The following is a 57331-nucleotide window of genomic DNA, read 5'->3' on the forward strand; positions in this document are numbered from 1 at the left end:
GCTACGTCCACTTAAATCGAACCGGACAGCCGTGGCACAAGGCCGGGCATCCACGACTTTCTTTCTGATGTGGAGCAAAGACGTGGATGGCCGGGACAAGCCCGGCCATGACGTTGAACGCGCTGCCCGGCCTTTTACCGGGCATGACGTAGACCGCGCTGTCATGCTTGGCTTGTGCCGCGCATGACGTAGACCACGCCGTCATGCCCGGCACAGGGCCGGGCATGACGACCAATGGCGACGCCTAATTCACTGGATCTTTCGGCCAGACTCTCAGGATGACGGCCTCATAAACCTCACTTCTGGCACTTCGGGCACCAGAACGTTGAGCGTCCGTTCTGCGTAAACCGCCTGACGATGCCGCCGCAGCCGGGGCTCTCGCATGTCTTGCCTTCGCGGCCGTAGACCTGGAAGGAGTGCTGGAAATAGCCGAGTTCGCCGGAGGTCTGGCGGTGATCGCGCAGCGACGAGCCGCCGGCTCTGATGGCCTGATTGAGCACCGCGTGAATGGCCGCGACCAGACGTTGGGCATGATCGGTCGGCGTGCCGCCCGGGATGCTCCGGGTCTTTTTCGCCGCCAGCGTCGCCGCCAGGCGCCGCGGCGACAGATGCGCACGGAACAGCGCCTCGCAGACGTAGATATTGCCGAGGCCCGCGACCACGCGCTGATCCAATAGCGCCGCCTTCAGGCTGGTCTTCTTGTTGGCGCAGGCGCGCGCCAGCATCGCGGCATCGAATTCGTTGCCGAGCGGCTCCGGGCCGAGGCCTTGCAGCAGCGGCTCGTCGTCGATCCTGTTGCGGGCGAAAATCTTCATGTAGCCGAAGCGGCGCGGGTCGTTGAAAACGACCGTCGCGCCCGACGACATGTGAAACACCACATGGTCATGCGCGCGGTCCTCCTGGCGCGGATGATGGAATTTTCCCGGCGCGGCCTTTGCGCCTTCCCTCACCACGCGAAACGAGCCGGACATGCCGAGATGCATCAGCAGCACGTCGCCCGATGAAAGATCCGCCATCAGATACTTTGCGCGGCGCCCCAGCCCGGTCACCGTCTGGCCTTCGAGGCGGGCGACAAAATCCTTCTGGAACGGAAACCGCAGATCCTTGCGCCGGGCCTCGGCGTGCACGATTTTTGCGCCTTCCATCGCCGGCTGCAGGCCGCGGCGGACGGTTTCGACTTCGGGTAATTCGGGCATTCGATCTACCGCCGCTCAAGCTTTTGCAGTTTCGCGGTGACGCTCGGCGAACGACAAATGATTGTAGAACGGATCGGCGATCGTCATCGTGGTCGCGCCCCAAGGCTCTTCGACAAGCCCCGGCCGCGCATAACCGTATTTCTTCGCCGACAGAACGGCGTGATACGCGGCGAGTCCCGTCGTTTCGATCGTGATCTTGCCGCCGGGCGAGCAATCGCCGTGATGTTCGCTCAGGTGCAGGATCACTTCGCCCAATGACACCTGCATGAACAGCGGGAGGTCCGGTGCATGTCGATGCTCCCAATCCACCTTGCAGCCGAGAAAGCCGAGATAGAACTCGCGCGCCTTGGCGGCGTCAAAGATTCGCAGGATCGGAACTGCCCGCATGAACCGTGTTGTCATAAGCGTACCTTGCGGATTAACCAAAGCGCTCGCCGGACGAGGCCCTTGACCGCCGCGCGGCCTCGCTTGTAGCGCGCCCTGATCAGCCGCGCTATGGTCCGGGCAACGGAGAAGGATTGATGGATCACGGCGGCCAGACCACGCATTTCGGCTTCAAGGACGTCGCTTTGGACGACAAGCAGAGGCTGGTGAACGACGTGTTCCACAGCGTCGCGCAGCGCTACGACCTGATGAACGACCTGATGTCGGCCGGGCTGCACCGGGTCTGGAAGGACCTGCTGATCAACGCGCTCAACCCGCCGCGCAACGGCAAGCCGTTCGCGCTGCTCGACGTCGCCGGCGGCACCGGCGATATCGCGTTCCGCGCCGCCGGCGCGGCCGGCGCCGGATTCCGGGCCACGGTATGCGACATCAATCCCGACATGCTGGGCGTCGGCCGCGCGCGCGCGGCGGCGCGGCACCTCGCGCATCGAATATCGTTCGTCGAGGGCAATGCCGAGGCGCTGCCTTTTCCGGATCGCAGTTTTGACGCCACCGCCATCGCGTTCGGGATCCGCAACGTGCCGCGCATCGATCTGGCGCTTGCCGAAGCGTTTCGGGTGCTAAAACCCGGCAGCCGATTTCTCTGCCTGGAATTTTCTGCCGTCGATGTCCCCGGCCTCGACCGGCTTTACGAGCTGTTTTCGTTCAAGGTGATTCCGCCGCTCGGCAAGGCGGTCACCGGGGACGCCGAGGCGTATCAATATCTGGTCGAATCGATCCGGAAGTTTCCAAAACCCAACGCATTCGCCGAGATGATCCGCGCCGCCGGATTTCTGCGCGTCGGTCATCAGCCGCTGTCGGGCGGCATCGTGGCATTGCATTCGGGCTGGCGTCTGTGATCTCTGCCTCCACTCATATCGCACGCCTCGCCCGCGCCGGTTTCGTGTTCGCACGCGAGGGCGTATTCGGCGTCGTCGATCCGAGCCTGGTGCCGCCGCCCGGGCAACTGGCGCTCCGGCTCGCGCGGCTGATCGAACGCCCCGGCGCCAAATCCGGGCCCCGATTGTCGCGCGCGCTCACGCGCCTCGGGCCGGCCTACCTGAAGCTCGGGCAGTTTCTCGCCACCCGGCCCGACGTGGTCGGCGTCGCCATGGCCCGCGACCTCGAAAGCCTGCAGGACCGGCTGCCGCCGTTTTCGCAAAGCGAGGCCGAGGCCGTCATCGCCACGTCGCTGGAACGCCCGGTGGCGCAGACGTTTGCGAGATTCGGCCCCTCGGTGGCGGCGGCGTCGATCGCGCAGGTGCACCGCGGCGAAACCGAGCGCGACGGCGAACGCAAGGCGGTCGCGGTGAAGGTGTTGCGGCCCAATGTGGCCGCGCGGTTCCGGCGCGACCTCGGCGACTTCTTCTTTGTCGCCCATAATGCTGAAAGATATTCCGCGGAAGCGCGGCGCCTGCGGCTGATCGAAGTCATCAACACGATGTCGCGCTCGGTGGCCATGGAAATGGATCTGCGGCTGGAAGCGGCCGCGATGTCGGAGATGGCGGAGAATACGGCCGCCGATCCGGACTTTCGCGTGCCCACGGTCGACTGGGACCGCACCACGCACAACGTGCTGACGATGGAATGGATCGACGGCATCGCATTGAACGACCACGCGCGTCTCGCCGAGGCGCGGGTCGACCTCGCCGATCTCGGACGCAAGGTGATCCAGAGTTTTCTGCGCCACGCGCTGCGCGACGGCTTCTTTCATGCCGACATGCACCCGGGCAATCTGTTCCTCGACGATGCCGGGCGGCTGGTCGCGGTCGACTTCGGCATCATGGGCAGGCTCGGCATGAAGGAGCGGCGGTTTCTCGCCGAGATTCTGCTGGGCTTCATCACCCGCGACTACGCCCGCGTCGCCGAGGTGCATTTCGAAGCCGGCTACGTGCCGCAGCATCATTCGGTGGAAAATTTCGCGCAAGCCATCCGCGCCATCGGCGAGCCGATCCACAATCGCACCGCCGAGGAAATTTCGATGGCCAAGCTGCTGACGCTGCTGCTCGAGGTCACCGGCCTGTTCGACATGCGCACGCGGCCTGAGCTGATCCTGCTGCAGAAGACCATGGTGGTGGTCGAAGGCGTGGCGCGCAGCTTCGATCCGAAGCTCGACATCTGGAAGGTCGCAGACCCGGTGGTGCGCGAATGGATCGAGCGCAACCTCGGGCCGGTCGGCCGCGTTCAAGGCGCCATGTCGGGCGCCGGCGAGCTCGGCCGCGTGCTGTCCGGACTGCCGTCGATCGCGTCCCGCGCGGTCGTGGTGCTGGAGCAGCTCGAAACCATGAGCCGCGAGGGGCTGACGCTGTCGCCCGACACGGTGGCGGCGATGAGCCGGGCCGAGGGCCGCAAGAGCCGCTGGCGCACGGCGGCGCTGTGGATCATTGCGATAACCTTCATCGGCATCCTGATCGCGGTTCGTCACCTAAGATGATTGCATTGCAGTCGTAATTATGATATCAATGCGATCATGGCTAGTCTGACAATCCGCAAGCTCGACGAGACCATCAAGGCCGAACTCCGGCTGCGCGCCGCCCGCAACGGGCGCTCGGTCGAGGACGAGGTCCGCGTAATCCTGCGCGAGGCGTCACACAATCGCCCCGGCTTTGCCGCAACGCCATCGCAAGCCGCCGCAGCTCCCCAGGACCGTACCCAACACGCTGTTTCCGCTGGACAATCACGCATCACCCTGATCATCGGCGGCGGCATCGCCGCCTACAAGGCGCTGGATCTGATCAGGCGGTTGAAAGGACGGGGTTTTTCGGTGCGCTGCGTGCTCACTGATGCCGCGCAAAAGTTCGTGACGCCGCTCGCCGCCAGCGCGCTGTCGCACGAGCGCTGCCATACGGATCTGTTCGATCCCGACAGCGAGTTCGACGCCGGCCACATCCGTCTCGCGCGCGACTGCGGCCTCATCGTCGTTGCGCCCGCCACGGCCGACCTGATGGCCAAGATGGCGCAAGGCCACGCCGACGATCTGGCCAGCGCCGTTCTGCTCGCGGCCAACCGACCGATCCTGCTGGCGCCGGCAATGAATCCGCTGATGTGGAATAACGCCGCCACCCGCCGCAATGTGGCGCAGCTCGCGCGCGACGGCGTCACCATGATCGGCCCTAATGCCGGCGAGATGGCGGAAGCGGGCGAGGCCGGCGTCGGCCGCATGGCGGAACCCCTGCAAATTGCCGCCGCCGCCGAAAATTTCCTGCGGCCGCCACGGCGACAACTGCTCGCCGGCAAGCGCGTGCTGATCACCGCAGGTCCGACCCATGAGCCGATTGATCCGGTGCGCTACATCGCCAACCGTTCCTCCGGCAAACAGGGCTTCGCTATCGCCGCCGCCGCGCAAGCTGCAGGCGCCGATGTCACCCTGATCGCAGGTCCGGTCGAACTGGCCGATCCCGCCGGCGTCACCGTAAGCCGGGTCGAGTCGGCGCGCGAAATGCTGCATCGAACCGAGGCCGCGCTGCCGGTTGACGTCGCGATCTTCGCCGCCGCGGTTGCCGACTGGCGCGTCGCCGATGAAGGCTCGCAGAAGCTCAAGAAAACTCCGGCCGGGATGCCGCCGCTGCACCTGGTGGAAAATCCCGACATCCTCGCGACCATCTCCAAACGCTCCGACCAACGCCCTGCGCTGGTGATCGGCTTCGCCGCCGAAACCGAGCATCTGATCGACAACGCCAAAGCCAAGCTTGCGCGCAAGGGCTGCGACTGGATCGTCGCCAATGACGTGTCGCCCGCCACCGGCGTGATGGGCGGCGACCGCAACACGGTTCACCTTCTCAAGCGGGACGGCGCAGAATTCAGCATCGAGTCCTGGCCGCGGATGACCAAGGACGAAGTCGCGACCGCGCTGGTGGCGCGCATCGCCGCAGTGGCGGGCAATGCGTCATGAGCGCTCCGGTCAAAGTCGATATCCGGCAACTGCCGCATGGCCAGGGCCTGGCGTTGCCGGACTACCAAAGCGCGCATGCCGCGGGGCTCGACCTCTTGGCCGCAGTTCCGGAAACCGCGCCGATGATTCTCAGCCCCGGCAGCCAGGCCTTGGTTCCGACCGGTTTTATCATCGCGCTGCCGCCCGGGTTCGAAGCGCAGGTACGCCCGCGCTCCGGCCTTGCCGCCAAGCATGGCGTCACCGTGCTGAACGCGCCGGGCACAATCGATTCCGACTACCGCGGCGAGGTCGGGGTGCTCCTGATAAATCACGGTGATGCGCCGTTCACGATCCGGCGCGGCGAGCGCATCGCGCAGATGGTGATCGCGGCCGTGGTGCGGGTGGAACTGGTCGCCGTCGCCGCCGTATCCGCAACCGATCGCGGCAGCGGCGGCTTCGGTTCGACGGGACGTTAAAAAAACGCAGCAATTTCATAAAGCCGACCGCAACCGCTGACGCCGCGCATTTTTTCGCAATGCAGTTTGCGTTCACGGTTCGGACTCTTACCCCCCGACTCCCGATGGGGATATTGTGAGTCGATTCGCGAACGGTGGGGTGAATGCCGGTCGTGAAGTCGTGCGGTTTGGGGCGGACTATGTCGGACGTGATCGCGGCGATGCGTCGGACCTTGCTGTCGTGCACAGCGCTGGTGCGCGACGGCATCCTCGGTGTTGCCGTCGGCGCGCTGGTGACGAGCGTGCCTGCCGCTGCCGCCGACTTGCAGTTTATCGAGCGGGCGTTGGAGACGTTCTTCGATCTTAACCGCCAGGAAGTGGCGGTGCTCGCCACCGCGCTGGCGGTGCTCGGCTTTTCCGTGGTCGCTGCAATTCTCTTGATGCGCACGCGGGTCCGTGCCGCCAACAACGAGGCCCAGTTACGCTCCGACATCCGTCGCCTCCAGGTTGAAGCCGACCGGTTCCGCGCACTGCTGTTCGCGGAACCGCAGGTGCTGATCTCATGGGCGGCGGGCGACAATCGTCCGCAGATCGGTGGCGACATCTCGCTGCTGATGCCGACGGACGCCCAGCAGTCGCCGCAACGCATTCTCGCCTTCGGAACCTGGCTGTCCCCGGAGCCGGCCTTGCAGATGGATCACGCCGTCAACGCGCTGCGCGATGCCGGCGAAGGTTTCCTGCTCAATCTCACCACGTCGACCGGACGGTCCATCGAAGCGATAGGCCGTGCCGTGGGCGGTCAGGCCATCGTGCGCATCCGCGAACTCTCAGGCTTGCGCCGCGAACTCGCAGAAATGACGGTACGGCACAGGGGACTGCTGGAAGAAACCGAGATGCTGCGCGGCTTCGCCGCCGCAGCGCCTTGGCCGATCTGGGCGAAGCGCGCCGCGGGCGGGCTGATGTTCGCCAATGCCGCCTATGCGCGGGCGACGGAGGCGGCCAATGGTCCGGACGCGGTCCAGCGCGACCTCGAACTGCTCGACAGCGGCGACCGCAGCGACATGGCCCGCGCGCTCAACGACAATTCGGCCTTTTCCGCGCGACTCCCAATCGTCGTGGGAGGCGAGCGGCGCTTCTACGATGTGCATGCGCTCAAGGTCACCGGCGGCAGCGCCGGCATAGCCATCGATGCCAGCGAGGCGACCGCGTTGCGCGACGCGCTGGTGCGGATGGCGGAAGCGCACCGCCGCACGCTGGATCAATTGTCGTCCGGCGTGGCGGTGTTCGACGGGCAGCGGCGGCTGGCGTTCTACAACGATTCCTACCGCCGGCTGTGGGACCTGGACCGCGCGTTTCTCGACGGCAATCCCGAGGATTCCAGCGTGCTGGATCGCCTCCGCGCCGCGCGAAAACTGCAGGAGCAGCCGGATTTCCGCGCCTGGAAGGCGAAGCTGCATGAAGCCTACCGCGCCGTCGAACCGGAAAAGGACCGCTGGTACCTGCCTGACGGCCGCGCGATCAGCGTCGTCACCACGCCGAACCCCGAGGGCGGCGTCACCTATTTGTTCGACGACGTCACCGAAAGCCTCGAACTGGCCCGGCAGTATGACGGCCTGATCAACGTTCAGCGTGAAACCCTGGACAATCTCGCCGAAGCCGTCGCAGTGTTCGGCAGCAACGGCCGCGCGCAATTGTTCAATCCTGCCTTTGCGAAGATGTGGAAGCTGTCGGCGGAGGCGCTGCAGCAGCAGCCGCATATCGAGACCGTGGAAGCCTGGTGCAGGCCGCTGTTCGACGACGCCGCGACCTGGCAAACACTTCGCGAGGCCGTTACCGGCATCGAGAACCGGGCCCCGGTGCCGTTGAAGCTCGAACGCAACGACGGCAGCGTGCTCGACTGCATGACCATGCCGCTGCCGGACGGCGCCACCATGCTGACGTTCCAGGACATCACCGATACCGAAAACGTCGAGCGCGCGCTGCGCGAGCGCAACGAGGCGCTGGAGGCCGCCGACCAGATGAAAGTCGACTTCGTCCACCACGTGTCGTACGAACTGCGTTCGCCGCTGACCAACATCATCGGCTTCGCCGATCTCCTGACCGATCCCGCCACCGGCCCGCTGATGCCCAAGCAGGCTGAATATCTCGGCTACATCACCACCTCGACCAACGCGCTGTTCGCCCTCATCAACAATATTCTCGATCTCGCCACCATCGACGCCGGCGCGATGACACTCGACCTCGGTCCGGTCGACATCCACAAGACCATCAACGCGGCGGCGGAAGGCATTCAGGATCGGCTCGCCCGCGACCGAATCGAGCTCAAGGTCGATGTCGATCCCGGCATCGGCGACTTCATCGGCGACGAGAACCGCATCAAGCAGGTTCTGTATAATCTTCTTGCCAATGCCGTCGGCTTCTCGCCGCACGATGCCGCGGTCACGCTCAGCGCGAGACGTACAGACCACAGCGTCGTATTTGCCGTAACCGATTTCGGCCCGGGTATCGCGCTGGATGCCAAGGACAAGGTGTTCGACTGGTTCGAGAGCCGCTCCAATGGTTCGCGGCATCGGGGCGCCGGCCTGGGCCTGCCGCTGGTGAAATCATTCGTCGAGCTGCATGGCGGCAATGTGCGGGTTGATTCGGTTGTCGGCAAAGGCACGACCGTGACGTGCGAATTTCCCGTCGATCAGGCCCATCGCAACGCCGCGGAATGACCGGGCCCTCGACATTCTCACTGGCGCTCGCAAACGAAACAGCGACGGCGCATCTGATGGCCGATCTTGCGCTGCTGATCGGCGCCGGCGACGTCATCACGCTGTCGGGCGACCTCGGCGCCGGCAAGACCGCAGCGGCACGCGCCATGATCCGTTATCTCGCCGACGACGAAACGCTGGAAGTCCCAAGCCCGACCTTCACCTTGGTTCAGGGTTATGAGCTGCCGCCGTTTCCCGTGGTTCATGCGGATCTCTACCGCATCAGCGACGCAAGCGAACTCGAGGAAATCGGGCTCGCGCCGTTTCCCGAGGGGGTTGTGGCGTTGATGGAGTGGCCGGAGCGCGCGCCCGGCGCTCTGCCGGCTGACAGGATCGACATCGCACTGAGCCATCGTCCGGCATTGGGCTCCGCCGCGCGCGCCGCCGTCATCACCGGCTATGGCAAGGCGGCGGCCCAGGTCGAACGGCTGCAAGCGCTGCGTGAATTTCTCGACGGCGCGGGCTTTGCGGACGCAAAACGCCGGCGCATGGCCGGCGACGCCTCGACGCGTTCCTACGCGCGGCTTGCGCGCGACGACGGCTTTGTCATCCTGATGAATTCACCGAAACGTCCGGATGGACCGGCGATCTACGACGGCAAGCCGTACAGCGCCGCGGTGCATCTCGCCGAAGACGTGAATCCGTTTGTCGCCATCGCCAACGGGTTGCGCGCGCGCGGCTTTTCCGCGCCGGCCATCCATCATGCCGATCTCGATGCAGGATTCCTCATTACCGAGGATTTCGGCAGCGCGAGTTTTGTCGAAGGCGATCCGCCGGCGCCTGTTCCCGAGCGCTATCAGGCCGCGACCGACATGCTGGCGGCGCTGCATCGCCAGCCATTGCCCGAAACCTTGGCGCTGGCACCGGGGATCACCTACACCATCCCGACCTTCGACACCGACGCGTTGCTGGTCGAGGTCGGCTTGATGCCGGAATGGTATTTGCCGGATCGCAACGCACTCCTGAGCGCCGCACGGCACGCCGAATTCACCGCAATGTGGCGCGAGCTGTTGGCCAAGCCCGCGACGGCGGCCCCAACCTGGGTGATGCGGGATTTTCATTCGCCCAACTTGATCTGGCTCGATGCACGAACCGAATTCGCCAAGGTCGGCATCATCGATTTTCAGGATGCGGTGCTGGGCCCCGCCGCTTATGATCTGGTCTCGCTGCTGCAGGATGCACGGATCGACGTGCCCGAACCGTTCGAGCTTGCGATGCTGACGCGCTACATGAAAGCGAGGCTCGCCGCGGACGCCGGTTTCGATCCGGCGGCTTTCGCGGAATTATACGCCATCATGTCGGCCCAGCGGAATACGCGGCTGCTCGGCACCTTTGCGCGGCTCAACCGGCGCGACGGCAAGCCGCACTATCTCAAGCATCAGCCGCGGATCTGGACTTATCTCAACCGCTCGCTGACGCATCCCGCGCTGGAAGTTATTCGGGCGTGGTATACCGTCCATGTGCCGGCGCCGGTTCCTTGATTAAACACCCGTTAACCAACCTCCTTTTAATCTGCTGCCAAAGTTCTACCTAGGGCTGCGGGAGCTGCCCCCGCGCTGGAGGAATCGAAACCATGGCTATAGAACGCCGCAAGGGCGAGCGGGTTACCTTCGAGCGCGGTATCGCCGCCCATATGATGGGCATCGACGGCACCTGGCGCCGGGACTGCACCATGGAAGATATCTCGGAAACCGGCGCCAAGCTGACCGTCGAAGGTTCCGTCGAAGGACTGCATCTCAAGGAATTCTTCCTGCTCCTGTCGTCCACCGGTCTTGCCTATCGCCGTTGCGAACTCGCCTGGGTCAATGGCGACACCCTCGGCGTCAACTTCCTGAAACCCGCCGACAAGAAGAAAAAGACCGCGCGCCGCCCCAACCCGGCAACGGCAGAAATTTGAGCGGGTCGCGCCGGGCGTCGTACCTACGTCATGCACGGCACATAAGCGTGAGCGATGCGTACCCGAATCACGTGCTAGGATTGGCCGCCACCCGTGCTTAGACCGATGCCCGAGACGTTCCTGAACATGCCCGTCCAACCCACCAAAGCCATGGTGCTCGCCGCCGGCCTCGGCGTCCGCATGAGGCCCTTGACCGACCGGATGCCGAAGCCGCTGGTGCCCGTCGCCGGGCGGGCGCTGCTGGACCATGTGCTCGACAAGCTGGCGGAGACCGGCGTGCGCGAGGCCGTCGTCAACGTACATTATCTGCCCGACCAGATCATCGAGCACGTGACGACGCGGGCCCAGCCGCACGTAACCATCTCCGACGAGCGTGATACCGTACTGGGAACCGGCGGAGGCGTGGTAAAAGCGCTGCCCCTGCTCGGCGACGCGCCATTCTTCCATGTCAATGCGGACACCATGTGGATCGATGGCGTGCGTTCCAACCTAATGCGTCTGGCGGAGGCTTTCGATCCCGCGCGCATGGATATATTGTTGCTGATGGCGCCGACCACGAGCAGCATCGGCTATCACGGCCGCGGCGATTATGCGATGGCGGCCGACGGCACCTTGCACAGACGCCGGGAATATCAGGTAGTGCCGTTCGTCTACGCCGGCGTCGCGATCATGTCGCCGGCGATCTTCGCAGACGCGCCGGCAGGCGAATTCTCGCTGACCAAAATGTTCGATCGCGCCAACGAGCAGGAGCGGCTGTATGGGCTGCGGCTCGATGGCGTCTGGATGCATGTCGGAACCCCGGACGCGATTACCGCCGCCGAAGAAGCTTTTCTCGCCAGCGTGGCGTGACGCCGCGCGTGTCCCGGACGCGGCGCGGCATTCTAAGGCGCTGCGACGCATCGCCGATCATGCCGCTCCGCAGAGCCCGGACCAAACCCCGCGTTCCATTACGGCCCCCGGCTCGGCGGCCGCACCCCGCCGCGAAGGGCGGCGCAATAGCACGCATAAACGCGCTTATGGCCGCGTCCGGAGCCCGAGAGAATTAGAAATCGCACCCGAAAATCGCCCATGCCATGATGCTCCTGATCCCGAATCAGGACTTTCATGCGCATCTTCAATGTTCCAGCATCGGCGCCGTTCTTGCGTACGGTCATCGCCGCGCTGGTCGATGGCGATCTTATCGAGGGGTTTCGGCCGCGCGCCCATCCCGAGCTTCTGGCGCGGGCGACGCTTTATCTGCCGACCCAGCGCGCCGGACGCATGGCGCGGGAAGTATTTCTCGATGTCCTCGGCCTGGACGCCGTGGTGCTGCCGCGCATCGTCGCGCTTGGCGCTATCGACGAGGATGAACTGGAATTCGCGCAAGCCGTTTCCGGGACGGACCTGACCTCGCTCGACATGCCGCCCGCGCTGGATGGAATTCGCCGCCGCCTGCTGCTGGCGCAACTGATCGACGCGTGGGCCAGACGATTGAAGCCTGGCGAGCCGCAGCAGGCGCCGCTGGTGATCGGCGGACCGGCCTCGACGCTGGCATTGGCAGACGATCTCGCCCGGTTGATGGACGACATGGCCACGCGCGGCGTCGACTGGAAGGCATTCGACGGGCTCGTCCCCGATCATCTCGATCAATACTGGCAGCTTACGCTGGACTTCCTGAAGATCGCGAGCCAGGCTTGGCCCGCCCACCTCAAGGAAAATAACAAGATCGAACCGGCGGCACGCCGCGACTTGTTGATCGAAGCCGAGGCCGCGCGCCTGACCGACCACCACGACGGCCCCGTGATCGCCGCGGGCTCGACCGGCTCGATGCCGGCGACGGCGCGTTTCCTTAAAACCATTGCCGGGCTGCCACAGGGCGCCGTGGTGCTGCCGGGGCTCGACATCGATCTGGACGAGGCCGCGTGGCAATTGATCGGGGGCGTCACCGACGCGCAGGGCGTGGTTTCGGCGACCGCATCGAACCATCCGCAATTTGCGATGCACGCGCTGCTGGACAAATTCGGCCTGCAGCGCAGCGACGTCGAACCGCTCGGCGCACCGATGCGGCACGGACGCGAAATATTGGCATCCGAAGCGATGCGCCCCTCCAACGCGACGGCGCAATGGCACCGGCGGCTAGCCGAGCCGGAGGTCGAACAGAAAATTTCGTCCGGCATGAACGACCTTGCCGTGATCGAGGCGGCCAATCCCGAGATGGAAGCGCTGGCGATCGCGGTCGCGATGCGCGAGGCGCGCGAACTCGACAAACCAGCCGCGCTGGTGACGCCGGACCGCGCGCTGGCGCGGCGGGTCGTGGCGGCGCTCGGGCGCTGGAACCTCGAATTCGACGATTCCGGCGGCGATGCCTTGATGGATACGTCGGCTGGGATTTTCGCCCGGCTGGCGGCGGAGGCAGCGTCACGGCAAATGGAGCCGCCGACGTTGCTGGCGCTGCTAAAGCATCCGCTATTGCGGCTGGGCGGATCGCCGGGGGCATTCAAGGGCGCAATTGAAACGCTCGAACTGGCGCTGATGCGCGGCACGCGTCCGGAGGCAGGCAGCGGAGGTCTCGCGAAAAGCTTTGTCCGCTTTCGCCTGGAGCTTGCCGAATTCAAGGCGGGGAAGACATCGACCCTGCACGGATCGGAACCGCGGGCCAGACTCAAGGACGAAGACCTCGACAAGGCGCAATGGCTGATCGCCTATCTGCAAGCCGCTCTGTCGCCGCTCGAATCGCTTGATCCGTCAAAGCCGCATGATTTTTCCGATCTGGCAGAGCACCATCGCGATGTCCTGATGGTGCTGTCGCGCGAGGAAAACGGCGTCGCCGTTGCTTTCGAGGGGCATCAGGGCCTGGCGCTGGCCGCCGCGTTCGACGATCTGCCCGGCGAGCCCGCGCGCAGCGGACTGATGGTGCAGCTCTCCGATTATCCGGACGTTTTCCACACGGCATTCGGCGACCGCGTCGTGCGTCGGCCGCAAGCGGCCAGCGCTCACTTACGTATCTACGGCCCGCTCGAAGCGCGGCTGACGCACTGCGACCGCGTCATTCTCGGCGGGCTGGTCGAGGGCGTCTGGCCGCCGGCGCCCCGCAACGATCCCTGGCTGAGCCGCCCGATGCGCCACCAGCTCGGCCTCGATCTGCCGGAGCGGCGGGTCGGCCTCTCCGCGCACGACTTTGCGCAATTGCTCGGCGCCGATGAGGTCATTCTCAGCCATGCTGCCAAGGTCGGCGGCGCGCCGGCGGTAGCCTCGCGCTTCCTGCACCGGCTGCAGGCGGTGGCAGGCGAAGCGCGCTGGGAAGCCGCGAAAGCCCGCGGCAAGATCTATCTCGACTATGCAGATGAACTGGACCGCCCCGATAAAGTGGAACCGATCTCGCAACCGGCTCCCAAACCGCCGCGTGAGGCGCGACCGCTGAAATTGCCCGTGACGGCGATCGAGGACTGGCTGCGCGATCCCTACACGATCTATGCCAAGCATATCCTGAAGCTTGCGCCGCTCGATCCCGTCGACATGCCGCTGTCGGCAGCCGACCGCGGCTCGGCGATCCACGATGCGCTCGGCGAGTTCACCCAGGCCCACCAGATCACGCTGCCGGACGACCCCGCCGGCGCGCTGCGCCGGGTCGGCGAAAAACATTTCGCCCCGCTGATGGATCGACCGGAGGCGCGCGCGCTGTGGTGGCCGCGCTTCCTGCGCATCGCGTCGTGGTTTGCCGGTTGGGAGCGCGAGCGGCGGTTCAATGTCACGCGGATCGATGCCGAAGTCGAAGGCAGGATTTCGATTCCGCTCGACAACAATCGCCACTTTGTACTCTCGGCGCGCGCCGACCGCATCGAGCACCGCTGCGACCGCACCTTTGCAATCCTCGATTACAAGACCGGCGCGCCGCCGACCGGCAAGCAGGTGCGGATGGGGCTGTCGCCGCAGCTCACGCTGGAAGCCGCGATCCTGCGCGAGGGAGGTTTTGCGAATATTCCCGCCGGGGCGTCGGTTGGGGAATTGCTGTATGTCCGGCTCAGCGGCAACAATCCTCCGGGCAAATCGATCCTGCTGGAACTGAAGGTCAACAAGAGCGATCCGCCGCAGTCCCCCGATGAGGCCGCCGACGAGGCGCGGCGAAACCTTGAAGCCCTGATACGCGCTTTCGAAAACCAGGAGCAGGCCTATACCTCGCTCAATCTGTCGATGTGGACCAACCGCTACGGCAGGTACGACGATCTGGCGCGGATCAAGGAGTGGTCCGCGGCCGGCGGCCTCGGCGAGGATACCGAATGAGTTTGCCGCGCAACAATATCCCGGATGCGGTCCGTGCGACCCAGGCGCGCGCCTCCGATCCCGCTTCGTCGGCGTTCGTCTCCGCCAACGCCGGGTCGGGCAAGACCCATGTGCTGGTGCAGCGCGTGATCCGGCTGCTGCTCGATAACGTCCCGCCGGAGAAAATCCTCTGCATTACCTTCACCAAGGCGGCGGCGGCCAACATGGCGGAGCGGGTGTTTACCAGGCTTGGCCACTGGATCACGCTGAAGGATGATGAACTCGATGCGGCGATCCGCGATGCCGGTATCGCGCGGCCCGACGCGAAATTGCGCCTGCGCGCACGCGAACTGTTTGCCTGCGCGCTGGAGACGCCCGGCGGGCTCAAGGTGCAGACGATCCACGCGCTTTGCACCCGTTTGCTGCAGCAGTTTCCATTCGAAGCCAACGTGCCGGCGCGCTTTGCGGTGCTGGACGAGCGCGATCAGGCCGAGATGATGGAGCGCGCCAATCTCAAGGTGCTGCTGGATGCGGCGCACGACCCGCAAAGCCCCGCGGGCCGGGCGCTCGACATCGCGATGTCCAGCGCGGCCGACGTGACCTTCAAGGACGTGGTCCGCGAGGCGTGCCTCAGCCGCGACCATTTCATGGCATGGACCGATGGCGCCGGCAGCGCCGATGCGGCAATGGCGCAGGTGTCGGATGCACTTGGCGTCGACACCGGGTTGCGCCTCGAGGACGTCGAGCACGCGATCGTAAATGGACCGCATCTGCCGCGATCGCGATGGGAGGAGATCGCCGCGATTCTCGATACCGGCAGCAAATCCGATGCCGACCAGGCGTCGCGGCTTCGCGACGCACGGGCTTTGTCAGGCGGCGAGCAAGTCGACGCCTATCTCAATGTATTCCTGACCGAGGCGCTGACGCCGCGCAAGTCGATCGTGACGAACAAGTTTCGTGACGGCAACCCGGCAATGGCCGGACTGTTCGACGGCGAAATCGGCCGCATCGACCCGCTGATCGAACAGCGCCGCGCGTTGACGGTGCGCGATCGCACGCAATCGCTCCTTATCATCGCGACGGCGGTGGCGGCCAACTACCGCCGCGAAAAGCAGGAGCGCGGCCTGCTCGATTACGACGACCTGATCGACAAGACGCTTCAGATGCTGGACCGCGTCTCTTCCGGCTGGGTGCACTTCAAGCTCGACCGCGGCGTCGATCACGTCCTGATCGACGAGGCGCAGGACACCAGCCCGCGGCAATGGGACATCGTCGCGCATCTCATTTCGGAATTCACCTCGGGCAAGGGCGCACGCGACGGGGTCAAGCGCACCATCTTCGCGGTCGGCGACGAGAAGCAGTCGATCTTTTCGTTTCAGGGCGCGGCACCCCGCGAATTCGACCTGCAAAGCCGGGCGCTGGAACGGAAGTTCACCGAGGCGCGGCTCAAGTTCGAGCGACTGGCCTTCAAGCATTCGTTCCGGTCCGGAACGGCAATCCTGCAATCCGTCGACCATGTCTTTCGCGACGCGACGATCTATCGCAGCATTCACGCGGAAAATGCCTATCCGCTGCATGAGGCGTTGCCCGACGCAGGTCCAGCCCTGATCGATCTGTGGGAATTGGAGTTGCCGGATCCCCGGCAGGACATCGAAGGCTGGCGGGCGCCGTTCGATGCGGTATCGGAAACCAGCCCCGAGGTCCGGCTGGCGAGACGGATCCAGGCCGAAATCAAGTCGCTGGTCGCGGCAGGCACGATGACCGGGAACGCAGGCAATCGCCGGCCGCTGCGCTATGGTGACGTGCTGGTGCTGGTGCGGCGTCGCGGCAACGCGTTCGACGCGGTGATCCAGGCGTTGAAGCACGCCAACATTCCGGTGGCCGGCGCCGACCGCCTCAAGCTGACCGAGCATATCGCAATCATCGACCTGATGAATTTGGCCGATGCGCTGCTGTTGCCGCAGGACGATCTGGCGCTCGCGGTAGCGCTGAAGAGCCCGCTGTTCGGGCTTACCGACCATGATCTGTTCAAGCTGGCGTGGCGGCGCCGGGGATCGCTGCGCGACGCGCTGACCGATCACGCCGCAGAGCCGGCGTTCGCAGCCGCGCTTCGCCGCCTCAAGCAATGCGAGCACCGTTTCACCAGCGACCCGCCGTTCGCGTTCTACGCCTGGCTGCTCGGTGGTGACCAGGGGCGTGCGCGGATCCTGCGGCGTCTCGGGCACGAGGCCAACGATGCGCTCGATGAATTTCTCGAACTTGCGCTTGCTTACGAGCGAAAGGCCCCGGCATCGCTGCAGGGCTTCATGGCCTGGCTGCGCGCCGCCGATACGGAAGTAAAGCGCGACATGGAAATCTCGCGCGACGAAGTCCGGGTCATGACCGTACACGGCGCCAAAGGCCTGGAAGCGCCGGTGGTGTTTTTGGTGGATACGACGACATCGCCCGCGGATACCACGCGCCTGAAACTCGTCCGGCTGCCGCACCTCAACGCCGCGCCGCACGCAACGGGCGTGGTGGTGTGGGCCGGCAAGAAGGCGGAAGACCCGCCCACGGTCGCAGCCGCTCGCGCGGCAATGCTGGGCGAAACCGAGGACGAATACCGCCGGTTGCTCTACGTGGCGATGACACGCGCAGCCGACCGGCTGATCGTCGGCGGCTGCATGCCCGGCAACATGCGAAAATTGCGCGAGCTATCGTGGTACGACCTGATCGCCAAGGGCCTCGCCAGTTCGGGATTGCACATGCAGAACGTGCCGCCCCCGGATGGCGTCGTGAAGCGTTATCTGCGGCCTGAAGACGCACGCCCGGCGTTGGGCGTCGCGGCAGCCCTCGCCCCGGCCGCCGCCCCGATCATGCTTCCCGGGTGGTTGCGCAAGCCCGCGCCGCGCGAACCGCTCGATGCTTCGCTGCGACCGTCGGACCCGGCCGAGGACGAAGGCCACGGCATCCGCACCGGCGAGTCGGCGCAGCTACGCGCGCGGGCGCTGCAGCGCGGTTCCTTGGTACACCGGCTGCTGCAATCGTTGCCGAATGTTCCACCCGGACGGCGCATCGAGGTAGCGGCGCGATATCTCGCCCGCAACGCCGATGACTGGGACGACGGCGAGCGCGAGGCACTCGCCGTCCAAATTCTTTCGCTGATCAGCGACCCCGGCTTTGCATCGGTGTTCGCCCCCGAAAGCCGCGCCGAAGTATCGATCGCGGGAAGGCTCGATCGGCCGGGGCGGCCGCCGGCGCAGGTCGCCGGCCAGATCGACCGGCTGGCGGTGACGCCGGGCGAGGTCCTGATTGTCGACTACAAAACCAACCGGGCCCCACCCCGCGCCATCGCCGGAGTGCCGGTGGCCTATATACGCCAGCTCGCGGTCTATCGGGCCGTCCTGCAGAAGCTTTATCCCGAGCGGCCGGTCCGCGCCGCGCTGCTATGGACCGAAACGCCGGAAATGATGGAGATTCCGGCCCCCGCGCTGGACGCGCAACTGGCAATCATCATCCAGGGAGATGACGGAGCTTGACCCGCCATCCCCCCGTTCATAGGTTGACTGCATGATCCGGCCGGCAATTCTGCCGCGCTTTCACACGCAGTCCATGAGGTGCTCCAATGGCCGTTGGCAAGGTTTCTGACGCCGATTTCGAAGCCGAGGTGCTCAAGGCCACGGGGCCGGTCGTGGTCGATTTCTGGGCCGAATGGTGCGGCCCCTGCCGCATGATCGCCCCGGCGCTGGACGAGATTTCCGGCGTGATGGGCGACAAGGTCAAAATCGTCAAACTTAACGTCGATGAAAGTCCGAAGACGGCCTCGAAGTACGGCGTGATGTCGATCCCGACCCTGATGATCTTCAAGGGCGGCGAGATGGCGTCCCGCCAGGTCGGCGCCGCGCCGAAGCAGAAGCTGCAGCAGTGGATCACCGCCGCGGTCTGATCGCGCTTTAAATTATCCGCTTCGACGGCCGGCTGAACGCCGGCCGTCTGCGTTAACAGGAATGTCCCGCATCGCTCCGCGCCGTAACACCGCAGCGCCCGTATCATCCGGCCTTGCCGCGATGGAAGCGCGTTCCGTCGACACTATACCACGTGGAAGTGAATGGCAGTACGAACCGAAGTGGGATGGCTTCAGGTGCCTGCTGACGCGCCGCGGCAACAGCGTCGCGCTGCGGTCGAAATCGGACGAGGATCTGACGCGCTATTTTCCGGAACTGGTCGAGGCCGCATTGCGGCTGAAAGCCGCAAGCTACACGCTGGACGGCGAAATCGTCGTGCCGCACGGCAAGACCTTTTCATTCGACGATCTGCTGCAGCGGATTCACCCGGCGCAGAGCCGCATCGCAAGGCTGTCGCAGCAAACGCCTGCGCTGTTTCTGGCGTTCGACCTTCTGGCGACCGAGGCGGACAGGAAGCTCGCCGCGCAGCCGCTCGGCAAGCGGCGCCCGGCGCTGGAAGCCTTTGCAGCGAAACAGTTCAGGTCCCAAACGACCTTTCGGCTCTCGCCGGCGACGGCACGCATCGCTAGCGCGAAAAAGTGGCTCGCCGAGGCCGGCGGCGGCTCCGACGGCGTGATCGCCAAGCGCGTCGACCTGCCATACCAGTCCGGCAATCGCGACGGCATGCAGAAGATCAAGAATTTTCGGAGCGCCGACTGCGTCATCGGCGGTTTTCGCTACGCCACCAACAAACTCGATAACCGGAAAGTCGTCGGATCGCTGCTGCTTGGTCTCTACGACGACGACGGCTTGCTGCATCACGTCGGCTTCAGCTCCGCGATCAAGCGGGCGCAAAAGCCGGCGCTGACCGCGAAACTCGAAGCGCTGATCGGCCCGCCGGGATTCACCGGCAACGCGCCGGGCGGCCCGAGCCGCTGGTCCACCGAACGCTCGGCGCAGTGGTGCCCTCTGAAACCGAAGCTCGTGGTCGAGGTGAGTTACGATCACTTCAGCGGCGAGCGGTTTCGTCACGGCACCACCATCCTGCGCTGGCGTCCGGACAAGGCCGCGCGTCAATGTACCCTGGACCAGTTGAAGCAGAAGGCGGTCAACCCGATGAAGCTGCTGGGATGAACGGCTTCATGGGGGAGGCAACGCCCTGTTTAACAACGCTTACCTCGGCAGCGTCCCATTCGCCGCCAGCACGTAACCGGCGAGATAGAGCGAGCCGGCGATGAGAATCCGCGGCGGCACCTCGTAGGCGAGGCGGGTCAGCGAACGCAGCGCCGCTTCCACGCCGGACGAGGTTTCCACCCGCATGCCCAGATGGCGCGCGGCGTCGGCCAGCGTGTCCGGCGCCATTGCGTTGTCGCGGCCCGGAATCCGCACCGCGATGATATGGCGCGTCAGCCCGGCGAAATTGGCCAGGAAGCCATCGGCGTCCTTGTTGCCCATCATGCCGGCGATCACCACCAGCGGCCGCGACACCCGTTCTTCCAGATCGCCCAGCGCCGCCGCCGCCACGCGCCCGCCATCGGCATTGTGACCGCCATCGAGCCATAGCTCACAACCCTGCGGCGCCAGATCGAGCAGCGCGCCCGCCACCAAGCGCTGCATCCGTGCCGGCCAATCGGCGCCGAGGATGCCGGCCTCGAAAGCGGCGGCGTCGATCTTGAATGTGTCGAGCGCGCGCACCGCCGCAATCGCAAGGCCGGCGTTGTCGAACTGATGCCGCCCGAATAGTTTCGGCGCGACCAAATCCATCAGCCCGCGCTCGTCCTGATAGACCAGCCGCCCGCGCTCGACGTTGACGTGCCAATGTTGTCCTGCGGCATGCAGCGGCGCATGCATGCGTTTTGCCTGCTGTTCGATCACGGCCGCCGCCTCGGGCGGCTGCTCGGCCGATATCACCGGCACGCCGCGCTTGATGATTGCCGCCTTTTCACCGGCGATCCTGATCAACGTTTCGCCGAGAAACTCGGTGTGGTCCAGGCCGATCGGCGTCATGACGGTGGCCAGCGGAGCGTCGATCACATTGGTCGCGTCGAGCCGTCCGCCGAGGCCGGTTTCCAATAGCACGACATCCGCCGGAGTTTGCGTGAACAGGCAAAACGCCGCGGCGGTTTCGATCTCGAAAAGCGTGATCGGCGCGCCGGCATTGATGCGCTCGCAGTGTTCGAGCGCCGTCCGTAATTCGGCATCGTCGGCGAGAACGCCGCCACCGGCCCGGCCCAGACGAAAACTTTCGTTGATCCGCACCAAATAGGGCGATGTATAGACGTGAACGCGCATGCCGGCGGCTTCCAGGATCGCGCGCAGATAGGCGATGGTCGAACCCTTGCCATTGGTACCGGCGACATGGATCACCGGCGGCAGTTTGCGTTCGGGATGGCCGAGGCGGTCCAGCAGCCGATGCATCCGCTCCAGGTTCAGATCGATGGCTTTCGGATGCAGCGCCGCCAGCCGCGCGATCAGGCCGCCGAGCGGCGGCGTTGGTTGGGGCGCGTTCACGCGTGCGGCGCTGCCGGCACCGGTTCCGGAGGCGATGTGATTGCGGCCGTGGCCGTGATCGGCTCCGGCACGGATTTCGGAGCAGTTTCGAGCGCCGGCGACCTCATCAACAGCCTGCATAACCGCGCCAGGGTCGGGCGCAACTCGTGGCGATGCACCACCATGTCGATCATGCCATGGTCCTTGAGATACTCGGCGCGCTGAAAACCGTCCGGTAATTTCTCGCGGATGGTCTGCTCGATCACGCGCGCGCCTGCAAAGCCGATCAACGCCCCGGGCTCGGCGATCTGCACGTCGCCGAGCATGGCGTAGGACGCCGTGACACCGCCGGTGGTCGGATTGGTCAGCACCACAACATAAGGCAGCCTCGCCTCGCGCAGCATCTGCACCGCCACCGTGGTGCGCGGCAATTGCATCAGCGAAAGGATGCCTTCCTGCATCCGCGCGCCGCCGGACGCCGCGAACACGATGAACGGCGATTTCTTTTCCACCGCGAGTTCGAGGCCGCGCACGATCGCCTCGCCGGCGGCCATGCCGAGCGACCCGCCCATGAAATCGAAATCCTGCACCGCGATGACGACGGCGGCGCCCTCCAGCTTGCCATAGCCGACCTTGATGGCGTCGTTCAGCCCGGTCTTGGCGCGCGCGTCCTTGATGCGGTCGGCGTATTTACGCTCGTCGCGGAATTTCAGGGGATCGGGCGTGACCTCGGGCAGCGCGATATCGTACCAGACCTCGTTGTCGAAGATCGATTTCAGGCGCGCCACCGCGCCCATGCGCATGTGGTAGTTCGAGCCGGGGATGACGAACTGGTTGCTTTCGACGTCCTTGTAGAACACCAGTTGCCCGGTATCGGGGCATTTGATCCACAAATTCTCCGGGGTTTCGCGGCGCAGGATGTTGCGGATCTTCGGCCGGACGACGTTGGTGAGCCAATTCATGTCTTGCTCCGTGCGATCGAGGAATCGCCTTGCAAATATGGCGTCCCGGACTTTGCCGGGCAACCCGCTGCTCGCTATGGCCGGCAATTGTGGCTTATTGCGCAGCCTGTCCGGCCCCGCGCACGCCCTGCGCCAGCGCCGCCACGAGGTCAGCCACGGCGGCAATGGTCTTGGGCGTTGCCCGCCCCTCGGCATCCAGGCTGCGTTGCAGGACATCGACCAGCGCCGTGCCGACCACCGCGCCGTCGGCACATCCCGCAATGGCCCGGGCCTGATCCGGCGTTCGAATACCGAACCCGACGCATACCGGCAGGACGGTGTGCCGCTTGATGCGCGCGACCGCGGCCGCCACGCTGGCGATGTCCGCGGCGGCGGTCCCGGTAATGCCCGTAATCGAGACGTAGTAGACGAAGCCCGAGGTATTCGCCAGCACCGCCGGCAGCCGCTTGTCGTCGGTGGTCGGGGTCGCGAGGCGAATGAAATTCAGGCCCGCTTTCAATGCGGGAATGCAGAGTTCGCCGTCCTCCTCCGCCGGCATATCGACAAGAATCAGCCCATCGACGCCGGCCCCCTTCGCATCGGTCAGGAATCTCTCGACGCCGTGGATGTAGATCGGATTGTAGTAGCCCATCAGGATGACCGGCGTCGTATCGTCATCGACGCGAAAATCGCGCACCAGCGCCAGCGTCTTCCTCAGCGTCATGCCGGCCTTCAGCGCGCGCAGGCCGCTGGCCTGAATCGCAGGTCCGTCCGCCATCGGATCGGTAAAGGGCATCCCGATTTCTATGATGTCGGCGCCGGCCTTGGGCAGCGCCCGGATGATGGCGAGCGAGGTTTCGACGTCGGGATCGCCGGCCATCAAAAAGGTAACGAAAGCGGCGCGGCCCTGGCGCTTCAGTTCGGCGAAACGGGTGTCGATGCGGGTGGTCATGATTTCCTGCCCCGCAGGATCTCCGCCACCTGCGGAATATCCTTGTCGCCGCGGCCGGAGAGATTGACCACCATGAGATGGTCGCGGGAGCGCTTCGGCGCCAAATCCATCACCTTGGCGATGGCGTGCGCCGGTTCCAGCGCCGGAATGATGCCTTCCAGGCGCGACAGCAATTGAAACCCGGCAAGCGCCTCTTCGTCAGTCGCGTTGAGATAGGTGACACGGCCGGTTTCGTGCAGCCATGAATGCTCCGGCCCGATGCCCGGATAGTCGAGCCCGGCCGAGATGGAATGCGCGTCCTGGATCTGGCCGTCATCGTCCATCAGGAGATAGGTGCGGTTGCCGTGCAGAACCCCCGGCCGGCCGCCGGCGATCGATGCCGCATGCAACTGCGTGAGCCCATGGCCGGCAGCCTCGACGCCAAAAATCTCCACATTCGGATCGTCCAGGAACGGATGAAACAGCCCCATCGCGTTGGAGCCGCCGCCGATGCACGCAATGAGCGAATCCGGCAGGCGGCCTTCGGCCTCCTGCATCTGCGTGCGGGTCTCATTGCCGATGATCGATTGGAAATCGCGTACCATCGCAGGATATGGATGCGGCCCTGCGACGGTGCCGATGCAGTAATACGTATTGTGGACGTTGGTGACCCAGTCACGCAGCGCTTCGTTCATCGCGTCCTTCAAGGTTCGCGTGCCGGACTGCACCGGCACCACCCTGGCGCCGAGCATTTCCATCCGAAACACATTCGGCGCCTGACGCGCTACATCGACGGCGCCCATATAGACGATACATTCGAGCCCGAACCGCGCGCACAATGTCGCGGTGGCGACGCCGTGCTGTCCGGCGCCGGTTTCGGCAATGATGCGCTTCTTGCCCATCCGCCGCGCGACCATAATCTGGCCGAGCACATTGTTGACCTTGTGCGAACCCGTGTGGTTGAGCTCCTCGCGCTTGAAATAGATTTTAGCGCCGCCAGCGCGGCCGGAGGCCGCGGAAACTTCTCGAAGATGTTCAGTGAGGCGCTCGGCAAAATAAAGCGGCGACGGTCGGCCGACATAGTCCCTCAGATGGCCGTTCATTTCCGCCTGGAATGACGGGTCGGCCTTGGCGACGGCGTAAGCCTTTTCCAGGTCGAGGATCAGCGGCATCAGCGTTTCCGCGACAAAGCGGCCGCCGAACATGCCGAAATGCCCGGCCTCATCGGGACCGCCGCGGAACGAGTTGGGCAGGGAATTAAGCAAGGCTGTGTTCATCGCTACCTTTCGTCATGGCCTGGCTTGTCCCGGCCACCCAGGTCTTGCTTGCTGCCATTTCCACAGTGGGCACCCGGGACAAGCCCGGGCAGGACGCCGTCGACTAAGCGCGCGGCGCGAATGAAAGCGCGGATCATGTCGGGATCCTTGATGCCCGGCGCGCTTTCCACGCCGGAGGATACATCGACCCCGCCGGCGCGCGCGACGCGCACGGCTTCCGCGACATTGGCGGCATGGAGGCCGCCGGAAACCATGAACGGTACCCCGAGATCGAGATTTTCCAGCACATGCCAGTCGAACACCGCGCCGAGGCCGCCGGGGCGCGTCGCTTCTTTCGGAGCACGGGCGTCGAACAGGATGTGGTCGGCGACCGCCGCATAACCCGGCAGCGCCGCAAGGTCGGCGGAGGTTTCGACGGCAAGCACCTTCATCACCTTCAGTCCGGATTTCTGCTTGATGTCGCGCACCCGCGCCACGGATTCCCGGCCATGCAGTTGCAACAGGTCCGGCTGCAGCACCTCGACGATATTTGCGAGCGTTGCATCATCGGCGTCGACCGATAATGCGACCTTCACGGCGCGGCCCTTCGCCTGCTTGCCGAGTTCGCGGGCCATTTCCAGGCCGAGATGCCGGGGCGACGGGGGAAAGAACACAAAACCCACCATGTCCGCACCGGCCTGCAACGCGATGTCGAGCGTCTCGCGTGTCGACAGGCCGCAAATTTTGACGATCAGGGGCATGGCTCTGGGCACGGGTTGAGACAGGCAGCTACGAGGGGCAGGAAATCAGCGATGGGGCGGGTTCTACAACGTCGCGCCACGCTTGTCTCGCCCGCCGGCCACGTACCTTGCATCCTGCGAAGGCAGCGCCAGAAAGCGCTGCGGATCGCGCGGCGACGCCGTGGCGCGCAGGTCCGCCAGTTGCGCCCGCGCCTGCCGTGCATCGGCTTCAAACTGCCGCGCGGCCCGCCGCCAGTGACGCTGCCGGAGCCAGGTTGCGGCACCGCCAGCCACCACGCCCAGAATCGCCGCAACGATAATGACAATGAACAGCGGCATCCGGATGCCGGCCGACGGTTCGATGGAATTGAACGGATCGAACGACACCGTGACCAGATGCCGGTTGGCGACCGCAAAGACGATGAAGAGCAGGCCGAGCGGAATCACGATCAGGACTGTGAAAAACTTTCGCATGGACCTCTCTCGCGGTAAGCGACCGTGACGCGTATTCCGCAAAGCGGGTACCATTTGGCTCCGCAATCAAGTTTATGCGGATTGCGTAAACTTATCTGCGGCAGAATACGCGTTTTCAAAAATGCTCACGCGCCCGCGTCGGGAGCCCCGGGCTCGCGATTCAGCCGCTCGCGCATTTCCTTGCCGGTCTTGAAAAACGGCACGCTCTTCTGATCGACCGGCACATGGGCGCCGGTACGCGGATTGCGGCCCGCGCGCGCCGGGCGATGCTTCACCGAGAATGCGCCGAAACCGCGCAGTTCGACGCGGTCACCACGCGCGAGCGCTGCAACGATTTCATCGAGGATCGCATTCACAATGTTCTCCACATCCCGCTGATAAAGGTGCGGGTTGTGCTCGGCGATGCGTTGAACGAGTTCGGATTTGATCATCGGTGACGTGACCCGTGCCGTGGGGACATCCATTTCCGTGAAAATGCCTTGAACTGTCAAGACGCTAAATGAAACTACGGGGTTGCGAAAACACGTGACAAAACGGCCGGATCGGGGGGTGCGACAAGGCCCGCATTGCGGGAGAATGCGACGGAAAGGGACTTACAGGGTTTAGTTCGACGCTCCCGGACGCCATAGCGCCAGCATGCCGCCGGCGCCGAGCTGTTCGATCGCTTGCGCGACGTCGGCCTGCTCGATCTGCCGCGCCATCGCGCTCAAACCGAGCGCATCCAGCGTGATCGAGGCGGCAGTCCGCAGAAACGTCAGATCGCTGAACCGCGGCGTCAACTTGAAGTCCCGTACCGGCAGATCGCTTTTGACATTCCTGTTCGCGACCAGCCACGCGATCGCGGTCTTCTCGTCGCCGAGTTGGTCGATCAGCTTGAGATCGACCGCCTGGCGTCCGGTGAAGACGCGCCCGTCGGCGACTTTTTCCAACAATGCATCGTCCATGCCGCGGCGCTCTTTCACGAGCCCGCGAAACCACGCATAGGTATCCTTCACCAGCGCATCGAGCGCGGCACGTGCGGCCTCGCTGGTCGGCTCAAAACCGTTCGGCGCCGCTTTCAGGGGCGACGACTTCACCTCCTCGACCTTGACGCCGACGGTTTTCATCAATTCGGTGAAATTCGGAAACTGAAACAGCACGCCGATCGAACCGACCAGCGAGGTCTGCTGGGCGACAATGTGATCGGCCGCGATTGCCGTGATGTAGCCGCCCGACGCGGCCAGCCCGTCGACCACCACCACCAGCGGCTTCTTCGCCTTCAGGCGAACAAGCGCGTCGTAAAGCTGCTCGGAGCCGGCGGTGGTGCCGCCGGGCGAGTTGATGTGCACGACCACCGCCGCGGCCGGTGATTTTTCAAGCCGCCCCAGCGCCTCGACGCGTTCGGTATCGCTGCGGATCAGGCCCTCGATGTTGACGCGCGCGATCGAGCCGGACACCGCGAGCGCCTGACGGCCCGCCGGCGTCGCCAGCACTCCCACCGTCAAGATCGCCGCAATCGCCACCGCCACCGCGGCGACGCGCCAGAACGTCAGCTTGCGGCGCATCCTGCGGCGGTCGACGATCACATCGGAATCAAGCGGCATCGAAGTTCTCCTGAGCTGCCCCGCGTTTTGCATCCGCAGCGTAGCCATCGGGTTATCTGATTACATCAATTGCGATGCAATATGAAGAAAACAAGGCCCTACCTGGATGTGGTTTCGCCAGGGTGGATCATGCTGAAGGCTCGGCGTGCCTCTCCCGGCGTCATGGCCGGGCTTGACCCTACTGGATGCACACATCGCCGTCATGCGCGGCAAAGCCAGGCATGACAGCGCGGTCTACGTCATGCCCGGCATAAGGCCGGGCAGCGCGTTCTACGTCATGGCCGGGCTTGTCCCGGCCATCCACGTCTTGCTCCACATCAGAAAGAAAGACGTGGATGCCCGGCACAAGGCCGGGCATGACGGCGAGATGTGTGCATCCAGTAGGGCTTGACCCGGCCATCCATCCCCTTCGAAAGGACTATTCCGAAGATGGATGGATACGCGGGTCAAGCCCGCGCATGACGCAAAATGAGTTTCTCCGTTACAAAAACAAAAAGGGCTCCGGTCGAAACCGAAGCCCCATATTTGTGACCACGCCGGCCCTTACTTCTCCGCGCGTCCCTTGAGCGCGGTGCCGAGGATGTCGCCCAGCGTCGCGCCGGAATCCGAGGACCCGTACTGCGCGATGGCTTCCTTCTCTTCGGCGACTTCGAGCGCCTTGATCGACACCTGCACCTTGCGGGCCTTCTTGTCGAACTGGATCACGCGCGCATCGACCTTCTCGCCCACCGCGAAACGCTCGGCGCGCTGATCCGAGCGCTCGCGCGCCAGTTCGGACCGCTTGATAAAGGTGGTGAAGTCGGTGCCGGAGATCTGAACCTCGATGCCGCTTTCCTTCACCTCGAGCACCTCGCAGGTCACGACGGCGCCCTTCTTGACGTCGCCCGGCTCTGCGAACGGATCGCCTTCGAGCTGCTTGACGCCAAGCGAGATGCGCTCCTTTTCGACATCGACATCGAGCACGATGGCCTTGACCATGTCGCCCTTCTTGAAGTTGTCGATCACCTGCTCGCCGGGAAGCTTCCAGTCGAGGTCGGACAGATGCACCATGCCGTCGACGTCGCCGTCGAGCCCGAGGAACAGGCCGAATTCGGTCTTGTTCTTGACCTCGCCCTCGACGGTGGAGCCGACCGGGAATTTTTCGATGAACACTTCCCACGGATTGCGCATGGTCTGCTTCAGACCGAGCGAAATCCGGCGCTTGACGGAATCGACTTCGAGCACCTGCACTTCGACTTCCTGCGAAGTCGAGACGATCTTGCCGGGGTGCATGTTCTTCTTGGTCCACGACATTTCGGAGACGTGGATCAGGCCCTCGATGCCGGGCTCCAGTTCAACGAACGCGCCGTAGTCGGTGATGTTGGTGACGCGGCCGGTGAAACGCGCATTGAGCGGGTACTTCGCCTCGATGCCCTGCCACGGATCGTCCAGCAGCTGCTTCATGCCGAGCGAGATGCGGTGGGTTTCGTGGTTGATCTTGATGATCTTCACCTTCACGGTCTGGCCGATGGTCAAAACCTCTGTCGGGTGATTGACCCGGCGCCAGGCGATATCGGTCACATGCAGCAGGCCGTCGATGCCGCCGAGGTCGACGAACGCCCCGTAATCGGTGATGTTCTTGACCACGCCGTCGATCACCTGGCCCTCTTCGAGGTTCTGCACCAGTTCCTGGCGCTGCTCGGCGCGGGTCTCTTCCAGCACGGTGCGGCGCGACACCACGATGTTGCCGCGGCGGCGATCCATCTTGAGGATCTGGAACGGCTGCGAATTGTTCATCAGGGGTGCGACATCGCGGATCGGGCGAATGTCCACCTGCGAGCGCGGCAGGAAGGCGACCGCGCCGTCCAGATCGACAGTAAAACCGCCCTTGACCTGGTTGAAGATGACGCCGTGAACCTTCTCGTTGTTGTTGAAGGCCTTTTCCAGCTTGCCCCAGCTTTCCTCGCGGCGCGCCTTGTCGCGCGACAGCACGGCTTCGCCGAGCGCATTTTCGATGCGGTCGAGAAACACCTCGACCTCGTCGCCGACCTTGAGGTCGGCCTCGCGGCCGGGGCCGTTGAATTCGCGAAGCGCCACCCGGCCTTCGGTCTTGAGGCCGACGTCGATCACGGCCATGTCTTTTTCGATCGCGACAACGATGCCCTTGATGACGGAGCTTTCCTGCAGATTTCCGCCGGCGAAGGATTCATCGAGCATCGCGGCAAAATCGTCGCGCGAGGGACTATAGGAAGAAGCAGTCGAAGCCATGTGTTCTCCAGATGCGGGTGTCGCCGGCCATTCGGGTTAAAGGGCGCATCGCTCCGTGAAGCGTCGGGGTCCGCAAGTCCCGACAACCGCCTCGCAAAAAATTCACGAGAGCGGGCCGGCAGCATGCCTGCACGATCGATACGTTGATTTTGTCCGGGGTCAGAGCTTTCGAACTCAAGACCGGGAGCGGGCTTTCCTCCAATGACGGCAGGGCGTCAAACCCTAAGCCGGCCCGCTCGGACGGCCTCGACAATGTCGATGGCGGCCCGGACGCCGCCTTCTATATCCAACTGCGAGTTATCGAGCAAGTATGCATCTTTTGCCGGCTTTAAAGGCGCAACGGCCCTGTTCTGGTCGCGTTCGTCGCGTTTGAGGATATCCGCCAGCACCAACGCCTCGTCGGCATCCTCGCCCCGCGCCCGGGCTTCCAGGGTGCGGCGGCGGGCTCGGACCTTGGGATCGGCGACGACGAAGATTTTCACGTCGGCATCGGGGCAGATCACGGTTCCGATGTCGCGGCCGTCAAGTACGGCTCCAGGCGGATCGGCCGCGAACTGCCGCTGAAAATTCAGTAAAACCTCCCGTACTTTCGGGATCGCGGAGACCACCGAGGCGGCCTCGCCCACGGCCTGGGTCTTCAGGGCCGGATCGCCGAACTTTTCGGGATCAAGTTCCAGCGCCGCGGAGACCGCAAGCATCTCATCGGTCAGATCGGCTCCGGCATCCAGCAGCGCCTTGGCGACCGCGCGGTAGATCACGCCGGTATCGAGGTGGCGATAACGGTAGTGCCGGGCGAGCCGCTTGCCCAGCGTGCCCTTGCCGGAGGCGGCCGGTCCGTCGATGGCGATGATCATGTCGGCGCGCGTCCCGCACGGTTGAGAGGACCACGCGCGCGGCGCAACGGCCGTTCCTCGGTGAATATGTTTGGCGAGGCGAATTCGGCAGGGCTTGAGAAGGTGAGATATTCGCGCATCGCGGCATTCTCAAATGCCGTGGTATGCCATGCATGGTCAGGATACCGCGACGGCCTGAAAGCCCATGCCGGGACGCGCGGCAGGGCATATTCATGCGACAGATATTCGGCGACCGCGCCGATCAGCGCGTCCTGGCGTGCGCCGATCAATAACGGCTCGTCGCGCAGCATTTCGATGCGGCTGGCGGCGTCCGGAGCGGTGTGGAATGCATCGAGAAATTCGAACAGCGCTTTTTCCAGCGGTTCGCCCCGCTCAATTCTCGTCGTCGCTTCCGCGAGGGTATTTGGGCGCATCGGTGGCTGGTCCTGGGATAACAGGCGTTTTAGCACAAAATGCTGCTTGTCGGCAGACCCACGGCCTCGGTCCGGCGGGGGAAGTTGCCGAACGGCAGATGATCGCGCTGCAGTTCGGCCAATGGACTGAGATGAAATGTCACCGCGTCATTGAGCCAATCCGCGTTCCAGTTCTTTTCGCGCGCGATCGCCGCGACAACGCGGCTTAGCCACGCCGGCCACCTGTCGCCGATTTCGGCGATATCGACGGCTCCCGTCGCGAAACGGAAATTGCTTGCCAGCATCAGCGCCGAGCCACCATAGACCGCGATCTGCAACTTCGTGCCGGCATCGATCGCGGCGTAGCCGATGCGGTCGAATGCATCAAGCAGCGCGTCGCGGTCGAAGGCTGGGCTCATCGGGACTGCCTCACGAAAACTCCGCCCCGAGCGCGCGCATCATCGGGATAAAGGTCGGAAAACTGGTGGCGATGAAGGCGGTGTCGTCAACCTTCACCGGCTTGTCGGAGCCAAGCCCCATCACCAGCGCCGACATCGCGATGCGATGGTCCATGTGGGTGGCGACGAGGCCGCCGCCGGGCACCTGTCCCCGGCCCTCGACGATCATGTCGTCGCCCGCAATCTCCACCTTGACGCCGTTGACGCGCAGCATTGCCGCGGTCGCCTCGAGCCGGTCCGATTCCTTGACCCGCAGTTCCTGCAGGCCGCGCATGACGGTAGTGCCCTCGGCAAAGCCGGCGGCTACCGCCAGCACGAGATATTCGTCGATCATCGACGGCGCGCGCTCCGCCGGCACCTCGACGCCGCGCAGTCTTGAGGCGCGCACGCGCAATTGCGCCATCGGCTCGCCGGCGTCGCCGCGCACCTCGCTCTGCTCGATCGAGGCACCCATCTCGCGCAGCGTGGTGAACAGCCCGGTGCGCAGCGGGTTGGTCATCACGTCCGTCAGCACGATCTCGGAGCCCCCGACGATCAACGCCGCCACGATCGGGAACGCGGCCGATGACGGATCGGCCGGCACCGCGACGTCGGCGCCGTGCAATTCCGGTTGTCCGGTCAGCGCAATCCTGCGGCCATGGCTGCCGTCGCGCTTGGATGCGATCTCGGCGCCGAAATGCTGCAGCATCAGTTCGGTGTGGTCGCGGCTGGCCTCGGTCTCGATCACCGTGGTGATACCCGGCGCCGACAGTCCCGCCAGCAGTACCGCGGACTTGATCTGCGCCGACGCCACCGGGGTACGATAGAGGATCGGCAGCGGATCGCGCGCGCCTTGCAGCGACAGCGGCAGCCGGCCGCCCTCCTTGGCGCCGGCGACCCGCGCGCCCATCAGTTCCAGCGGATCGAGCACGCGCCGCATCGGCCTGGAACGCAGCGATGCATCGCCGTCGAAGGTGGCCGCGATCGGACAGCCGGCCACCGCGCCCATCACCAGCCGGCAGCCGGTGCCGGAATTGCCGAAATCGAGCGGCGCGTCCGGCTGGGCAAAACCGGCTACACCGACGCCGCGGACCGACCAGACAGCAGCGCCGTTTGCACCTCGGCGCTCGACCCGCGCGCCCAGCGCCTGCATCGCCCGGGCGGTATTGAGCACGTCTTCGCCCTCGAGCAGTCCGGTGATCCGGGTTTCGCCGACCGCCAGTGCGCCCAGGATCAGGGCGCGGTGTGATATCGACTTGTCACCGGGAACGCGGACGGTTCCGGTCAAGGCGCCGCCGGCTCGGGCTTCCAGCGGAGTCGAGGAGTGAAAATGGGTCAAGATTGTGTCCTCTGCGCGCGCCGCACGTAACACATGGGCCACGCCCCGTCACGCGGCCGTCCATCATCGCAAAGCGCTATTGACAGGGGCAGCGCAACTAGCCAAGTGAAGCACCGTTTTTCGAAAAATTCCCAGGATCCCCCACGTGGCCAAATCCGATCTCGGAACCAAACGTATTTGCCCGACGACTGGCAAGAAATTCTATGATCTCAACAAGAACCCGGTAATCTCACCCTATACAGGCGAGGTGGTGCCGATTGCGCCGATTGCGCCTCCGCGGACCCGCGCCGACGCGGCCGCCCGCGCCAGCGCCGCCGCCGCCGCATCTGCCGCCGAGGCTACCCCGGAGCCCGCCGAGGCCGAAGAGTTGGTGCCGCTGGAGGAAGCCGATGCCGAGGAGAATAGCGGCAAGGTCAAGGCCGTCGTTCCGGAGTCCGAGGACGACATCGAGATCGACGAAACCATTGAAGACGACGATGACGACGATTCCACCTTCATCGCCGACGAGGAAGAAAGCGACGAGGACGTGACCGACATCATCGGTGACGTCGGGGGTGACGAGGAGACTTGAGATCAGCCCTGAACTGTGTTCAAGGTTGCCGCCCGCGCCGTTTGAAGCGCGGGCTAATTCGGGGCCATAGCTCAGCTGGTAGAGCGCTTGCATGGCATGCAAGAGGTCAGCGGTTCGACCCCGCTTGGCTCCACCAGCCTTCGCTTGCTTGGCAAGCTACGGCTAGGCAAGCGCACGCTAGCCTCTCGTAGCCAGGCAAACGAAGGCTGCCTCGCCGCAGCCCGAAGGGCGTAGGCGGGGGACTGGCGAAACACAACGCCGGCGAAGTAATGCACGCCTCCAAATGCCGACCTTGGAGGCTGAGGACCCGTATCGCCAAAGCGGGCTTTCGCGTTGAGGGATATTTAGATATTTGACGTCGGCATCGGACCGCGCATTTGCGAAGAAGCGTCTCTGATGTTTTATGTCTTCATGTCGTGTTCACAACGTCCAGAGCAGTCCGCCCATGCCCCCTAACCCCTCCCCCGGCGCAATGACCGGGCTGCGCGTCATCGATCTCACCCGGGTGCTCGGCGGGCCTTATTGCACGCAGATCCTCGCCGATCACGGCGCCGACGTGATCAAGGTCGAGCCGCCCGCCGGCGATGAGGTGCGCGATTGGGGCCCGCCATTCCACGATGAGGATGCGGCCTACTTCGTCGGCATCAACCGCAACAAGCGCTCGATCGGGCTCGATCTCGCCATGGAGGGCGGCCGCGCCGTCCTGCTCAGGATGCTGCAGGGCGCCGACGTCCTGATCGAGAATTTCAAGCCCGGCACGCTGGAAAAATGGGGCATCGGCAACGAGAGCTTGCGTGAAAAATATCCGAAGCTGGTGCATTGCCGGATTTCTGGCTTCGGCGGCGACGGGCCGCGCGGCGGCAATCCCGGCTATGACGCCATCATCCAGGCCATGACCGGCATGATCGCCGCGACCGGTTCGCCGCAGAGCGGGCCGATGCGCATCGGGGTGCCGCTGGTCGATATCACCACCGGGCTTTACGCCGCGATCGGCATCCTGATGGCACTGGCGGAGCGGCAAAAATCCGGCCTTGGACAGTTCCTCGAAACCACGCTGTATGAAACCGGCCTTGCCATCATGCATCCGCACGCGGCGAATTATTTCATGCACGGCAAGCCGCCGAGCCTCACCGGCAACGAGCATCCCAATCTCGTTCCTTACGCGATCTTTCCGACCCGAACCGACGACATCTTCATCGGGGTCGGCAACGACGGCACCTTCCGCAAGCTGGCGCGCGAAATCGGCAAGCCGGAACTGGGCGCCGATCCGCGCTTTGCGCGCAACAAGGACCGCATCGCCAACCGCGACGCGTTGCGTGACGAACTCGCGGCCGTGTTCAGCCAGCACGAGGCCGAACCTCTGTGCAACCGGCTGCTCGCTGCAGGTCTTCCAGCCGGTCCGGTGCAATCGATCGACCAGGCGCTGACCGCTCCCCACACCGCGTACCGTGGCGATGTCGTCGAGAAGGATTGGTACAAGGGCGTGGCCTCGCCGATCCGTCTTTCGCGCAGCAAGGCGTCCTTGCGCAGCGTGCCGCCGAAATTCAGCCAGCATGCCACCGCCGTGCTGACGGAATTCGGCTATTCGACCGGCGAGATCGACGCCCTGGTCGAAAAGGGCGTGGTTTGCGGGCCGGAACGGAAGCGCTAGCTCAGCATCGTCCCGGACGCGGCGCGGCATTCTTGATGCCGCACCGCAGAGCCGGGACCGTGCAATCGACCTGTCATGGCCGGGCTCGACTCTACTGGATTCCCGCATCTCGTCATAGGCGGGCTTGACCCGCGTATCCATCCATCTTCGAAAGAGTCGTTTCGAAGGGGATGGATTGCCGGGTCAAGCCCGGCAATGACGGCGAGATGTGGGCATCCAGCAGGGCTTGACCCGGCCCTCCATCTTCGTCGAAACAGTCTTGCGAGGATGATGGATGCGCGGAGTCAAGCCCGCGCATGACGAATGTCCCGCCCCCGCCTATTTTCCCGCTTCCCCTAGGCTCCGCTTTCCCCCTAACATCCTTTCGCTTATACGGTCATTTGCACGTCATCCGGCGCTGATATCGCGCGAAACGAAGATGACGATCCAACCGGGAGGGATTTGAATGGCACTTCGACATTTCGGCGCCGCTGCGGCAATCATTGTTGCGCTCGCTTCGCCTGCCCATGCCGTCACCGAGATTCAATGGTGGCACGCGATGACCGGCGGCAATAACGACATCGTCAACAAGCTTGCTGAAGAATTCAACGCCAGTCAGCCGGACTACAAGGTCGTCCCGTCCTTCAAAGGCAGCTATCCCGACACGATGAACGCCGGTATCGCCGCGTTCCGCGCCGGCAACGCGCCCCATATCATTCAGGTGTTCGAGGTCGGCACCGCGACCATGATGAGCGCCACCGGCGCGGTCAAGCCGGTTTATCAGTTGATGAAGGACGCCGGCGAGCCGTTCGATCCGAAGGCATACCTGCCGGCCATCACCGGCTACTACTCGACTTCGAAAGGCGACATGCTGTCGTTTCCCTTCAACTCGTCGTCGATGGTGATGTGGATCAACAAGGATGAATTGAAGAAGGCCGGCGTCGCCGACATTCCAAAAACCTGGCCGGAAGTGTTCGATGCGGCAAAAAAATTGAAGGCGGCGGGTCACGCGACATGCGGCTTCTCCAATGCCTGGGCGACCTGGGCGCATATCGAGCAGTTTTCCGCGTGGCACAACGTGCCGATCGGCACCAAGGCCAACGGCCTCGACGGCTTCGACACCGAGCTGAAGTTCAATTCGCCGCTGCAGGTCAAACATCTGCAGAACCTGATCGATCTGCAGAAGGACAAGACCTACGACTATTCGGGCCGCGGCAATGCCAGCGAAGGACGCTTCGGCTCCGGCGAGTGTGCAATCTTCCTGACCTCGTCAGGTTATTATTCGAGCGCGAAGGGCACCGCCAAATTCGATTTCACATCGGCGCCCATGCCTTATTATCCTGACGTCACCGGCGCGCCGCAGAACTCGATCATCGGCGGGGCATCGCTATGGGTGATGGGGGGCAAGAAGCCCGACGAATACAAGGGCGTCGCGAAATTCTTCGCTTTCCTGTCCGACACCAACCGTCAGGCCAGGCTGCATCAGGAGTCCGGCTACCTGCCGATCACCAAGGCGGCCTATGAAAAGACCAAGGCCGACGGTTTCTACGAAAAGAATCCGATCCTGCAGACGCCGCTGAAAGAACTGACCAACCAGGAGCCGACCGAGAATTCGCGCGGCCTGCGCTTCGGCAACATGGTGCAGATGCGCGACATCTGGGCCGAGGAGATGGAGGCAGCGCTTGCCGGCCAGAAAACAGCGCAGCAAGCGCTTGATGCGGCGGTTACTCGCGGCAACGCCATGCTGCGTACATTTGAAAAGACCGCAAAGTAAGCCATCCGCAAAACTCCCTTTCCCGGTTCGGGAGGGGGAGTTCACCTAACACAGGCACCTTGACGCACTGAATGGAAAAGTCCGCGGTCTTCAACAACAAGCTGCTTCCATATCTGCTGCTGGTGCCGCAGCTCATCATTACATTCGTGTTCTTCTACTGGCCGGCCAGCCAGGCGGTCTGGCAATCGTTCCTGCGCGAGGATGCGTTCGGCCTGTCGTCCGAATTCATCGGCCTGGAGAATTACCAGTCGCTGTTCGCGCAGCCCGAATATTACAAGGCCATGCTGACGACGGCGGTGTTTTCATCCTTGGTTGCGGTGCTGTCGCTCGGCATCGCGCTGCTGTTTGCCACCCAGGCCGACAAGAACCTCAAGGCCGCCCCGGTCTACAAGACCTTCATGATCTGGCCCTATGCCGTCGCGCCCGCGGTTGCCGGCGTGCTTTGGATCTTCATGTTCCATCCGACGCTCGGCACGCTGGCCCGGCCGCTGCGGCTGATGGGCCTTGACTGGAATCCGCTGCTGAACGGCACCCACGCCATGATCCTGGTGGTGATGGCCGCGGTATGGAAGCAGATTTCCTACAACTTTCTGTTCTTCCTGGCCGGGCTGCAGTCGATTCCAAAAAGCGTCCTCGAAGCCGGCGCCATCGACGGCGCCGGCCCGCTGCGCCGGTTCTGGACCATCGTGTTTCCGCTGCTGTCCCCAACCACCTTCTTTCTGCTGGTCGTGAACGTCGTCTACGTTTTCTTCGATACGTTCGGCATTATCGATGCGGTAACCGCCGGGGGGCCGGCCGGCGCCACCACCACCATGGTCTACAAGGTCTATGCCGACGGCAGGCTCGGCGGCGATCTCGGCGGCTCGGCGGCGCAATCGGTGGTGCTGATGGTGATCGTCATCGCGCTCACGGCGATCCAGTTCCGCTATGTCGAGCGCAGGGTGCAGTACTGATGGTCGAGCACCGCCGCTGGAATGACATCATCGCCTACGCCATCCTCACCTTCGGCGTGTTCATCGTCGCATTTCCGGTCTACCTCGCATTGATCGCCTCCACCCACGACGCGGCCACCGTGGTCAGCGGCAACATGCCGTTATCGCCGGGCGGCCACATCCTGGAAAACTACACCCGGGCGATCTTCGTCGGCGGTTCGCGCACCAGCCGCGAACCGGTCGGCCACATGCTGGTCAATTCTTTCGTCTCCGCCATCGGCATCGCGGTCGGCAAGATCTTCATTTCGATTCTGTCGGCCTACGCGGTGGTGTATTTCCGCTTTCGGTTCCGCCAGACCGCATTCTGGATCATCTTCGTAACGTTGATGCTGCCGGTCGAAGTCCGCATCTATCCGACTTACAAGGTGGTGGCGGACCTGCACATGCTCGATACCTATGCCGGGCTGATCCTGCCCTTGATCGCATCCGCCACCGGCACGCTGCTGTTCCGGCAGTTCTTCATGACTATTCCCGATGAATTGCTGGAAGCCTCGAAGATCGACGGCGCAGGCCCGTTCCGGTTTTTCAAGGATACGCTGTTGCCGCTGTCGGTCACCACCATCGCCGCCCTGTTCGTGATCCAGTTCATCTATGGCTGGAACCAGTATCTGTGGCCGCTGCTGATCACCACGCAGGATTCGATGCAGACCATCGTCACCGGCATCAAGAAAATGCTGGCCACGACCGACGAGCTGGCGGAGTGGCAGCTTGCGATGGCTACCGCCATCCTGGCGATGCTGCCGCCGGTCGCGGTGGTGGTGTTCATGCAGCGCCTGTTCGTGCGAGGCCTCGTCGAGACGGAGAAATAAGACCCGATGGCTAACGTCACCCTCACCGACGTCCGCAAAACCTACGCCGGCGGCTTCGAGGCCATCAAGGGTATCAGCCTCGACGTCGGAGACGGCCAGTTCTGCGTGCTGGTCGGCCCCTCCGGCTGCGGCAAGTCCACGCTGCTGCGCATGATTGCGGGGCTGGAAACCACCACGTCGGGCCAGATCGACATCGGCAGACGTATCGTCAACGAGATCGAACCGGCCGAGCGCGACATCGCCATGGTGTTCCAGAACTACGCGCTCTATCCGCATATGAGCGTCTACAACAACATGGCCTATGGCCTGCGCAATCGCCGCTTGCCGGAAAACGAAATCGACACACGGGTCAACGAGGCCGCGAAAATTCTCGAACTCGGCGCCCTCTTGCAACGAAAGCCGCGGCAGCTTTCCGGCGGCCAGCGCCAGCGCGTCGCCATGGGTCGCGCCATCGTGCGGCAGCCGAAAGTGTTTCTGTTCGACGAGCCGCTGTCCAATCTCGACGCCAAGTTGCGCATCGCCATGCGCGTCGAAATTCGGAAATTGCAGCGCCGGCTGAAAACCACGGCGATCTACGTCACCCACGACCAGCTCGAGGCGATGACACTGGCCGACATCCTGGTGGTGATGAACGGCGGCCAAGTCGAGCAATCAGGCAATCCGCTCCAAATCTATCAAAAGCCGGCGACGACCTTCGTGGCTTCCTTCATCGGCGCACCGCCGATGAATCTGATGCCGCTGCGTGACGCGGGTGGTTTTCAGGCCGCAAGTGGCGACGGCATTCTCGGTGTCCGTCCGGAAGACCTGCTCATATCGGGAGATACGCCGGCAGGCGGTCTCGCGCTCGACCTTAGTGTGGAGGCGATCGAGCATGTCGGCGCCGAAACCTACGTCTATGGCATCCGTTCGTTGGCCGCCGACGCCCCGACGGTGAGCGCCAGACCGGGCGAACTGCCGCCGGGCGAGGTCATCATTCGCGTCCCCGGTACCGGCGCGCCGGGCATCGGCCAGCGTGTCCGCGCCACGGCCCCGCGCGACAAGCTGCATCTGTTCAGTGCTGACGGCCGCAGCCGGATCGGGCTGTAAGCTCCGGTTTCCGTCATTTCCGGACGCGCCCGCTTCAGCGCGGACCCGGAATCCAGACCCTTTGGCGCCTGATCTGGATTCCGGGGCGGCGCGAAGACGCGCGCCCCGGAATGACATTTCGGGATTCCAGCCGTTTTCCGAACCGCTTGAACCCCTTGCAGATCATGCCCATATTGCGGTTGACCGCCCGGCACACCGCCGGACGGCCAAAAATGGGGTGCCGCAAGGGCCCCTCAAAGTCGCTTCGAGAGGACTTTGTGATGTCTCGTGTTCCTTCGTTATCCAGCCCGTTCCTGTTGGGATTTGACGAAATCGAGCGTGCGCTTGATCGCGTCGTCAAGGGTGCCGACGGTTATCCTCCCTACAACATCGAGCGCTGCGACCGCCACAACGGCCAGCCCGAACGATTGCGGATCACGCTGGCGGTCGCCGGCTTCACCCGCGATCAACTCGATGTAACGATTGAGGAAAATCAGCTCGTCATCCGCGGCCGCCAGCAGGACGACAAAACCCGGCAATACATCCATCGCGGCATCGCCGCGCGCCACTTCCAGCGCACCTTTGTGCTGGCGGAGGGGATGCAGGTGCTGGGCGCGGACCTGAAAAACGGGCTGCTGTCGATCGATCTCGCCAGGCCGGAACCTGAAAAGGTCGTTAAGACAATCGCTATCAATGAGCACGAATAATGGAACGAGTAGCAGACTCGACCGCTTGGTCTACAGAAGGAGTCGAGACCATGACTGAGGTTAATATTGCGTTTGAAGGTAATGACGTCTCGCCCGAGGCGCTGGCGCTGCTCGGTGAAGGCCAGCTCGCCTATGTGAAACAGATCCGTTCCGAGGATGTGCCGGGGCTTTTCCCGCAGGCACCGCATCTTGCTCCGGGCCTGAAGCTGTTCGCGCTGCATACCGCGAGCGGCCAGCCGATCATGCTCACCGACAGCCGTGAAGCCGCGATCGCCAATGCCTGGAGCAACGAGCTGCAGGCCGTCAGCGTCCACTGAACGCGCGGCAAAGCCGCCGCCATTGAATGGGGCGGTGAAGTTGATATAGGCGGGCCGCTTCCGGTTAATCGGAGTCGGCCCGCGTATTTTTGGCGCATAAGCCCTTGCCTGCCATCGGCCTGGATGCCGGCTGGAAATAATCTCGAAGGATTGAGGCTACCTTTACGCCGCGCTCGCCGGCGGCAGCGCCAGCACCGAATAGATCGCCTGGGCATCGCGGGAAGCGCGCAGTTTCTTGGCGACGTCCTGGTCGCGCAACAGGCGCGCGATCCGCGCCAGCGCCTTGAGGTGATCGGCGCCCGCACCTTCCGGCGCCAGCAGCAGGAAAATCAGGTCGACCGGCTGGCCGTCCATCGCCTCGAAATCGATCGGACGCTCCAGCCGCGCGAACAGGCCGAACAGTCGTTCCAGTTTCGGCAGCTTGCCGTGCGGAATGGCGACGCCGTAGCCGACCGCCGTGGTCCCCAGCTTCTCGCGCTGCAACAATACCTCGAACACCGCGCGCTCATTCTGTCCGGTCAACGCCGACGCACGCGCCGCCAGCTCCTGCAGCGCCTGTTTCTTGCTGTTGACCTTCAACGCCGGGAGAATCGCCTCGGGCGCGACCAGATCGGTAATCGTCATGGGGCTTCCGAGGTGAAGTTTGGTGGTCCGGTTGTGAAATAGGCTAGCAGGAGGCGGCGTCAAGCGGGAAAGTTTTGGATCCGAACAGCGTCCATTCGTAACGCAAAACCAGTGCCAATTCCTTAAATTCCAGGCCGGCCCGGCAAGGCGGCGGACTTATAGGGACCGCCTTCGGGGGCGTCAATGCCGGTTCCTCCGTTAACCACCGGAGTTCACCACCGGCGGATCGATCCAGCCGACATTGCCGTCTGCGCGCCGGTAGATGATGTTCACGCGGCCGCTGCTGCCATGCTGGAATACGATTACGGCGGCGCCGGTCAAATCCAGCTCCATCACCGCCTCGCTCACCGACAGCCGTTTCAGCGAGGTGGTCGCTTCGGCGATGATGACTGCATTATAGCCGGTCACCTCGTCGTCGCCGTCCGGTACCGGGGCTTCAATGACATAGCTCGGCGCGTCCAGCGCCGGCATGTCCATTTCCGCGATCGCCGCCGCAGCCGCGTGCGTCTTCCGCGCGGAGCGGTCCTTGAGCCGGCTCTTGTAGCGCCGCAGCCGTTTTTCGATCATCGCCAGCGCCTGGTCGGCGCTGGCGTAAGCGTCGGCTGCATTGGCCTCGGCCTCGAGGGTAATCCCGGAATCCAGATGCAGCGCGCAATCGGTACGGAAGCCGAAACCGTCCTTGCTCAGCGTGATATGCCCGGAATAATTGCCGTCGAAATATTTGCGCAGGACTTCTTCGGTGCGTTCGCTGACCCGTCCCCGCAATGCGTCGCCAACGCTGATGCTTTTGCCCGAGACCCGTACGGTCATGTCATGCCTCGTTTCGTCCAGGGTTGAGGAAGCACTATCCAGATTGGCCGCCGCTGATCAAGCCGGTGCGATGTCGCGGGACCGGTCGGACGATCCGGCAGGCGCCGAGAGTGCATGGCCGAGCATGCTCTGCTTGTCGCGGCGGCGCTGCACCGAGGACGGAATGCGCATCGCCTCGCGATATTTCGCCACGGTGCGGCGGGCAATATCAATACCCGACTCGCGCAATCGTTCCACGATGGTGTCGTCCGACAGGATCACGACCGGGCTTTCGGCGTCGATCAATCGCCTGATGTGGTGACGGACGGCTTCCGCGGAATGGGCTTCCCCGCCGTCCGCGGAGGCGATCGACGCAGTGAAGAAATACTTCAGTTCAAAACTGCCGCGATTGGTCGCCATGTATTTGTTGGCGGTGACGCGCGACACCGTCGATTCGTGCATCTGGATCGCGTCCGCCACCGCCTTGAGATTGAGCGGCCTCAGGTGAGCCACGCCCTGCGTGAAAAATCCGTCCTGCTGGCGAACGATTTCGGTAGCGACCTTGAGGATGGTCCGGGCGCGCTGGTCGAGCGCGCGCACCAGCCACGTCGCATTCTGCAGGCAATCGGTGAAATAGGATTTGTCGCCATCCTTGCGGATCGTCTTCGACAGTTCGGAATAATACACCTGATTGACCAGCACCCTCGGCAAGGTGTCGCTGTTGAGTTCGACATGCCAGCCGCCGTCCGGGCCGGGCCGTACATACACGTCCGGCACCACGGTCTGCATCCGCGCCGAGCCGAACTTCAGCCCCGGCTTCGGATTGAGCCTTCGGATTTCGGCGATCATCTCGGCAAGATCGTCGTCATCGACGCCGCAGAGTTTTCTTAAACTTCCGATATCGCGCTTGGCCAGCAGATCGAGATGCTCGACCAGCGCCTGCATCGCCGGGTCATACCGGTTGAGCTCGCGCAGCTGGATCGCGAGGCATTCGCTTAACGTCCGCGCGCAGACGCCGGGCGGATCGAATTTCTGCAGGGTCGCAAGCACGGTTTCGACGTCGCGGGCGGAAGCGCCGAGCCGCTCGGCGGCCTGGCCGAGATCCGGCGGCAGGTAGCCCGCTTCGTCCACCAGGTCGACCAGATATTGTCCGATCATGCGCTGCGACGGCGCGGCGAAGGCCACCGCCAGTTGCTCCGCAAGATGGCTGCCCAGCGTGACCTCGGCGGCGACAAAGGCTTCCAGATTGTAGCTGTCGTCGTTCGACGCGCCGCCGCCCCATTCGGTGTAGGCGGTCGGGGCGGCGTCCTGCGCGGTGCGCGCGGCGGCCTCGGCCGGCTCCTCGGGAAAGACGTTGTCGAGCCCGGTGTCCAAGGTCTGCTCGATCTCGGCGCGGCTGCCGAGATCGCGGTTCAGCCACTCCTCCGGGGCGGGTTCGAACCCGTCGCCGCCTGCGCCATGGGCGGATTCCGGACGGTCACCATAGCCCTCATCGGAGCCGGCGTCGTCGCGGTCGGAGAACTCGGCGCGTTCCGGCGCCGGCTCGCCCGGCACCGGCGGCTCGGTGCCGTCATTGCCGCGCTCAAGCAGCGGATTGCGTTCCAGTTCATCCTCGACAAAGGTCGCCAGATCGAGGTTCGACAGCTGCAGCAGTTTGATCGCCTGCATCAGCTGCGGCGTCATGACCAGCGACTGCGACTGGCGGAACTCTAATCTCTGCGACAACGCCATGTATCAAGCACCACAACCAAGAGCGGTCCAAAGTTGGTCCGATTCTTGCTTAAACTACTCGAAAGCTGATGTATACGGCTTGACGAATTGTAAATTTGGGTTACAGGCGGAATTCCTCGCCAAGGTAAAGACGCCGTACATCCGGGTTGTTGACGATCTCGTCCGGATTGCCCTCGGTCAGAATTTCACCGGCATAGACGATATAGGCCCGGTCGGTCAGGCCCAGCGTTTCGCGCACATTATGGTCGGTGATCAGCACGCCGATGCCGCGGTTGGTGAGATGCCGGACCAGATCCTGAATATCGCCGACTGCAATCGGATCGATGCCGGCGAACGGCTCGTCGAGCAGCATGTAATTCGGCCGCGTCGCCAGCGCGCGCGCGATTTCGACGCGGCGGCGTTCACCGCCGGACAGTGCGATCGATGGCGTTTTACGTAAGCGTCCGATGTTGAACTCGTCGAGCAGCGAGCTCAGCTCGGCCTCGCGCTTTTTTTTCGAGGGTTCGACCACCTCGAGCACCGCGCGGATATTCTGCTCCACGGTGAGGCCGCGAAAGATCGACGCTTCCTGCGGCAGGTAACCGATCCCGAGCCGGGCGCGCTGATACATCGGCAGCTTGGTGACGTCATGGCCATCCAGTTCGATGGCGCCACGATCCGCCTTGATCAGTCCGGTGATCATGTAGAACACCGTGGTCTTGCCGGCGCCGTTCGGACCGAGCAAACCCACCGCCTCGCCGCGCCGGACATAGATGCTGACACCGCGCACCACCTGCCGCGAGCCGAAACTCTTTTCCACGCTGTGAACCGCGAGGTAGCCGGCCTTGGTGGCGAACCGCGGCGCCGCGCCGTTGCCTGCGGCGCGCGGCCGGGGTTTTTCCGCAACCGGAGGCGGGGCCTCCCGCTTCAACACCGGCGCTTCGCGGAGCGGGTCGCGCGCGATCGGCGGAGCATCCCGCACCGGCTGAGCCAGCATGCCGCCGACGTCGTCGCCGAGCGCAGTGATGTCCTCATGCGACCGCGCAAATCCTTTGGGACCGCGTTTCGAAGCGCGCCGACGGAACATGCCGAGTAAATCCACCATACCCGCTTGCTCAGCCTTTCAAGTTGATCCGCTCAAAACGCCGCGGCGATTCGATTTTGCGCATGCAGCATGAAGGAGGTGCGGCCGCTTGCCCAGAAAAACACCGTATGCACCGCCATCGGGCCGAGCCGTAGATACAGGCTCGCGCCGGCAGGTTCAACCGTGGCGCCTGGATGTTCCGAATAACTGTTTGATATTATTTCGGTTTATTTGCGGCACCCGGAGCGGCAGGCGCCGGCACGGAAGTCGGCATGCCGGGAATCGCAGGCGGGCCGCTGCCGCCCGAGGACTGGAACAGGCCCTGCACGCGTCCGGTCTCGGATTCGACGCGCGATATCCCGGTGGTCATGTCCACCACCAGACGGTCGCCGCGCAGCACATTCTGGCCCTGGGTGAGCACCACACCGCCCTGCATGGTGACCTGGTTGGCTTTGGTGTCGAAGATCGCCGTTTCGCCGGTCACGATCTGATCTTTCTGGGTAACGACGACACTCCCTCTCGCCTCAAGCCGGCGGATCGACGAACTGCCGCCGGGACCCGGGGTTGCCGACTGGATCGGACCCGCCTTCGCGCCTTTGGAAGCGGCCGGCGGTGCCGGCGCGTTGCTTTGATCGTAGAACACCACCAGCGCCTTCGCCGTCATGGTGGTATCGCCCTGCACCACCTTCACATTGCCGGCGAAGGTCGCTTCTTTCTTCTTGTCGCGCATCTCCAGCGATGCCGCCTCGATCTGGATCGGCTGGTCGCGATTTTGCGAAAAACCCTGCATGGCGTTGGGCACGCCTTTCACCGCGCTCTGTGCATGCGCGCCGCCTGTCATCAGCGCGAGCGCAAGCGACCCGGCATGGATCCCGCGCTGGAAACGCCGGGCTGTCTTGCGATGGAGCAACGTCATCTCAAAATTCACTTCGCGTTGGCGCGCTTGCCCGTTGACGGCCGCGCTTTGGTTGGCTGCACCGCCGCCGGTTCGCGTGCAGGCTCGTTGACGGGCTCGGCGGCGGCGGGCTCGAGGTTGTCCATGATCAGGTTCATCACCACGTGGCCCTCGAATCGAATCAGCTCACCCTTTTCCGTAATCCGAAGCTTGTCGGCGGTGAGCGTTCCGTTCAGCAGTTTGACGTCGACATGTTCCTCCGAAGTCACGGTGCCCTTGGCGATATCGAGCAGGGCCTGGGACAGCCGCGCTTCATAACCGGTGGAGGATTGCAGGAAGATGTCCTTGCGCAGATCAAGGATCTGCGACTTGGTATTGAACAGCCCGGTGCGGGCCTCCATCGTCACGGTCGAGCGATCTTCCTGCAGTATCTTGGCCCGCAATACCTTCAGTTCGACGCGATCGGGATCGGTCAGGTCCTGGGTCGCGGTTTTGGCCCATAATTCATACGGCCGCTGATCCGGTGAGAAGCCCGACATGTGCGGCGATTCCATGGTGATCTTACTCCCGGACACGACGAGGTTGTCGATATCGACCGGCAACTGTTTCATCAAGGCGCGAAACGGATTGAAGATCGAGATCGCCACCACCCCGGTCATCGCCAGCACCACCACCGTCGGAACCGCGACGCGCAATATGCGCACCATGCGGCTGTGGCGCGCGGCGATGGCAAACCGCGCATCCATTCCGGCTTGAATGGCTGGATTCTGAACCGAATGCACCGCTGCTCCGAAGCGCCAAAGAACGTTTTGAGGCCCGACCCGGATAATCTACGCCGAAATGCCTGATTATACAGCCTCATCAGAACGATCAGTGTGACCGAAACGGGGCGGACCGGTGCGCCATGGTGCCGCCGATGCAATGCGGCGTTCTCGACGCTGTTCCGCGGGTTCGTCACGAATGCGCGAAAATGTCCTCGGTGTCCCAGCCCTGCAGGTCGAGTTTCGCCCGCGTCGGCAGAAACGCGAAACACGCCTCGGCCAGTTCGCTGCGGCCCTCGCGCGCCAGCATGGCATCGAGCCGCTGGCGCAGGCCATGCAGATGCAGCACGTCGGAGGCGGCATAAGCGAGCTGCGCGTCGCTCAAGCTTTGCGAGCCCCAGTCGCTCGACTGCTGCTGCTTCGACAGGTCGATGCCGAGCACCTCGCGCACCAGATCCTTCAGGCCGTGGCGGTCGGTATAGGTGCGGCAAAGCCGGGAGGCGATCTTGGTGCAGTACACCGGCCGCGGCATCACGCCGAACGCATTATAAAGCGCCGCGAGATCGAACCGCGCGAAATGAAAAATTTTTGTGATGCCGGGATTGCCGAGCAGCGCCTTGAGGTTCGGCGCGTCGCCGCGATCCTGCGGGATCTGCACCACATCGGCGCTGCCGTCGCCAGGCGACAGTTGCACCACGCAGAGCCGGTCGCGATGCGGGTGCAGGCCCATGGTCTCGGTATCGATCGCCACCGAACCGGTATAGCGCGACAAATCCGGCAGATCGCCGCGATGCAGGCGGATGGTCATGATGTCTCGGTCTCTCGGCGGACGCGTCGAATCGATGGAATCCAAACTGGCGTTGAAATGCCATGAACGGGATCAGGGCTCGGGCAAATGGTGCCCAGGAAAGGACTCGAACCTTCACGGCCGTTAAGCCACTGGCACCTGAAGCCAGCGCGTCTACCAATTCCGCCACCTGGGCCCGGGCCGGTTACTATTGGTCGGCCGCGCGCTTGTCAAATCGTCGGCGTGCCGCCCAAATGCGCTGTACAGCGCCGGCGCCATGGCGTATCGCGAAACGCCGAAACACCGCGCGATCGATCAATTTGCCTGCAGGATCCGTCCCATGCCCTCCAATATCGACACCCTGGTTACGGTTTTCGGCGGATCGGGTTTTCTGGGCCGGCACGTGGTCCGCGCCCTGGCCAAGCGCGACTACCGCATCCGGGTGGCGGTGCGCCGCCCGGAACTCGCCGGCCATCTGCAGCCGCTCGGCAAGGTCGGCCAAATCCACGCGGTGCAGGCGAATCTGCGCTATCCGGCCTCGATCGCGGCCGCCCTGCATGGCAGCCACGCCGCGGTCAACCTGGTCGGTATCCTGGCTGAAAGCGGCGCGCAGAAATTCGACGCGGTACAGGGGGCTGGCGCCGGCGCCGTGGCAAGGGCCGCGCATGCCGCCGGCGCGCGGATGGTCCATGTCTCCGCCATCGGCGCCGATGAGAATTCGCCCGCACGCTACGGACGCTCCAAAGCAGCCGGCGAAAGGGCGGTGCTCGGGGCCGTGCCCTCCGCGACGATCCTGCGGCCCTCGGTGGTGTTCGGCCCCGAGGATCAGTTCAGCAACCGTTTCGCCGCGCTGGCGCGGATATCGCCGATGCTGCCGCTGATCGGCGGCGGATTGACGAAATTGCAGCCGGTCTATGTCGGTGACGTCGCCACCGCAGTCGCCGACGCCGTCGACGGCAAGACCGTGCCGGGCGCCATTTATGAGCTCGGCGGCCCGGAAGTGCTGACCATGCGCGAGATCATGGAAATCATCCTCCGTGTGATCGAACGCAAGCGCGTGCTGATGTCGCTGCCGTTCGGCCTCGCAAACCTGCAGGCGCTGGCGCTGCAGTTCGCGCCGGGAGCCTTGAAGCTCACGCCGGATCAGGTCGCGCTGCTGCGCAGCGACAATGTGGTATCGGACGCGGCCCGCGCCGCAGGCCTGACGCTGCAGGGCCTCGGCATCACCCCGGATTCGCTGGAGGCCATCGCGCCGCAGTACCTCTGGCGCTTCCGCGCCGCCGGACAGTTTCAGAAGAAGAGCGCGTAGCCTATCGTCGTCCCCGCCTTCGCGGCGACGACCTGCGCTACTTCCCCAGCGCCAGGGCGATCAGGCCCAGCGTGCCGACGACGACCCGCCACCACGCGAACAGCGTAAAACCGTGCCGGGTGACGTAATTCAAAAACGTCTTGACCACGACGATCGCGGTGACGAATGACACCGCGAACCCGATTGCTACGATGCCGATATGATCCGCCGTCATGTCCGCGCGGTTCTTGTAAAGATCGTAGACGAACGCCCCGAACATGGTCGGGATCGCGAGGAAGAACGAGAATTCCGCCGCCGCGCGCTTGTCGGCGCCAAGCAGCATCGCCGCCACGATGCTGGCGCCGGAGCGCGACACGCCCGGGATCATCGCCAGGCACTGCGCGAATCCGATCTTCAGGTACATCGGCAGTGGAAACGTGGTGGCGTCGTGCTCGTGCGGCTCGAGGTCGAGTTGATCGACCCAGAGCAGGATGGCGCCGCCGACGATCAGCGAAAAGCACACCACCCACGGATTGAACAGATAGCTCTTGATATAGCCGCCGGCGGCCGCCCCGATCACTGCCGCGGGCAAAAACGCCACCAGCACCCCGATGACGAAGCGCCGGTCCTCGGGACTGGAGAACATGCCGAGCGCGATCCGCCACAATCTGACGAAATAGATCGCGAGGATGGCGAGGATGGCGCCGAGCTGAATCAGCACCGCAAAGCTCTTCCAGAAATTATCCTCGCCGAGATCGAAAAACCGTTCCGCCAGCAAAAGATGGCCGGTGGAGGACACCGGCAGAAACTCGGTCACGCCCTCGACGACGCCGAGAACCACCGCCCTGATCGAATCGGAAATCATGATTTGGTCCGTGACTGCCGCCGAAAGCCGCGTCCTTCTCGCTTATTCGCATGACTGCCGCAACGTCAAAATGCAAAAACGCGGGTTGCCTCAACCGTGGTCTTAGGTAGTTTGGCGCGCCAATCCGGCCGCCGGTGAGAATTCGTTAAGTACCGCGAATCTATCAAGGGCTTCATGTTCACGCTTCTCCATCACCCGTTCTGTCCGCATTCGCGCTTCATCCGTCTTGCCATGGGGGAGCATGGTCTTGACCTGCGTCTGGTGGAGGAACGCGCATGGGAGCGGCGGGAAGCGTTCCTGATGCTCAATCCGGCAGGTACCACGCCGGTGCTGATGACCGAGGGTTTCCCGCCGATACCGGGTGCCGGCGTCATCGCCGAATATCTCGACGAAGCCCACGGCGCCGCCATGGCGGAACGCCGGCTGCTGCCGGTGGCGATGGCCGAGCGCATCGAGGTGCGCCGCCTGACGACATGGTTCAACGAGAAGTTCTTCGAGGAAGCCAGCGGTCCTCTGGTGACCGAGCGCATCTACAAGCGTTTCATGAGCGAGGACAATGGCGGCGGCGCGCCGGCGATGGACGTGATCCGCGCGGCGACCGTCAATGTGCGCTATCATCTGGCCTATATCGGCTGGCTGGCGCGAACGCGGAATTTTCTCGCCGGCGACCGGCTCACCTATGCGGACCTGGTCGCCGCGGCGCATTTGTCGGCGATCGACTATCTGGGCGATGTGCCATGGAGCGAGGACGACGCGGCAAAGGCGTGGTATGCGCGGATAAAATCCCGCCCGTCATTCCGTCCGCTGCTGGGCGAATGGCTGGCAGGCGTGCCGGCATCGCGCACCTATGTGGACCTGGATTTCTGAACGCTGAACTTTCCCGCGTCCCCGCGAAAGCGGAGACCCATACACGCCCCCGTTCGAGTTCGGTGACGGATGTGCGGCAACGGCATCGTATCGACATATACAGCGGTGGTTATGGGTCCCCGCCTTCGCGGGGACGACGGCGATGGTGAACGCTCCCCTCAAAACCGGCCTCGCGCGCGAAGCGCTCGCGCTCGGCTTCGATTGCGTCGGCGTCGCTGACCCCGGCGCGATCGGCGACGCCGGCAGATACTTCCACAGATTCATCGAATCCGGCGGCCACGGCGATATGGATTGGCTCGCCGCAAAGCCGGAGCGCCGCGCCGATCCGCGGGTGCTGTGGCCCGATGTGCGCTCCGTCGTCATGCTGGGCGTCAATTATGGACCGGATGAGAACCCGCTTGCGATCCTGGAGCAGCGCACCCGCGGCGCGATTTCGGTTTACGCCCGCGGCGACGACTATCATGACCTGATCAAGAAGCGGCTTAAAACTCTGGCGCGATGGCTGATCGCCAACGCCGGCGGCGAGGTAAAAGTATTCGTCGATACCGCCGCCGTGATGGAGAAGCCGCTGGCGCAGGCCGCGAGCCTCGGCTGGCAGGGCAAGCATACCAATCTCGTCTCGCGCGCGTTCGGCTCGTGGCTGTTTCTCGGCGCGATCTTCACCACGCTGGATCTGCCGCGCGATCAAGCCGAACCCGATCACTGCGGCTCGTGCCAGGCCTGTCTCGACATCTGCCCGACCGCCGCGTTTCCGGGCCCCTACAGGCTCGATGCGCGGCGCTGCATTTCGTACCTGACCATCGAGAGCAAGGCCCAGATCCCGCGCGAGTTCCGCAAGGCCATCGGCAACCGCATCTATGGCTGCGACGATTGCCTTGCCGTGTGTCCCTGGAACAAGTTCGCCCGGTCGGGGCGCGAACTAAAACTTTCCGCGCGCGAAGCGTTGCGCGCGCCGGCATTGGCGGAACTGGCCGGTCTCGACCACGCCGGTTTTCGTGCCCTGTTCGCGAAATCGCCGGTCAAGCGCATCGGCCGCGATCGATTCATCCGCAATGTGCTGATCGCGATCGGGAATTCCGCCGATACCTCGCTCGCAGGCAAGGCCGGCGGTCTGCTGGGCGATGACAGTGCGCTGGTGCGTGGCGCCGCGGTATGGGCGCTGTCGCGATTGATGGGACCGGAGCAATTTCAATCGCTGGCCGCGAATGCAATCGGCGCGGAGCCGGACGATGGCGTGCGGGCGGAATGGCGATTTGGCTGCCATGACGCGACTTGATTTCGTCGCATAGATTGCGCCATGGTCCCGCGCCGTTCTTGTCGGATGAAGGTGACGCGGATGCCCGGCACGAGGCCGGGCATGACGACGAAAACGGCCATCCTCACTCAAACTCCTTAACCGCCGCGATGATCCGCGCGACGTCCTGCGGCCGCGACAGGCGGTGGTCGCCGTCCTGAATCATGGTCAGCACCACATCGTCGCCGGGCAGCCGGTGCGCCAGCGCGAACGCGTGTTGCCACGGCACGTCCGGATCCCGCGCCCCCTGCAGGATGCGCACCGGGCAGCCGACCTCGATTGTCGAGCCGAGCAGCAGGTGGTTGCGGCCTTCCTCGATCAGTTGGCGCGTGATCGGATACGGGTCGCCATATTCCGATGGCCGCAGCCAGACGCCCTTGGTTTCGATCTCTTGCCGCACCTGCGGCGGAAATCCTTTCCACATCAGCTCTTCGGTAAAATCCGGGGCCGGGGCAATCAGCACCAGCCCCGCCAAGCCGGCGCCGGTCGGCTCCCGGCGCCGGGCAATTTCGCGGGCCAGCAGCAGCGCCATCCACCCGCCCATCGACGAGCCGATCACGACCTGCGGGCCGTTGCAGAACCGGTCGAACACCGCGATGCTTTCTTCCAGCCAGCGTCCGATCGTGCCGTCGATAAACGCGCCGCCGCTGATGCCATGGCCGGAATAATCGAACCGGACACAGGCGCGGCCGTGTTCGGCGGCCCAGCCGTCCAGCGCCAGCGCCTTGGTACCCTGCATGTCCGAATTGAAACCGCTGAGCCAGAACAGTCCGGGGGCGCCGCCGGCGCGGGCCCGCACCGCGATTTTTCGCATGGCAGAGCCGCTTCCAACGTCGCTGAACACCGGTTCGTTGCCGGCTATGGCTGCGGCTGTTTCGGTCATGACATCGCGGCCTCTTTCTCCAACTGTTTGATTGAGCACATAGCTTTCGTCAACGGAGGCGGTGGCGGCCGCTTGCGGAACCGATATCCGCCCTCTATTTAGGGTTGCACGCGGGGATGCCGGCGTGACCAAAATGTCTCGCATTTGATGGTTTTCGCGCGGGACCTTGCGAGTTTGCTTGCCCGCTGCCGCTTCTTCCTTCAAAGTATCGCCTTCCTTTTCATAACCTTGGAGCAGTCCCCATTCGCCGTCCCAATAGAGCCCCGCCCGCCGTAACCAAGGATGGGCCGCGCACCAACGATGAAATCCGCAATGCCCAGGTTCAGCTGATCGATCAGGACGGCACGAACCACGGCACCGTCGAGACGGCCGCGGCTGTGAAGATGGCCCTCGACGCCGGCATGGACCTGGTCGAGATTTCGCCCAATACCAATCCTCCCGTTTGCAAGATCATGGATTACGGGAAGTACAAATATTCCGCGCAGAAAAAAGCCGCCGAGGCTCGCAAGAAACAGAAGGTCGTCGAGATCAAGGAGATCAAGCTGCGGCCGATGATCGACGATCATGACTACGAAGTGAAGATGCGCGCGATGCAGCGTTTCTTCGAGGAAGGCGACAAGGTCAAGATCACCTTGCGCTATCGCGGTCGTGAAATGGCGCACCAGGAAATCGGCACCAAGCTGCTGGACAAGGTCAAGGCCGACGTCGCCGACTTCGCCAAGGTCGAGCAGGACGCCCGCTTCGAAGGCCGCCAGGTGGTGATGGTCCTGGCACCGCGGTGAGTTAAGCGCTCAAGCTTCGACAAGCCGTCCCCCCGCAGGCGGGGGCCCCCCCACAAACCCCGGTTGGTGACGAAAGGCAAAGGTACCCGCAAAATCAGCGCCGTTGCCCATTAGCCCCGACTAATCCATAAGCCGAACCTTCATCGCCCGGCTGATCAAGGGCTGCCGTGTCGATGCCGGTGCCGATTATCGCCTTTTTGACGATAATCTAGCACTTTCAACGCTCTAACGAGCATTTTAGCCGGCCATGCGCGCCTCCGAGCGCGTCATGCGTGCTGGCCAACAGGAGAGCCAAATGCCCAAGCTGAAGACCAAATCGGGCGCTAAAAAGCGCTTCAAGGTGACTGCCACCGGCAAAGTGATGCACGCCCAGCGCGGCAAGCGCCACGGCATGATCAAGCGGACGAAGAAGCAGATTCGCCAGCTTCGCGGCACCCGCGTGATGTTCAAGACCGATGGCGACAACATCAAGAAGTATTTCTTGCCGAACGCCTGACCGCATCAGCCGTCCATTTCAGCCGGGCCGCGTCCGCGCGGCCGTCCGTCACCCATTTTCCATATGAAGGAGATTCGTCATGGCTCGCGTCAAACGCGGTGTGACCTCTCACGCCAAGCACAAGAAGGTCTACAAGGCCGCCAAGGGTTTTTACGGCCGCCGCAAGAACACCATCCGCACCGCCAAACAGGCGGTGGAGAAGGCCGGCCAGTACGCCTTCCGCGACCGCAAGCGCAAGAAGCGCACCTTCCGTGCGCTGTGGATCCAGCGCCTCAACGCGGCAGTGCGTCCGTTCGGCATGACCTACAGCGCCTTTATCAACGGCCTTGCCAAGTCCGGCATCATGGTGGACCGCAAGGTACTGTCGGATCTCGCCATTCACGAGCCGGCGGCATTCCAGGCGATCGCCGAAAAGGCCAAGGCCGCGCTGGCGGCTTGAGCCGCAGTCGTTGGGCTCTGCGAAGATTTTGAAGTCGTCATGGCCGGGCCTGTCCCGGCCATCCACGTCTTCTTTCTTACGAATACTGTAAGACGTGGATGCCCGGGACCGGCCCGGGCACGACGGACTAGGGGCACCGGCTTAGCATCCTAGTCAAAAGGGATGGCCATGACCGACCTGTCGCAACTCGAATCCCAAATCCTGTCAGACATCGCGTCCGCCGGCGACGAAGCCGCCCTCGAAGCCGTGCGCGTCGCGGCACTCGGCAAAAAGGGGTCGATCTCCGCGCTGCTCGCCACGCTCGGCAAGATGGCGCCCGACGAGCGCAAGAGCGAAGGCGCGAAAATCAATCTGGCGAAAGACAACGTCACACAGGCGCTGGCCGTGCGCCGCGACCTCTTGAAATCCGCAGCACTCGATGCGCGCCTCGCATCGGAAACCATCGACGTCACCCTCCCCTTGCGCGAAAGCCTGACCGAGCAGGGCCGCATTCATCCGCTCAGCCAGGTGATGGACGAGCTTACCGCCATCTTCGCCGACATGGGTTTTGCAATCGCGGAAGGCCCGGACATCGAGACCGACGACTACAATTTTACCAAACTGAATTTTCCCGAGGGCCATCCGGCGCGCGAGATGCACGACACGTTCTTCTTCCATCCGAAGGACGACCCCGGGTCGGGGCCCGGGGCAAATGGCTCGCGGATGCTGTTGCGCACCCACACCTCGCCGGTGCAGGTGCGCACCATGCTCAGCCAAAAACCGCCGATCCGCGTCATCTGCCCCGGCCGCACCTATCGCATTGATTCGGACGCCACCCATACGCCGCAGTTTCACCAGGTCGAAGGTCTCGTGATCGACAAAAGTTCGCATCTCGGCCACCTGAAATGGATCCTGCACGAATTCTGCAAGGCCTTCTTCGAAGTCGACCACATCAATATGCGGTTCCGGCCGTCGTTCTTCCCGTTCACCGAGCCGTCGCTCGAGGTCGACATCCAGTGCCGCCGTGACAGGGGCGAAATCCGCTTTGGGGAGGGCGAGGACTGGCTGGAAATTCTCGGCTGCGGCATGGTGCATTCCAATGTGCTGCGCGCCTGCGGCATCGATCCCGACATCTACCAGGGTTTCGCCTGGGGCATGGGGATCGACCGCATCGCGATGCTGAAATACGGCATGAGCGATTTGCGCCAGCTATTCGACAGCGACGTGCGCTGGCTCAGCCACTACGGCTTCAAGCCGCTCGAGGTACCGACGCTGGCGGGGGGATTGAGTTCGTGAAAGCAATCAAGGGTAATGCGATGGTGAGCAATGAAGAGACTGTAAAAATCGTCGAAACTATACTGTCAGAACTGTTGTCTGCCCGAAATTTTGTCGATGCCGATGTCAATTTTCTTGAGGATTTTGATGGCGAGCCGATTGTTCGTGTGACCGCTCGCCTGAAAGAGCCCCTTCACAACAGCGAGGTTTTGTTTCAAGCGGCGGATGAAATCCGTGATCGTCTCTTGAAGCGGGGAGATGAACGCTTCGTTTTCGTTCAGCAGGTTTCTTCAACTCCCGATTTGGATGATCTGACAGACGAAGAAAGCACTGAAGGTGACGTGCAATGACGATGATCGAACGGCTGTTGGAATTGGCCAACACGTTAGCTGAGAATGGCGCCCATAGTTTAACACTGAAGCGGCGGGCCGTTAGCACCGCATATTACGCCGTGTTTCACGCGCTGGCCAAACTTTGCGCGGACGAATTGCTTCAAGGCCGTGGCTCAAATGAATATGAGCGTGTTTACAGAGCGCTCGATCATGGCACACTCAAAACGGCGTTTAAAAACAAGCCGCTCAATCAAATCCCTGAAATCGTGACTATCGGCAATCGCGCTGTCGAGCTTCAGAGTGAGCGAATGCGGTCGGATTACCTTCCCTCCCAGCGTCTTTATACCAAAAATCAATGCCTTGACCTCGTTCATTCCGCCCGAATCGCTGTTCGATCATTCGGGCGATTGTCTGCTGAACAACGTCGAACCTTAGCCGTTCATCTCCTTTTCAAGAACCGGCAGCCATGAAATTCACGCTCTCCTGGCTGAAGGACCATCTCGACACCGACGAGCCGCTTGAAAGGCTTGCCGACAAGCTCACCATGGTCGGACTCGAGGTCGAGCACATCGAGGACAAGGCCAAGGCGCTCGCCCCGTTCACCATCGCCCGCGTGATCTCCGCCGAGCAGCATCCCAATGCGGACCGGCTGCGCGTCTGCATGGTCGATACCGGCGATGGCGGCGCACCGGTGCAGGTGGTGTGCGGCGCGCCCAACGCGCGCGCCGGGCTTACAAGCGTGTTTTCTCCGCCAGGCACCTTCATTCCCGGAAAGAACATCACGCTCGGCGTCGGCACCATCCGCGGCGTCGAGAGCCGCGGCATGCTGTGCTCGGCCGCCGAATTGCAGGTCTCGGAAGATCACGACGGCATCATGGAATTGCCGGCCAATGCTCCCATCGGCGCCGCATACGCGCAATGGGCCGGGCTCGGCGATCCCGTGCTGGAAATCAACCTCACCCCGAACCGGCAGGATTGCACCGGCGTGCACGGCATCGCGCGCGATCTGTCCGCCGCCGACATGGGCAAGTTCAAGGACCCGGCGATCAAGCCGGTCAGAGGCGAATTCGCCTGTCCGGTGCATGTCACCGTCGAGGACGCCTCGCTGTGTCCGGGCTTCGCGCTGCGGCTCGTCCGCGGTGTCAAGAACGGTCCGTCTCCGGCGTGGCTGCAACAGCGCCTCACCTCGATCGGGCTGCGGCCGATCAACGCGCTGGTCGACGTCACCAACTTCATGACCTACGACCGCGCCCGGCCGTTGCATGTGTTCGACGCCGCCAAGGTGAAAGGCAATCTTGCGGTGCGCCGCGGCCGCGCCGGCGAGACGCTCAAGGCGCTCGACGGCCGCACCTACACGCTGGATTCGGATGTCTGCGTCATCGCCGACGACCACGGCGTGGAATCGCTCGCCGGCATCATGGGCGGCGAGGCTTCGGGTTGCGACGAGAACACCTCCGACGTGCTGATCGAATCGGCGCTGTGGAACGAAATCAACATCGCCCAGACCGGCCGCAAGCTCGGCATCAATTCGGACGCACGCTACCGCTTCGAGCGCGGCGTCGATCCCGCCTTCATGGTGCCGGGGCTGGAGATGGCCACGAAGCTGGTAATGGAACTGTGCGGCGGTTCGCCGTCGGAAAATGTCGTGGTCGGCAACGCCTTTGGTGAAGACCGCGTGATCGATTTTCCGCTGCACGAGGTCAAGCGCCTCGCGGCAATAGACGTGCCGCTGGTGGAGATGAAACGAATCCTCGGCCATCTCGGCTTCATGATGGCCGGCAGCGGCCCGGTGGTGAAGATCGCGGTGCCGTCGTGGCGTACCGATGTCGCGGGCAAGGCCGACATCGTCGAGGAGATCGTCCGCATCGTCGG

The 57331-nt window shown here is 63.8% G+C and carries 54 protein-coding genes and 2 tRNA genes (1 of these 56 cut by a window edge); 31 read left to right on the forward strand and 25 right to left on the reverse strand.

The features are described 5' to 3' along the window. Nucleotides 1–296: 296 nt before the first annotated feature. The gene (gene mutM, locus ACFE72_RS12145) at nt 297–1196 is read right to left on the reverse strand and encodes a bifunctional DNA-formamidopyrimidine glycosylase/DNA-(apurinic or apyrimidinic site) lyase (RefSeq protein WP_375413345.1); all 900 of its coding nucleotides are present in this window, start codon (nt 1194–1196) and stop codon (nt 297–299) included. A 15-nt stretch (nt 1197–1211) separates the two neighbouring features. After that, entirely contained in the window at nt 1212–1598 is a 387-nt protein-coding gene (locus ACFE72_RS12150) for a glyoxalase superfamily protein (RefSeq protein WP_375413346.1), read from the reverse strand. A gap of 119 nt (nt 1599–1717) precedes the next feature. Here ACFE72_RS12150 and ubiE point away from each other — a divergent pair, with 119 nt between their 5' ends. The 12 genes from ubiE (at nt 1718) to ACFE72_RS12210 (ending at nt 19894) form a co-directional block, all read left to right on the forward strand. After that, nucleotides 1718–2479, forward strand: coding sequence for a bifunctional demethylmenaquinone methyltransferase/2-methoxy-6-polyprenyl-1,4-benzoquinol methylase UbiE (ubiE, locus tag ACFE72_RS12155; RefSeq protein ID WP_375413347.1), 762 nt, complete (start codon nt 1718–1720; stop codon nt 2477–2479). Further along, nucleotides 2476–4053 (forward strand): 2-polyprenylphenol 6-hydroxylase, encoded by a 1578-nt coding sequence (gene ubiB / locus ACFE72_RS12160; protein ID WP_375413348.1) that lies wholly within the window; start codon nt 2476–2478, stop codon nt 4051–4053. Before ubiE ends, ubiB begins: the two co-directional genes overlap by 4 nt. Before the next feature lie 36 nt (nt 4054–4089). After that, nucleotides 4090–5511 (forward strand): bifunctional phosphopantothenoylcysteine decarboxylase/phosphopantothenate--cysteine ligase CoaBC, encoded by a 1422-nt coding sequence (coaBC, locus tag ACFE72_RS12165; RefSeq protein WP_375413349.1) that lies wholly within the window; start codon nt 4090–4092, stop codon nt 5509–5511. Then, nucleotides 5508–5966: a dUTP diphosphatase gene (dut, locus tag ACFE72_RS12170; protein WP_375413350.1), complete on the forward strand. Its 459-nt coding sequence runs from the start codon at nt 5508–5510 to the stop codon at nt 5964–5966. The genes coaBC and dut overlap by 4 nt, the downstream gene beginning before the upstream one ends. Nucleotides 5967–6145: 179 nt before the next feature. Continuing rightward, nucleotides 6146–8662 (forward strand): PAS-domain containing protein, encoded by a 2517-nt coding sequence (locus ACFE72_RS12175; RefSeq protein ID WP_375413351.1) that lies wholly within the window; start codon nt 6146–6148, stop codon nt 8660–8662. Further along, nucleotides 8659–10182, forward strand: coding sequence for a tRNA (adenosine(37)-N6)-threonylcarbamoyltransferase complex ATPase subunit type 1 TsaE (gene tsaE / locus ACFE72_RS12180; RefSeq protein ID WP_375413352.1), 1524 nt, complete (start codon nt 8659–8661; stop codon nt 10180–10182). The genes ACFE72_RS12175 and tsaE overlap by 4 nt, the downstream gene beginning before the upstream one ends. A gap of 92 nt (nt 10183–10274) precedes the next feature. After that, the gene (locus tag ACFE72_RS12185; RefSeq protein ID WP_375413353.1) at nt 10275–10598 is read left to right on the forward strand and encodes a PilZ domain-containing protein; all 324 of its coding nucleotides are present in this window, start codon (nt 10275–10277) and stop codon (nt 10596–10598) included. 126 nt (nt 10599–10724) lie between these two features. After that, nucleotides 10725–11447 carry a nucleotidyltransferase family protein gene (locus ACFE72_RS12190; protein WP_375413354.1) on the forward strand — a complete coding sequence of 241 codons (723 nt, stop codon included), beginning with the start codon at nt 10725–10727 and terminating at the stop codon, nt 11445–11447. Nucleotides 11448–11702: 255 nt separating this feature from the next. Next, entirely contained in the window at nt 11703–14858 is a 3156-nt protein-coding gene (addB, locus tag ACFE72_RS12195) for a double-strand break repair protein AddB (protein ID WP_375413355.1), read from the forward strand. Next, nucleotides 14855–18355, forward strand: a complete 3501-nt coding sequence (gene addA, locus ACFE72_RS12200) for a double-strand break repair helicase AddA (protein WP_375413356.1) — start codon at nt 14855–14857, stop codon at nt 18353–18355. Before addB ends, addA begins: the two co-directional genes overlap by 4 nt. 86 nt (nt 18356–18441) lie before the next feature. After that, nucleotides 18442–18762: a thioredoxin gene (gene trxA / locus ACFE72_RS12205; RefSeq protein ID WP_079606493.1), complete on the forward strand. Its 321-nt coding sequence runs from the start codon at nt 18442–18444 to the stop codon at nt 18760–18762. A 61-nt stretch (nt 18763–18823) separates the two neighbouring features. After that, complete coding sequence (locus tag ACFE72_RS12210; RefSeq protein ID WP_375413357.1) at nt 18824–19894, forward strand: ATP-dependent DNA ligase; 1071 nt, start codon at nt 18824–18826, stop codon at nt 19892–19894. Between the two features lie 39 nt (nt 19895–19933). Here ACFE72_RS12210 and ACFE72_RS12215 read toward each other — a convergent pair whose 3' ends face one another. The 13 genes from ACFE72_RS12215 to aroA all read right to left on the reverse strand — a co-directional run bounded on the left by ACFE72_RS12215 (nt 19934) and on the right by aroA (nt 32444). Continuing rightward, nucleotides 19934–21178 (reverse strand): bifunctional folylpolyglutamate synthase/dihydrofolate synthase, encoded by a 1245-nt coding sequence (locus ACFE72_RS12215; RefSeq protein WP_375413415.1) that lies wholly within the window; start codon nt 21176–21178, stop codon nt 19934–19936. A gap of 89 nt (nt 21179–21267) precedes the next feature. After that, entirely contained in the window at nt 21268–22212 is a 945-nt protein-coding gene (accD, locus tag ACFE72_RS12220) for an acetyl-CoA carboxylase, carboxyltransferase subunit beta (protein WP_375413358.1), read from the reverse strand. A gap of 94 nt (nt 22213–22306) precedes the next feature. After that, the gene (gene trpA, locus ACFE72_RS12225) at nt 22307–23143 is read right to left on the reverse strand and encodes a tryptophan synthase subunit alpha (RefSeq protein WP_375413359.1); all 837 of its coding nucleotides are present in this window, start codon (nt 23141–23143) and stop codon (nt 22307–22309) included. After that, the gene (trpB, locus tag ACFE72_RS12230) at nt 23140–24399 is read right to left on the reverse strand and encodes a tryptophan synthase subunit beta (RefSeq protein ID WP_375413360.1); all 1260 of its coding nucleotides are present in this window, start codon (nt 24397–24399) and stop codon (nt 23140–23142) included. The genes trpA and trpB overlap by 4 nt, the downstream gene beginning before the upstream one ends. Nucleotides 24400–24401: 2 nt before the next feature. Next, the gene (locus tag ACFE72_RS12235; RefSeq protein ID WP_375413361.1) at nt 24402–25139 is read right to left on the reverse strand and encodes a phosphoribosylanthranilate isomerase; all 738 of its coding nucleotides are present in this window, start codon (nt 25137–25139) and stop codon (nt 24402–24404) included. Nucleotides 25140–25202: 63 nt separating this feature from the next. Continuing rightward, nucleotides 25203–25592: a lipopolysaccharide assembly LapA domain-containing protein gene (locus tag ACFE72_RS12240; RefSeq protein WP_375413362.1), complete on the reverse strand. Its 390-nt coding sequence runs from the start codon at nt 25590–25592 to the stop codon at nt 25203–25205. Nucleotides 25593–25717: 125 nt separating this feature from the next. Next, nucleotides 25718–26023: an integration host factor subunit beta gene (locus tag ACFE72_RS12245; protein WP_375413363.1), complete on the reverse strand. Its 306-nt coding sequence runs from the start codon at nt 26021–26023 to the stop codon at nt 25718–25720. A gap of 171 nt (nt 26024–26194) precedes the next feature. Further along, complete coding sequence (gene sppA / locus ACFE72_RS12250; protein WP_375413364.1) at nt 26195–27175, reverse strand: signal peptide peptidase SppA; 981 nt, start codon at nt 27173–27175, stop codon at nt 26195–26197. Between the two features lie 543 nt (nt 27176–27718). Then, nucleotides 27719–29422, reverse strand: coding sequence for a 30S ribosomal protein S1 (gene rpsA / locus ACFE72_RS12255; protein ID WP_375413365.1), 1704 nt, complete (start codon nt 29420–29422; stop codon nt 27719–27721). A 215-nt stretch (nt 29423–29637) separates the two neighbouring features. Continuing rightward, complete coding sequence (gene cmk, locus ACFE72_RS12260) at nt 29638–30276, reverse strand: (d)CMP kinase (protein ID WP_375413366.1); 639 nt, start codon at nt 30274–30276, stop codon at nt 29638–29640. After that, on the reverse strand, nt 30273–30689 hold the full coding sequence (locus ACFE72_RS12265) for a hypothetical protein (protein WP_375413367.1): 417 nt from the start codon (nt 30687–30689) through the stop codon (nt 30273–30275). Before ACFE72_RS12265 ends, cmk begins: the two co-directional genes overlap by 4 nt. Nucleotides 30690–30718: 29 nt before the next feature. Next, complete coding sequence (locus ACFE72_RS12270) at nt 30719–31087, reverse strand: hypothetical protein (protein ID WP_375413368.1); 369 nt, start codon at nt 31085–31087, stop codon at nt 30719–30721. Between the two features lie 10 nt (nt 31088–31097). Then, complete coding sequence (gene aroA, locus ACFE72_RS12275; RefSeq protein WP_375413369.1) at nt 31098–32444, reverse strand: 3-phosphoshikimate 1-carboxyvinyltransferase; 1347 nt, start codon at nt 32442–32444, stop codon at nt 31098–31100. Nucleotides 32445–32589: 145 nt separating this feature from the next. Between aroA and ACFE72_RS12280 the strand changes: the two genes are divergently transcribed. The 9 genes from ACFE72_RS12280 to ACFE72_RS12320 all read left to right on the forward strand — a co-directional run bounded on the left by ACFE72_RS12280 (nt 32590) and on the right by ACFE72_RS12320 (nt 40309). After that, on the forward strand, nt 32590–33015 hold the full coding sequence (locus ACFE72_RS12280) for a TIGR02300 family protein (RefSeq protein WP_375413370.1): 426 nt from the start codon (nt 32590–32592) through the stop codon (nt 33013–33015). A gap of 60 nt (nt 33016–33075) precedes the next feature. Further along, a tRNA-Ala gene (locus tag ACFE72_RS12285) sits at nt 33076–33151 on the forward strand. A gap of 309 nt (nt 33152–33460) precedes the next feature. After that, the gene (locus ACFE72_RS12290; RefSeq protein ID WP_375413371.1) at nt 33461–34666 is read left to right on the forward strand and encodes a CaiB/BaiF CoA transferase family protein; all 1206 of its coding nucleotides are present in this window, start codon (nt 33461–33463) and stop codon (nt 34664–34666) included. Nucleotides 34667–35111: 445 nt separating this feature from the next. After that, nucleotides 35112–36419, forward strand: a complete 1308-nt coding sequence (ugpB, locus tag ACFE72_RS12295; RefSeq protein ID WP_375413372.1) for a sn-glycerol-3-phosphate ABC transporter substrate-binding protein UgpB — start codon at nt 35112–35114, stop codon at nt 36417–36419. Nucleotides 36420–36490: 71 nt separating this feature from the next. Further along, nucleotides 36491–37372 (forward strand): sn-glycerol-3-phosphate ABC transporter permease UgpA, encoded by an 882-nt coding sequence (gene ugpA, locus ACFE72_RS12300; RefSeq protein WP_375413373.1) that lies wholly within the window; start codon nt 36491–36493, stop codon nt 37370–37372. Beyond that, the gene (gene ugpE / locus ACFE72_RS12305) at nt 37372–38220 is read left to right on the forward strand and encodes a sn-glycerol-3-phosphate ABC transporter permease UgpE (protein ID WP_375413374.1); all 849 of its coding nucleotides are present in this window, start codon (nt 37372–37374) and stop codon (nt 38218–38220) included. Before ugpA ends, ugpE begins: the two co-directional genes overlap by 1 nt. 6 nt (nt 38221–38226) lie before the next feature. Next, nucleotides 38227–39306 (forward strand): sn-glycerol-3-phosphate import ATP-binding protein UgpC, encoded by a 1080-nt coding sequence (locus ACFE72_RS12310; RefSeq protein WP_375413375.1) that lies wholly within the window; start codon nt 38227–38229, stop codon nt 39304–39306. 260 nt (nt 39307–39566) lie between these two features. Then, nucleotides 39567–39992, forward strand: a complete 426-nt coding sequence (locus tag ACFE72_RS12315; RefSeq protein ID WP_375413376.1) for an Hsp20 family protein — start codon at nt 39567–39569, stop codon at nt 39990–39992. 50 nt (nt 39993–40042) lie between these two features. Further along, nucleotides 40043–40309, forward strand: a complete 267-nt coding sequence (locus ACFE72_RS12320) for a DUF1150 family protein (protein WP_375413377.1) — start codon at nt 40043–40045, stop codon at nt 40307–40309. Nucleotides 40310–40471: 162 nt separating this feature from the next. On the opposite strand, the gene ptsN is transcribed toward ACFE72_RS12320, so the two are convergent. The 8 genes from ptsN to ACFE72_RS12360 form a co-directional block, all read right to left on the reverse strand. Beyond that, on the reverse strand, nt 40472–40933 hold the full coding sequence (ptsN, locus tag ACFE72_RS12325) for a PTS IIA-like nitrogen regulatory protein PtsN (RefSeq protein ID WP_375413378.1): 462 nt from the start codon (nt 40931–40933) through the stop codon (nt 40472–40474). A gap of 198 nt (nt 40934–41131) precedes the next feature. Then, entirely contained in the window at nt 41132–41743 is a 612-nt protein-coding gene (gene hpf / locus ACFE72_RS12330; protein WP_375413379.1) for a ribosome hibernation-promoting factor, HPF/YfiA family, read from the reverse strand. 57 nt (nt 41744–41800) lie between these two features. After that, nucleotides 41801–43453, reverse strand: a complete 1653-nt coding sequence (rpoN, locus tag ACFE72_RS12335; protein WP_375413380.1) for an RNA polymerase factor sigma-54 — start codon at nt 43451–43453, stop codon at nt 41801–41803. A gap of 100 nt (nt 43454–43553) precedes the next feature. Continuing rightward, a complete protein-coding gene (lptB, locus tag ACFE72_RS12340; protein WP_375413381.1) occupies nt 43554–44537 on the reverse strand; it encodes an LPS export ABC transporter ATP-binding protein in 984 nt (327 codons plus the stop codon). A 196-nt stretch (nt 44538–44733) separates the two neighbouring features. Next, nucleotides 44734–45432: an LptA/OstA family protein gene (locus tag ACFE72_RS12345; protein ID WP_375413382.1), complete on the reverse strand. Its 699-nt coding sequence runs from the start codon at nt 45430–45432 to the stop codon at nt 44734–44736. An 8-nt stretch (nt 45433–45440) separates the two neighbouring features. Continuing rightward, complete coding sequence (lptC, locus tag ACFE72_RS12350) at nt 45441–46193, reverse strand: LPS export ABC transporter periplasmic protein LptC (RefSeq protein ID WP_375413383.1); 753 nt, start codon at nt 46191–46193, stop codon at nt 45441–45443. A gap of 172 nt (nt 46194–46365) precedes the next feature. Then, nucleotides 46366–46980 (reverse strand): ribonuclease D, encoded by a 615-nt coding sequence (locus ACFE72_RS12355; protein ID WP_375413384.1) that lies wholly within the window; start codon nt 46978–46980, stop codon nt 46366–46368. Between the two features lie 88 nt (nt 46981–47068). Further along, a tRNA-Leu gene (locus ACFE72_RS12360) sits at nt 47069–47155 on the reverse strand. 144 nt (nt 47156–47299) lie between these two features. On the opposite strand from ACFE72_RS12360, the gene ACFE72_RS12365 reads away from it, so the two are divergent. Next, on the forward strand, nt 47300–48268 hold the full coding sequence (locus tag ACFE72_RS12365; protein ID WP_375413385.1) for a complex I NDUFA9 subunit family protein: 969 nt from the start codon (nt 47300–47302) through the stop codon (nt 48266–48268). 37 nt (nt 48269–48305) lie between these two features. Here the strand turns inward: ACFE72_RS12365 and ACFE72_RS12370 are convergent, their stop codons facing one another. Beyond that, complete coding sequence (locus ACFE72_RS12370) at nt 48306–49112, reverse strand: undecaprenyl-diphosphate phosphatase (protein WP_375413386.1); 807 nt, start codon at nt 49110–49112, stop codon at nt 48306–48308. Nucleotides 49113–49286: 174 nt separating this feature from the next. Between ACFE72_RS12370 and ACFE72_RS12375 the strand changes: the two genes are divergently transcribed. Together ACFE72_RS12375 and queG are read left to right on the forward strand one after the other, a co-directional pair. Further along, nucleotides 49287–49979 (forward strand): glutathione S-transferase family protein, encoded by a 693-nt coding sequence (locus ACFE72_RS12375; RefSeq protein ID WP_375413387.1) that lies wholly within the window; start codon nt 49287–49289, stop codon nt 49977–49979. Nucleotides 49980–50121: 142 nt separating this feature from the next. Then, nucleotides 50122–51255 (forward strand): tRNA epoxyqueuosine(34) reductase QueG, encoded by a 1134-nt coding sequence (gene queG / locus ACFE72_RS12380; RefSeq protein WP_375413388.1) that lies wholly within the window; start codon nt 50122–50124, stop codon nt 51253–51255. Nucleotides 51256–51358: 103 nt separating this feature from the next. On the opposite strand, the gene ACFE72_RS12385 is transcribed toward queG, so the two are convergent. Then, nucleotides 51359–52156 carry an alpha/beta hydrolase gene (locus tag ACFE72_RS12385; RefSeq protein ID WP_375413389.1) on the reverse strand — a complete coding sequence of 266 codons (798 nt, stop codon included), beginning with the start codon at nt 52154–52156 and terminating at the stop codon, nt 51359–51361. 242 nt (nt 52157–52398) lie between these two features. On the opposite strand from ACFE72_RS12385, the gene infC reads away from it, so the two are divergent. From infC to pheT, 7 genes are all read left to right on the forward strand, one after another. Next, nucleotides 52399–52938, forward strand: coding sequence for a translation initiation factor IF-3 (gene infC / locus ACFE72_RS12390; RefSeq protein WP_375413416.1), 540 nt, complete (start codon nt 52399–52401; stop codon nt 52936–52938). A 295-nt stretch (nt 52939–53233) separates the two neighbouring features. Next, nucleotides 53234–53434, forward strand: a complete 201-nt coding sequence (gene rpmI, locus ACFE72_RS12395) for a 50S ribosomal protein L35 (protein WP_375413417.1) — start codon at nt 53234–53236, stop codon at nt 53432–53434. A gap of 79 nt (nt 53435–53513) precedes the next feature. Beyond that, nucleotides 53514–53873: a 50S ribosomal protein L20 gene (gene rplT, locus ACFE72_RS12400; RefSeq protein WP_375413390.1), complete on the forward strand. Its 360-nt coding sequence runs from the start codon at nt 53514–53516 to the stop codon at nt 53871–53873. A gap of 168 nt (nt 53874–54041) precedes the next feature. Beyond that, nucleotides 54042–55148 (forward strand): phenylalanine--tRNA ligase subunit alpha, encoded by a 1107-nt coding sequence (gene pheS / locus ACFE72_RS12405; RefSeq protein ID WP_375413391.1) that lies wholly within the window; start codon nt 54042–54044, stop codon nt 55146–55148. Further along, nucleotides 55145–55477, forward strand: coding sequence for a hypothetical protein (locus ACFE72_RS12410; RefSeq protein ID WP_375413392.1), 333 nt, complete (start codon nt 55145–55147; stop codon nt 55475–55477). Before pheS ends, ACFE72_RS12410 begins: the two co-directional genes overlap by 4 nt. Then, nucleotides 55474–55929, forward strand: coding sequence for a hypothetical protein (locus ACFE72_RS12415; protein WP_375413393.1), 456 nt, complete (start codon nt 55474–55476; stop codon nt 55927–55929). The genes ACFE72_RS12410 and ACFE72_RS12415 overlap by 4 nt, the downstream gene beginning before the upstream one ends. After that, nucleotides 55926–57331, forward strand: the 5' portion of a protein-coding gene (gene pheT / locus ACFE72_RS12420) for a phenylalanine--tRNA ligase subunit beta (RefSeq protein WP_375413394.1). It continues 1003 nt past the right edge of the window; only the first 1406 of its 2409 coding nucleotides appear in the window; the start codon lies at nt 55926–55928; its stop codon lies off the right edge, out of view. The genes ACFE72_RS12415 and pheT overlap by 4 nt, the downstream gene beginning before the upstream one ends.

The sequence above is a fragment of the uncultured Bradyrhizobium sp. genome (assembly GCF_964252615.1).
GTDB lineage: Bacteria > Pseudomonadota > Alphaproteobacteria > Rhizobiales > Xanthobacteraceae > Bradyrhizobium.

Coding starts and splice junctions, on each gene's coding strand:
- ACFE72_RS12150 (WP_375413346.1), bottom strand. CDS start 1,598: ATGACAACACGGTTCATGCGGGCAGTTCCGATCCTGCGAATCTTTGAC.
- ACFE72_RS12320 (WP_375413377.1), top strand. CDS start 40,043: ATGACTGAGGTTAATATTGCGTTTGAAGGTAATGACGTCTCGCCCGAG.
- ACFE72_RS12175 (WP_375413351.1), top strand. CDS start 6,146: ATGTCGGACGTGATCGCGGCGATGCGTCGGACCTTGCTGTCGTGCACA.
- ugpE (WP_375413374.1), top strand. CDS start 37,372: ATGGTCGAGCACCGCCGCTGGAATGACATCATCGCCTACGCCATCCTC.
- rpmI (WP_375413417.1), top strand. CDS start 53,234: ATGCCCAAGCTGAAGACCAAATCGGGCGCTAAAAAGCGCTTCAAGGTG.
- ACFE72_RS12265 (WP_375413367.1), bottom strand. CDS start 30,689: ATGCGCCCAAATACCCTCGCGGAAGCGACGACGAGAATTGAGCGGGGC.
- ACFE72_RS12310 (WP_375413375.1), top strand. CDS start 38,227: ATGGCTAACGTCACCCTCACCGACGTCCGCAAAACCTACGCCGGCGGC.
- ugpA (WP_375413373.1), top strand. CDS start 36,491: ATGGAAAAGTCCGCGGTCTTCAACAACAAGCTGCTTCCATATCTGCTG.
- coaBC (WP_375413349.1), top strand. CDS start 4,090: ATGGCTAGTCTGACAATCCGCAAGCTCGACGAGACCATCAAGGCCGAA.
- ubiE (WP_375413347.1), top strand. CDS start 1,718: ATGGATCACGGCGGCCAGACCACGCATTTCGGCTTCAAGGACGTCGCT.
- pheS (WP_375413391.1), top strand. CDS start 54,042: ATGACCGACCTGTCGCAACTCGAATCCCAAATCCTGTCAGACATCGCG.
- queG (WP_375413388.1), top strand. CDS start 50,122: ATGGTGAACGCTCCCCTCAAAACCGGCCTCGCGCGCGAAGCGCTCGCG.
- addA (WP_375413356.1), top strand. CDS start 14,855: ATGAGTTTGCCGCGCAACAATATCCCGGATGCGGTCCGTGCGACCCAG.
- ACFE72_RS12345 (WP_375413382.1), bottom strand. CDS start 45,432: ATGACGTTGCTCCATCGCAAGACAGCCCGGCGTTTCCAGCGCGGGATC.
- addB (WP_375413355.1), top strand. CDS start 11,703: ATGCGCATCTTCAATGTTCCAGCATCGGCGCCGTTCTTGCGTACGGTC.
- accD (WP_375413358.1), bottom strand. CDS start 22,212: ATGAATTGGCTCACCAACGTCGTCCGGCCGAAGATCCGCAACATCCTG.
- ACFE72_RS12290 (WP_375413371.1), top strand. CDS start 33,461: ATGCCCCCTAACCCCTCCCCCGGCGCAATGACCGGGCTGCGCGTCATC.
- lptB (WP_375413381.1), bottom strand. CDS start 44,537: ATGGTGGATTTACTCGGCATGTTCCGTCGGCGCGCTTCGAAACGCGGT.
- trpA (WP_375413359.1), bottom strand. CDS start 23,143: ATGACCACCCGCATCGACACCCGTTTCGCCGAACTGAAGCGCCAGGGC.
- ACFE72_RS12190 (WP_375413354.1), top strand. CDS start 10,725: ATGCCCGTCCAACCCACCAAAGCCATGGTGCTCGCCGCCGGCCTCGGC.
- mutM (WP_375413345.1), bottom strand. CDS start 1,196: ATGCCCGAATTACCCGAAGTCGAAACCGTCCGCCGCGGCCTGCAGCCG.
- ACFE72_RS12235 (WP_375413361.1), bottom strand. CDS start 25,139: ATGCCCCTGATCGTCAAAATTTGCGGCCTGTCGACACGCGAGACGCTC.
- sppA (WP_375413364.1), bottom strand. CDS start 27,175: ATGCCGCTTGATTCCGATGTGATCGTCGACCGCCGCAGGATGCGCCGC.
- trxA (WP_079606493.1), top strand. CDS start 18,442: ATGGCCGTTGGCAAGGTTTCTGACGCCGATTTCGAAGCCGAGGTGCTC.
- ACFE72_RS12315 (WP_375413376.1), top strand. CDS start 39,567: ATGTCTCGTGTTCCTTCGTTATCCAGCCCGTTCCTGTTGGGATTTGAC.
- tsaE (WP_375413352.1), top strand. CDS start 8,659: ATGACCGGGCCCTCGACATTCTCACTGGCGCTCGCAAACGAAACAGCG.
- ACFE72_RS12270 (WP_375413368.1), bottom strand. CDS start 31,087: ATGAGCCCAGCCTTCGACCGCGACGCGCTGCTTGATGCATTCGACCGC.
- ptsN (WP_375413378.1), bottom strand. CDS start 40,933: ATGACGATTACCGATCTGGTCGCGCCCGAGGCGATTCTCCCGGCGTTG.
- trpB (WP_375413360.1), bottom strand. CDS start 24,399: ATGAACACAGCCTTGCTTAATTCCCTGCCCAACTCGTTCCGCGGCGGT.
- ACFE72_RS12365 (WP_375413385.1), top strand. CDS start 47,300: ATGCCCTCCAATATCGACACCCTGGTTACGGTTTTCGGCGGATCGGGT.
- ACFE72_RS12415 (WP_375413393.1), top strand. CDS start 55,474: ATGACGATGATCGAACGGCTGTTGGAATTGGCCAACACGTTAGCTGAG.
- rplT (WP_375413390.1), top strand. CDS start 53,514: ATGGCTCGCGTCAAACGCGGTGTGACCTCTCACGCCAAGCACAAGAAG.
- ACFE72_RS12375 (WP_375413387.1), top strand. CDS start 49,287: ATGTTCACGCTTCTCCATCACCCGTTCTGTCCGCATTCGCGCTTCATC.
- dut (WP_375413350.1), top strand. CDS start 5,508: ATGAGCGCTCCGGTCAAAGTCGATATCCGGCAACTGCCGCATGGCCAG.
- ACFE72_RS12185 (WP_375413353.1), top strand. CDS start 10,275: ATGGCTATAGAACGCCGCAAGGGCGAGCGGGTTACCTTCGAGCGCGGT.
- ACFE72_RS12245 (WP_375413363.1), bottom strand. CDS start 26,023: ATGATCAAATCCGAACTCGTTCAACGCATCGCCGAGCACAACCCGCAC.
- hpf (WP_375413379.1), bottom strand. CDS start 41,743: ATGACCGTACGGGTCTCGGGCAAAAGCATCAGCGTTGGCGACGCATTG.
- ACFE72_RS12355 (WP_375413384.1), bottom strand. CDS start 46,980: ATGACCATCCGCCTGCATCGCGGCGATCTGCCGGATTTGTCGCGCTAT.
- ugpB (WP_375413372.1), top strand. CDS start 35,112: ATGGCACTTCGACATTTCGGCGCCGCTGCGGCAATCATTGTTGCGCTC.
- ACFE72_RS12210 (WP_375413357.1), top strand. CDS start 18,824: ATGTCCCGCATCGCTCCGCGCCGTAACACCGCAGCGCCCGTATCATCC.
- rpsA (WP_375413365.1), bottom strand. CDS start 29,422: ATGGCTTCGACTGCTTCTTCCTATAGTCCCTCGCGCGACGATTTTGCC.
- cmk (WP_375413366.1), bottom strand. CDS start 30,276: ATGATCATCGCCATCGACGGACCGGCCGCCTCCGGCAAGGGCACGCTG.
- ACFE72_RS12370 (WP_375413386.1), bottom strand. CDS start 49,112: ATGATTTCCGATTCGATCAGGGCGGTGGTTCTCGGCGTCGTCGAGGGC.
- ACFE72_RS12215 (WP_375413415.1), bottom strand. CDS start 21,178: ATGCATCGGCTGCTGGACCGCCTCGGCCATCCCGAACGCAAACTGCCG.
- ACFE72_RS12240 (WP_375413362.1), bottom strand. CDS start 25,592: ATGCGAAAGTTTTTCACAGTCCTGATCGTGATTCCGCTCGGCCTGCTC.
- ACFE72_RS12385 (WP_375413389.1), bottom strand. CDS start 52,156: ATGACCGAAACAGCCGCAGCCATAGCCGGCAACGAACCGGTGTTCAGC.
- rpoN (WP_375413380.1), bottom strand. CDS start 43,453: ATGGCGTTGTCGCAGAGATTAGAGTTCCGCCAGTCGCAGTCGCTGGTC.